We start from the raw sequence: 54,714 nt of genomic DNA, 5'->3' as shown, positions 1-54,714 counted from the left end.
CACAGCAGGCGAAGGACCACGAGCTGGCGGACAGCCCACTGGCCGACTACGGCGTACGCGCATCGGCAACGACTTCAACTCACCGGCCTGTCCGCGGCCTCGGCGTGCTGCTCAGCCGCCTGCTGGCGGCGGCCTTGTTCTCGGCTGGCCCGCCGCTGCGGGCCTCCTGGCGAAGCTCACCGCGACCCGCGACGCTCCACCGCGACCGCCGACCGGCAGGATTAAAGCCGCGACACCGTCCACCGGTGCTGCTGACGATGGGCGCCGGGCACGCGCACGCCGCACGCGAGTCCGCCGCTGGCTCGCCGCCGGTGCACCGCCCCGCCGGAGGTGAAGATCGCCGATGGTGCCGTCTTTTCACAGTCGCCGTGGTGGCCACGCCCCGGAGGCGTACTGGGCCTCGGCGGGTACGCGCTCCTGGTCGCCGGTGGCCGCACTGGCCCGGGTCGGCCCGCGCTGGCTGCTCAGCCGGGCGCTGATCGAGCTGCCGTTCGTGCTGTTCGCGCCCGCGCTGCCGTTCCTCGGCGCGGGGGAGCGGGTCGAGGTGGCCGCCCCCGCCCCGTCCGTCGACGGCTGCACGGCGCGTTCAACATCCTCGCCAGGCACCTCGGCGCACTCGCGTCGCTCCTGCTGGCCGCGACCACGACGACGCGTGACCTGCTGGCCGGCCTCCGGACCGGCTGCGCTGCCCGCAGATCCTCACCCAGATCGCCACGTTCATGCTGCGCTACCTGAGGTGCTCGTCGGCGAGCCCGTTGATGCGGTGGCGCGCGCGCCGGCGCGGCGACGGTGACCCGCGGTTCCTGCAGCAGCTGCGGGCCGCCGCCGCAGGCGTCGGCGCGCTGTTCCTGCGCGCGTTCGGAGCGCGGCGAGCGGGCTCACCTGGCGATGCTCTCCCGCGGCTACACCGGCCGGATGTCGGCGGCGCAGGGCCGCGCGGCCACCGCCGGCCAGTGGGCGGGCTGCCGCGACGGTGCCGCGATCGCGGCCACCATCGCCGCCAAGGTCGCACTCGTCCTGCAACAATGATCGGGTACGCAGCAAGCCACCCTCCCTCGACGTCACGGGCAAACCGTACGCGCCCGGACGGTCACGTCGTCCTGCACGGGTGGACGGACCGCATGCCGCGCGGCGATGGGTGGCGCCATGCTCGGGCCCAACGGCGCCGCAAGACCTTCACGCTCGTGCTGCACCCTCAACGGCATCCTCACCCTGACCGAGGAACGGTGAGCGTCGGCGGCCTGACCGCCGCCGCGACCGACAATGCTGGCCGAGGTACGCCGCGTCGGCATCGTCTTCCAGGACCCGGACGACCAGTTGTTCCTGCCCACGGTCGCCGAGGACGTGGCGTTCGGCCCGGCCACAACCTGGCCTGCGCGGGCGAGCTGGCCGCCCGCGTCGGACGTTATAAGTCGCACGCTGTCGGGATGAGCGAGCACTGGACCGCGCCGCATCACCTGTCGTTCGGGCAGCGGCGCCGGGTGGCGGTGGCGACCGTCCCGGCTGCGCCTGGAGATCCTGGTGCCGGACGAGCCGTCGTCGAACCTCGACCCGGCCGCCCGCCGGGAGCTGGCGGCATCCGGCGCTCCCTGCCCGTGACGCTGCTCAGCGGTCACCACGCACCCGCTGCATGCGCCGAGCGCCAGGTCCGCGCTCGGTGATCCCGGACGGCGGCTCGCATCGTCGCCGACGCACCCACCGCGGACCTCCTGTCCGACGAGGAAAGAGGCGCTGCTGGCCGCCCACCGCCTGGAACCCCCAGGCTTCGCCCCCGCCCGACCCGGACTCGCACCCCTTCCTGGCCTCCCCGCCCGCTCTTCGCGGCGACCTTGCACCCCCGGCCCGGGTGGTAGAGCGGGCAAAAGCCACATCCGAGGGGCAAGCAGTAACTGCAAGATCACCGGGCGGGGCGGGGCGGGGCGGGGCAGCGGGGCGGGGGTCAGGGGTGGACGCGGGTTGGGCGCGGGGTGGGGCGGGCTGCTCTGCGGCAGCAGGCGCAGCAGGCCCGCCGCCACCGCGCCGGCTCCGGTCGCCAGGCCGACCACCACGAGCACCCGGATCAGCACGGCCGGGCCGGCGGCCGGGGGGATCGAGCGGGACAGCGCGGCCAGGTTCGTCACCCCGGCGAACAGCGTGAGGCAGGCACCAGCGAGCGCCAGCACGAAGTCGGCGGCCGGACGGCGGGCCAGCGCGTACCCGCCCGCGGCGATCGCGCCGAGGCCGGTGAGCAGCGTCCACACCTGACCGGTGACCAGCTCGGCGAGTGTTCCGCCGACGCCGGGGGAGCCGGTGTCCAGCGCGCGGGCGACGGTGAGCGCCACAGTGGCGGCGCCGCCCACCGCGAGCAGCGCGCCGACCGCGCGCAGCGCGCGTACCCCGGCGGCGGTGCCGCCCGGCGCCAGCCCCGCCGCGCCGACCAGCAGGAAGCCCAGCGTGGCGGCCACCCACCAGGGGTACGGGTCGGGCGGCGGCACCCAGTCCAGCGTGCCGCGTACGGCTCCGGTGGCGTCACCGGCGCGCAGCGGGACGGTCCAGTCGCGTACCCGGTGTTCCCGGTCCGGGTCGGCGGCGACGGCGGCCGGCGGGGCGTCCTCCCGCCACAGCGTGCGCTGGTCGTGCCAGCGGGCGGTGGGTCCGTCGTCGATCCGCCGCCAGTCGGGCGCGGCGGCCGGGTTCGCCTCGGCCGGCAGCCGGGTCTCCCCGGCCAGCGTCCGGTTCAGGTAGGTGGCGGGGGAACGGGTGTTCTCGTACACACCGTCCGGGCCGATGCGCAGGTACGGCTCCCCGGAGTAGCCGAGCACCGTGACGTCGGCGCCGGTGTCGTTGGTCAGCTCCAGCCGCGCGCCGGCCTCCACCATGCGCGCGGTGAGCCCGGGGCGGTCCGGGGCGACGCCGCTGATCGTGGCGCGGTAGTCGGTGCCGTCGGGCGCGTCCGCGCCGTGTGCGGCGGCCGGCGCGGCGAGCGTGAGCAGGGTGGTGGCGGCGACGGCGAGCACCAGCGCGGCCCGGCGCAGGGGTGCGATCACTTGCCGGCCGCCTCCACCGCCGACTTGATCCCCTCGGGGCTGCGGTCCTGGAGCTCACTGCCGTTGACCTTGATGGTCGGGGTGCCGGTCACGCCGGACTTGCTCGCCTCGTCGGTGACGTGCTCGGTCCACGACCGGTACGTGCCGTCGGAGACGCAGGAGGCGAACTCGTCGCGGTTCAGCCCGACGCCCGCGCCGATGTCGACGAGTTCGTCGTCGCTGAGCCCGGCGCCGCCCTCCGGCGGCTGCCTGTCGAAGAGCTGGTCGGTGAACTCGCGGAACTTGCCGCCCTGCGCGGCGCAGCCGGAGGCGGCCGAGGAGCGGGTGGAGTACTCCGTGGTGGAGAAGCGGTTCAGGAACGCGACCGGGTGGAACACCAGCTTCGCCTTGCCTTCGGCGACGAGCTGGTTGAGCGTCTCGCCGTTGACCTGCTGGAACTGCTTGCAGGCCGGGCAGAGGTAGTCCTCGTACAGGTCGATGGTGACCGGTCCGGTGCCGAGCACGATGCCGGTGCCGGCGTCGTTGGCCCCGGGCGGGGCGGTGAACTCGTCGGACTTCTGGCTGGAGTAGACGGCCCAGCCGATGCCACCGGCGATGACGAGCACCAGCACCGCGGCGATCGAGGTCCAGAGGGTCCGCTTGCGCCGCTTCTCCCGGGCGATCTGCTCGCGTACGACCCGGGCCGCGTCCCTGCGCCCCTTGCGACTACTCATCGGTGTCCTCCACGGTGTCGTCGCCCGCCAGCCACCCGTCCACGGAGAACGGGGTGCGGGGCCAGATCAGCAGGAACCCGGCGAGTACCAGGAACCCGATGTCCCGGAGGATCTCCGGGAGGTAGCTGGGTGTCTGGCCGGCGGCGAGCTGCCCGCCGCTGCCGAAACACCCGCAGTCGATGGCCAGGCCCCGGGCCCAGGCCGAGGCGATGCCGGCGATGAAGACCACGAGCAGTGCCGCCGACACACCGGCGCTGATCCGGGTGGCGAGCCCGGCGAGCAGGAGCAGGCCCAGGGCCAGCTCGACGAACGGCAGCGCCGCGCCGATCACGGTGGCCACGTCGTACGGCATGACCTGGTAGGCGTTCACGGCCCGGCCGGAGGCGGCCAGGTCGCCGACCTTGGTGCCGCCGGCGATCAGCCACACGGCTGCGAGTCCGAGGCGGGCCGCGACGCCGAGCCAGGGCCGCAGGGCCTCCCAGCGGCCGGCCCGGGAGGGGGAGGGGGTCACAGTCATTCGTCGTCCGAGCGTCACGAAAGGTTCCCGCTATCCGGCCAGCGTGTCGCCGACGGCGTCGACCAGTTCGTCGCGGGCGCGGGCCACTCGGGAGCGGATCGTGCCCACCGGCACGCCCTCCACGTCGGCGGCCTCCGCGTACGACAGGCCGAGCAGCTGGGTGAGCACGAACGCGGAGCGCCGCTCGGCTGGCAGCCGGCGGACCAGGTCGGTGGCGCCGAGCTGGCCGGCCGGGTCCGGGTACGGACGATCGGTGGCTGCCTGGGCGGCGAGCCGCGCGTCGAGCCGGCGGCGGCGCACCACGGTGCGCAGGTGGTCGGCGCAGGCCCGCCGGGCGATCCCGAGCAGCCAGGTACGCACGCTGGAGCGCCCCTCGAAGCCGGACAGCGCCCGGAACGCCCGCAGGTACGTCTCCTGGGTCAGGTCGTCCGCGCTGTCCGGGTCGACGAGCGCGGCGGCGAAGCGCCACACCTCGGCCTGGGTGGCCCGGACGAAGGCGGCCTGCGCGTCGCGGTTCCCGTCGCGGGCGGCCAGCGCCCAGCCGGTGGCCGCGTCCCGGGCAGCGTCGGGCGCCGACTCGGGGCGGTCGGCGGCGGTGTCGCGCGGGCCGGGGATCACGTCACCCGAGGTTACGCGGCGTACCTGGAGGGGACAGGGTCCTTCGACCCATTCCGTGGTCCCGCACACGCCGGGAACTTTTTCCGGCCGCCGTCCGACTACCCTCCCATGACCTCCGAGCAGGCCCGGCGTGGCGCGCGCCGCCGCACCGGGTGGGCGCTCGGTCACGCCCGCCGGAGACCGGCTCGCCGGACCCGCCCCGGTTCGGGAACCATGGCGGTCATGACTGCTGCCGTACGCCGCCCGTCCCGGGCCGTCGCCGCCCGTTCCGGGGCCGTCGCCGGGCTGCTGCTCCTGCTGGTCGCCCTGCTGCTCGTCCCGGCCACCCCGGCCGCCGCCCACGCGGTGCTGGTGAGCAGCAGCCCGGCCGCCTCCGCCGTGGTGCCCGAGGCGCCCGCGCAGGTGGTGATCACGTTCAGTGAGGGCGTCCGCAAGGTGCCCGGGAAGGTGCGGGTGATCGCCCCCGACGGCTCGCGGGCCGACCGGGGCGAGCCGACGTTCCAGGGCGCCGAGGTCACCATCCCGGTGGACCCGTCCGCCGGGCGCGGCACCTACCTGGTGAGCTACCGGGTCATCTCGGCAGACAGCCACCCGGTCTCCGGCGCCTTCACCTACTCCGTCGGCGCGCCGTCCGAGCCGCCCACCGACAGCGGTACGGACAACCGGGCGAACCCGGTCACCGAGAACGCGGTGAAGGTGGCGAAGTACGCCGGCTACGCCGGGTTGCTGCTGCTCGTCGGCCCGGCGCTGGTGCTGGCGGCGCTCTGGCCGCGCCGGCTGTCCCGCCGGGGGCCGGCCCGGCTGGCCTGGACCGGGCTGGGTCTGCTGGCGGCGGCGACGGTGGCCGAGGTGTGGCTCCAGGTGCCGTACGTCAACGGCGGCGGCCTGTTCGACGTGACCGGTTCCGGCCTGAGTGACGTGCTGGGCAGCGCCTACGGCACCACACACATGGTCCGGCTGGGTCTGCTCGCCGCGGCGGCGTTCCTGCTCCGGCCGCTGTTCGCCGGCCCGATCGGCCGTACCGACGGGATCATCCTGGCCGTCCTGGGCGGCGCGGCGCTGTTCACGTGGCCGCTGGCCGGGCACGCGGCGGCCTCGCCCGCGCCCGCGGTCTCCGTGGTGGTGGACGCGGTGCACCTGGGCGGCATGGCGGTGTGGCTGGGCGGCCTGGTCATGCTCGCGGTGTTCCTGCTGCGCCGGGCCGACGAGCGTGAGCTGGACGCGATCCTGCCGATCTGGTCCCGCTGGGCCGCGCTCGCGGTGGCCGCGCTGCTGCTGGCCGGCACCGTGCAGGGCCTGATCGAGGTGGCCAGCCTGCAGGCGCTGTTCGACACCACGTACGGCCGGCTCCTGCTCGCCAAGATCGTGCTGTTCGCGCTGGTGATCGGCGTGGCCGCGTACTCCCGCGCACTGGTGCGGCGGCGGGTGGCCGCCGGCCGGCCGGGCGCGATGCGGCGCGCGGTGGTGGCCGAGCTGGTGATCACGGCGGTGGTGCTCGGCGTGTCGGCGACGCTCGTGCAGACCACACCGGCGCGCACCGCCGCGGCGGACGTGGCGGGCGCCGAGCAGGGCTACTTCTCCACCACGCTGAGCAGCCCGATCTACTCGCTGGAGGTCCAACTGGACCCGGCCGAGACCGGCAACAACTCGCTGCACCTGTACGCCTACACCAAGGACAGCCGCCCCCAGCCGGTGCAGGAGTGGAAGGTCACCGCCGCGCTGCCGTCGGCCGGGATCGAGCCGATCACCGTCCCGCTGCTCCCGCTCAGCGACAACCACGCCACCGGCGAGGTCAACCTGCCGGCCCGGGGCGACTGGCAGTTGCGCATCACCGTCCGCACGACCGACATCGACCAGGCCACGGTGACCGCCACCGTGCCGATCAAGTAACGGAAGGTCCCATCTGATGATCCGTCTCCGGCGCCCCGCGACAGTCGCCGCGCTGACTCTCACCGCCGTCGCCACGGCCGTGCTCGGCCTGGCCGGATCGGCCTCGGCGCACGTCACGATCAACCCGGCCGAGGGCAAGCAGGGCGGCTACGGCCGGTTCGCGTTCCGGGTGCCGAACGAGAGCGACACGGCGTCCACGGTCAAGGTCGAGGTGAACCTGCCGGAGAACGCCCCGGTCGGCTCGGTCTCCACCATGCCGGTGGCGGGCTGGACGGTCGCGGTGGAGAAGCGCAAGGTCGACCCGCCGATCGAGGTGCACGGCAGCCAGCTCACCGAGGCGGTCTCCAAGCTGACCTTCACCGCCGCGCCGAACGGTGGCGTGAACCCGGGCGAGTTCCAGGAGTTCCCGGTGTCGATGGGTCCGCTGCCGCAGGTCGACACGATGGTGTTCAAGGTGCTCCAGACGTACTCCGACGGCAACGTCTCCCGGTGGATCGAGGAGCCGACGCCGGGCGCGGAGGAGCCGGAGAACCCGGCGCCGGTGCTCACGCTGGCCGCGGCGGCGCCCGCCTCGCCGGGCGCGAGCGCGCCGGCCGCCGCGGCTGACGACGACGATGACGACGACGGCTCCGGTGCCGCCACCGCCATCGGGGTGGCCGGCCTGGTCGCCGGACTGGGTGGCCTGGCCCTCGGCGGCCTGGCGTTCGCGCGTACCCGGCGGGAGCCCGCCGCGAAGTCCTGAACGCGAGCGATTCACCGGCCCGGCGGAACCATCCGCCGGGCCGGTCGCCGTCCCGGCCGGGTGCTGCCGATATCCGCCGATCGGCCGACGCGCGTCGGTAAGGTCGGCCGGGTAGTTGGCTACCGAGAGGGACGACGCGAATGCGTTTCGTACGCACGATCGCCGGCATGGTCCTGCTGGCGTTGGGGATTCCGGCGCTGCTGGCGGGTGGAGGGCTCTGGCTCGCCGCCCGGCACGCCGACCCGGACGGCGGGTTCGGCGCCCGGTTCGAGCCGGTCCGCACGCCGGCCCGCGCGGTGCTGGTGACCGACGTGGACGCGTTGCTGCGCGCCGACCTGCCGGTGGCGCGCACCGGGCAGGCCCGGCTGCACCTGACCGCGCGGGACGACGACGGCGAGGTCTTCCTCGGCCTCGCTCCGACCGACCAGGTGCGACTGTGGCTGGCCGACGTCCCGCACACCACCGTGCGCCGCGTCGCTGTCACCCGGGGCCCGCTGCCTGTGGATCTCGACCCGGCCACCGCCGGCACCGGCACCGCCGCACCGATGACGGCGCCCTTCTGGGTACGCGAGGGCGTCGGCTCCCTGGAGTGGAGCCCGGCGGAGCTGTCCGGCCGGTCGTTGAGCCTGGTCGTGATGCGCGTGGACGGCGCGGACGGGCTCGACCTGCGGATGCGTGCCGAGTTGCGGGCCGGGTGGTTCCCCGGGCTGGCGTGGGCGCTGCTGGCCGGCGGGACCCTGCTGGTGGTCCTCGCCGTGGTGGTGCTGCTGCGCCCGCTGCGGCCGCGTGAGGTGGTCTTCGTGGTCGAGCCGGACCAGGTGCCGGTGCTGGCCGGGCGTCTCGGCGTCACCTCGCTGAGCGGGCTGGGCCGCCAGCCGGGCCCGGCGTCGCGGCCCGAGCGGCACCTGGTGGCGGTGGGCTCCGGCTCCGGCGGGCGGACCCGCGCGGCGATCGCTGCGCCGCCCAGCCGGTGCCCCGACGGCCGGGACTGACGAGGAGGACCCGAACGGCCCTCCGCGCTGCCGACGCGGAGGGCCGTCCTTCACCGGGGGATCGGTGCTACCTGGGAGAAAACTGAGGTAGTTGATACCAGATTAGCGCTGATCGCCGTTTGTTGCGAGGTGTGTCCGTTCAGTCCGTGTCATCCGAGGTTCGTCACGGTGGTCGCGGATCGGCAGCGCCACCAGCAACAGCAGGCTGAGCAGCACGTACGCGTTGCGGACGACGAAGTCGACCGGGTCGTCCGTGTGCACGACGGCGGTGCCCCAGTCCTGGAACGTCACCAACCCGTACACGATCGGCAGGCCGACGACGGCTACCAGCGCGAAGAGGCCGCCGCGACGGCGGGCCCCGGCGGGCGTCGCCGGATCGGCGTCCAGCGCCGCGTCGACGAGCACCACCACGGCGGGGATGAACCAGTACAGGTGGTGGATCCAGGTGATCGGGCTGACCAGGCCGCCCACCAGGCCGGTCAGGGTCAGCCCTACCAGCGCGTCCCCCGCCCGCGCCGCACGCGCCGCACGCCACAGGCCGAACGCGGCCACCGCCAGCGCGAGCAGCAACCACAGCAGCCGGTCCGCCTCGGCCGACGCGGCCAGGCGGCTGAGCAACCCGAACAGCGACTGGTTGCCGGTGTAGTCGGTGCGGCCCACCCGGTCGGTGGCCCACAACTCGTGGGTCCAGAACCGCCACGAGTCACCGGGCGCGACAGCCGCCGCCAGCAACGTGGCCGCCGCCGCGGTCGCCGCCGCCACCGCCGCCGCCCGCCACTTGCGGGCGACCAGCAGGTAGAGCACGAAGATGCCGGGGAAGAGCTTGAGCGCCGCGGCCAGCCCCACGCCGACACCGGCCCAGCGCCGCCCCTGCGGTACGGCGAACAGCAGGTCGGCCAGGATCAGCACCACCAGCAGCATGTTGATCTGCCCGAGCGTGAGCGTCTCCCGGGTGCTCTCCACCGCCAGCACCAGCAGCACGGCGACGGTCAGGCCGAACCCGCGCGGCAGGTCGTGCCGCCGCAGCACCGGCAGCACCAGCCAGCGGGTCGTCACCACCACCGCGGCCACCGTCAGCACCGCGAAGGCGGCGATGGCCACACCCAGCCGCAGGTATCCGAACGGCGCCAGGAGCAGCGCCGCGAACGGCGGATAGGTGAAGTAGAGCGCGCCCTGCACCCGGTCCGGCTGGACGTAGTCGTAGAGCGGGTGCCCGGCCGCCCACCAGTCCATCGCCGACATGTAGATCTTCTGGTCGTAGTAGTCGTGGCGCAGGTTGGGCAGGTAGAGCGCCGGCAGGATCGCGGCCAGCGCCAGCACCGTGAGCACCCGGCGAACCGTACGCCCGCCCGCGTCGTCGTGGGCGACGGCGGGTGGGGCGACGGGTTCGGCTGGCACGCAGGAAACCCTAGCGGTCCACCTCGGCCCCCGGGCCGAGGCGCGGGCGGGTCGGCGGCGCGTAGTCTGTTCCGGTGGCTGATCTTCTCGTCTGGATCGACTGTGAGATGACCGGGCTCGACCTGCGGCGCGACGCCCTGATCGAGGTCGCCGCGCTCGTCACCGATCCCGACCTCAACGTGCTCGGTGACGGCGTGGACGTGGTGATCCACGCCGACGACGAGGCGCTCGACGGCATGCCGGAGATCGTGCGCACCATGCACGCCAAGTCCGGCCTCACCGAGGAGGTACGCCGCTCCACGGTCACGCTGGCCGAGGCCGAGGACATGGTGCTCGACTACGTGACCAGCTACGTGAAGGACCCGCGTACCGCCCCGCTGTGCGGCAACTCGATCGCCACCGACAGGGGCTTCCTGGCCCGCGACATGACCCGGCTCGACGCGCACCTGCACTACCGGATGATCGACGTGTCCTCGATCAAGGAGCTGTGCCGGCGTTGGTATCCGCGGGTGTACTTCGGGCAGCCGCAGAAGGGTCTGGCCCACCGGGCGCTCGCCGACATCCGGGAGAGCATCCGCGAGCTGGAGTACTACCGGCGGACCCTGTTCGTACCGCTGCCGGGGCCGGACGTCGAGGCCGCGAAGGCGATCGCCGCCCAGCTCTGACGCCCGCGCCGAACCCGGTGGACGGGGTCGGCCGGGGTGTGGCTATGATTAGTCCGCGCACCGCCCCGGCGACCGGAGTGGCGAGCATGGTGGCTGTAGCTCAGTTGGCAGAGCACCGGGTTGTGGTCCCGGTTGTCGTGGGTTCAATTCCCATCAGTCACCCCAACACGAAGCCCCCTCCTCCGGGAGGGGGCTTCGTCGTGTGCCGGGTGTCCCGGCGGCCGGTCAGGGGGTCGGCTCGACGCTCGGCGTACCGGCGTCCGGCGTGGTCTCGGCGGCCGGCGGCTCGTACGGCAGGGCGCTGCCCTTGACGTACTCGTCCCAGCTCATGTTCCAGTCGGTCCAGCCGTTGCCGTTCTGGAGCTTGCGCTCGGTGCCCTTGACGGTGATCGGATCACCGATGCGGGTGTTGGCGAACAGCCAGTTGCCTTCCTTCATCGAGACGTTGACGCAGCCGTGGGAGACGTTCGTGCGGCCCTGCACGCCCTCGGACCAGGGCGCGGCGTGGATGAACTCGCCGCCCCAGGTGAGTCGCTGGGCGTAGTCGATCTCGGTGCGGTAGCCCTCCTCCGGGCCCAGCTCCTCCATCGTGTCGAAGACCGTGTGCCGGAGCTTCTCGATCACCACCATGGTGCCGCTGGACGAGGGGGTGCTCTTCTTGCCCAGGCTCACCGGGATGGTCTTCACCACCTTGCCGTCGCGGGTGACTGTCATCCGCTTGGTGCGGTTGTCGACTGTCATCACGAACGACGGGCCGATCTTGATGTCGACGCTGAGGTCGGCCCGGCCGTACCAGCCGCCGCCCAGCGGCAGCCCGCCCGCCTGCACCTTGTAGCTGACGGTGCTGTTGGCCTTCCAGAACGTCTTGGGCCGGTAGCGCACCTCGGTCGGGCTCACCCAGTGCCAGATGCCCTCCTGGGCCGGCTTCGAGGTGACTGTCATCCGGCGCTGGATGTCGTCGCGGTAGTCCTCCGGGATGGCCCGGCCGAACTTCACGATCAGCGGCATGGCCACGCCCACGACCTGGTTGTCGCCGAGGAAGCTGGTGACCCGGATCTGCTTGGCCGGCTCCGCCATCGTGGTGAACGTGCTGGTCGCGGTGGCGGGCTTGCCGTCGTCGCCGGTCGCCGTCACGGTCGCCGTGTACGTCTGCCCGTACTCCAGGGCCGCTGACGGCAGCCAGCTCCCGCCGTCGGCGGCGAGCGTGCCGTCGACGACCTTGCCGGCGGCGTCCTTCAGCTCGACCGTGGTGTCCTGCGCCTCCTTCGTGGTGAAGGTGATGGCGGTGGACGCGGGCACGTCCTTGGCGTCGGCGGCGGGCTCGCTGATGGTGGCCGCCGCCTTCGGGGCCTTCTCACCGCCGTCGCCGCCGCCCTGCCAGCTCGACGGCTTGTCGCCGCCACCGCTGGTGCAGGCGGTAAGGGCCATCGCGGCGGCGAGCAGCCCGGCTGCCAGCGCACGGCGGCGGCCGACGCGTCGGGCGCTCACGCCCCGGATCGGTTCGTCCTGGCCAGCTCGCATGACTCCCTCACAAGGTGATGCCGTTCCCCGTCGTCTCAGGTCAGACGCGCCGGAGCGGGTACGCGTTGCCGGACGTGAAACGGAACACCCCGCCCGGGTGTAACGATTCCACTGGCGTCCGGCGCTTCGTCGGAGGTGGCGTGTCCGACCACGTTACGCCGATCAGAACGGCGCCGGCTGCCCGCCCTTCGGAACCGGCAGCGCGCTGCCGGCGACGAACTGCGACCAGCTCATGCTCCACGCCGTCCAGCCGTTGCCCGGCGCCAGGCGGCGTTCGGTGCCCTTCACCGTGATCGGGTCACCCACGAGCGTCTTGCCGAACAGCCACCGGCCGTTCGCCATCGACACGTTCACGCAGCCGTGCGACACGTTGCGGCGCCCCTGCACGCCTTCCGACCAGGGCGCGGCGTGGATGTACTCGCCACCCCAGGTGATCCGCTGGGCGAAGTCGATCTCGGTGACGTACCGGTTGGCCGGGTCCGGCTCGCTGCGGGTGTCGAAGACGGTGGACTCCTTCTTCTCCATCACCACCATCGTGCCGCTGGAGGAGGGGGTGCTCTTCTTGCCCAGGCTGACCGGCAGCGTGCGGATGACCGAGCCGTTCTCGGAGACCGTCATCTGCTTGGTCGCGTTGTCCACGGTCATCTCGAACGCGCGGCCGATCTTGGCGGTGGCACTGCGGTCGATGTTGCCGTAGCGGCCGTTGCTCAGCGGGATGCCGGCCAGCGCCAGCCGCACCGTGATCGTGGTGCCGGTCTTCCAGTACTCCGGGGCGCGGTAGTACGCCTGCGTGCCGTTGTCGACCCAGTGCCAGGCGCCGGGCTGCGGCGGGTCGGTCTGCACGAACATCCGCTTCTGCACCGCGGCCCGGTCCTTCTTCGGGATGCCCGGGGAGAACTCGGCGACGACGGGCATGGCCACCCCGTACGTCTTGCCGCTGAACATGTAGAGGCCGGAGCCGATCATCGACTTGGGCTTGGCCATCGTGGTGAACGTGCTGGTGCCCTGGTAGGTCTGGCCGTCCTTGCCGGTGCCGGTGACCGTGGCGGTGTACTTGGTGCCGTACTTCAGCGCGGCCGACGGCACCCAGCTGGAGCCGTCGCGCCGCATCCGCCCGGCGACGTTGGCCCCGCCGGCGGTGGCGAGCACCACCTTCGACACGGTGCCGCCGCCGGGGATGCGGGCGCTGATCTCGGTGCTGACCGGCCGGCCGTTCGCGCCGTCGGCCGGGCTCACCGTCAGCGGCGGCGCGGCGGCGCTGTCGCTGGGTGCGACGCTCGGGTCGGGCGCGGAGGACGAGACGCCGCCGACCTGCTGCTGGCCGGGCACGAACTCCGGCTTCTTCCCCTCGTCGCCGCCGCCGCACCCGGTCAGTGCCAGCGACGCCGTCAGGACCAGGGCGCCCACCGTCGCCCCGGCCCGCGCGAACCTGCCCATGCCCACCCCTGTCCTCGCATGCCTGGCGGACATCGTGCCGTATCGACGCGCCCGTGCCCGCCCCCGCGCCGAATCAGGTGACCGTTTTGGCCGGTTTCGCCGGTTAAGCTCGTCCGAAGGGTGGACCCCCGGTATCGGATTGGAACCCGCCTCGGCGGGCGTGCTAATCTTCTTCCCGTTGTCAGCGAGCGCCGCTAGCTCAACTGGCAGAGCAGCGGACTCTTAATCCGCGGGTTCGGGGTTCGAGTCCCTGGCGGCGCACCAACGAGCAAGGCCCTGACCAGGCGTTCCACGCCGGGTCGGGGCCTTTTTCGCGTACGTGGGTGCCGCGCGGGCCGGTGCCGCCGGTGATCGTCAGTGGGTGGAACGCCGCGGATGTCGAACGGGCCGGAAAGCACCCAAGACGTTCCAGCGAGGCGTGGCCGGCGTGGTGGCGGGGTGGGAGCCGGCCCGGGGGTGCGCCTTGTGCCGCCGCCCTAAGCTGATCATGGTCGTGCGACCACGATGGACCCTGGTGATCACCCGGGCCTGATCGTCATCCGCCTGCGGTACCCGACGACAGGGAGGGATCATGTCCGCTGAGGCCACCGGCAGCTCGGACACGATCCTCGTCTGCATCCGGGGCAACTCCGGCTCGGGCAAGAGCAGCATCGCCCGCGAGCTGCGACGCCGCCACGGCCGGGGCTGCGCCCTCGTCGAACAGGACTACCTGCGCCGCATCGTCCTGCGCGAACCGGACAGGGCCGGCGGCGTGGCGCCCGCCCTGATCGAGCAGACCGTCCGGTTCGCCCTCGACCACGGCTACCACGTGGTCCTGGAAGGCATCCTGTACACCGGCCGCTACCGCGACGTGCTGGCCTCGCTGCGGGACGGCCACCGGGGGCGGTCGCTGTTCTGCTACCTCGACGTGTCCCTGGCCGAGACGCTGCGCCGGCATCTGACCCGCCCGCAGGCCGGTGAGTTCACCGCCGAGCAGATGAGCGGTTGGTACGCCGCGCACGACGTCCTGGGCTGGCCCGGCGAACTCCTCCTCCCGGAGACCACCGGCCTGGCCGAGGCCGTGGAGGCGATCGCGGCCGCCTCCGGGCTGCCCCAGACCGGGCGCGACGACGACAGACGTTAGGCGACGTCACTTGCCCTTGCTGTTACTGCAAGAGGCAGTCTGGGGTCATGTTGTCGATCAGCGAGTTCAGCCAGATGTGCCACCTGTCGCCGCAGGCGCTGCGCTTCTACCACGCCGAAGGGCTGCTCGTGCCCGCCGAGATCGACGAACGGACCGGCCACCGCTCGTACGCCTTCGACCAGGTGGAACGGGCCATGCTGATCACCTTGCTGCGGGACACCGGGATGAGCGTGAAGCTGGTCCGGCGCGCCCTCGACGAACCGGACCAGGCGGTCGCCCTGCTCGACCGGCACAGCGACGAGGTCAGCCGGCAACGCCGGGCTCAGGCCGACGCCATCGCTGCGGCCCGCGCCGTCTTCGAGGCGCAGCCCGAACCGCGGCTGCGGCACGTACCGGCCATGACGGTGGTGGCGCGGCTCGTGCCCGGCACACCGCTGGGCCGGGACGCGCAGGAATGGGACCGGGCCGAGGAGATCATTGATGCGGCGGCGGCCGAACTGGTCACCACCGTGCGGCAGGCCGGCGTCACCTGCCTGGGTGAGCCGTGGCGCACGCCGGCGCTGGAGACGCCGGAACAGGACCGGCGGGTGCTCGACGGCGCCGGGCCGTTCTGGATCGTCAAGGTCGCGGTGGCGGGCGCCCCGGAGGCGCTGCCGTCCCTGCTCCCCGACCTGATCGTGCAGACGCCCGAGGCCCACGACGAGCTGTCCATCTTCATGCCGGGCCGCAACACCATGGCCAAGTACTGCACCCTGATCCTGCGCCTGCTCGATGCCGTCCCGCCCGACGGCGACCGGTTCGTCAATCTGGCGCGCCTGCGTCAGGAGGTGCGGCCCGACGGCGTGCTGAGCAGCGCCCCCGTCGAACGCCGGCCGGGGTCACCTTTCGCCTGACAATCGTCTTACCGATTGGCCGCCCGAGAAGCGCAAGTTAATCACCAACGCGACGCCGCGGATGAGCGCGATCCCGATACCCCGATGAGGCGAATACCGCTCCGTCTTCTGACGATACGAATCGGTTTCCCTGGTCGCTGTTCGGCGTTCCCCGCTGGACCGATGACCTGCCCGATTGGTTGCCGTGACGCCGTCCGCCGCCGTCGACGCGCTGGGCCGGGTCACGAAGACCGTGTACACGGACACCAACGGCCTGACCACCAAGGTCAAGGAGACCAACCCGCTGCAGTTCGTCACCACCACCGACTACGCCCCGGCGTGGGGTGTGCCGGTCAGCCAGGTGGACCAGAACGGCCTCAAGAGCGTCCTGGAGTACGACGCCCTGGGCCGGCTGGCGAAGGTCTGGATGCCGGACCGGACGGGCGCCAGCGGGCTGGAGCCGAGCATCCGTTACAGCTACCTGGTCCGCACCGACAAGCCGGTCGCCATCAAGACCGAGCGGCGGCAGAACGACGGCTCCTACAGCGTCGAGTACAAGCTGCACGACGGCCTGCTCCGGCCCCGCCAGGTCCAGTCGGAGGGCCCGGACGGCACCCGTACCGTGGCCGACACCTTCTACACCGGCACCGGCCAGCTGGCAAAGACGTACGCGACGTACACGGTGGCGGGCGCGCCCACCGACGTGATCTACCCGGCCGTCAACGGTGACGTCAACGGCCAGACGCTGTACGTCTACGACGGCGCGGACCGGGTCAAGGCGGAGATCTTCGCGGTCGCGGGCAACGAGAAGTGGCGCACCACGACCACCTACGGCGGCGACCGGGTTTCGGTCGACCCGCCGGCCGGCGGCACCCCGACGACCTCCGTCATGAACGCCCTGGGGCAGACCACCCAGCTGCGGCAGTACAAGGGCAGCGGGCCGTCGGGCGACTTCGACAAGACCGAGTACACCTACACGCACGCCGGGCAGCTGAAGACGGTCAAGGACCCGGCCGGCAACGTCTGGTCCCACGAGTACGACCAGCTCGGCCGGAAGGTCAAGTCCGTGGACCCGGATACCGGGACGACGACGGTGGCCTATGACGACCTGGACCGAATCACCAGCACCACCAACGGTCTGGGCCAGACAATCAGCACCAAATACGACGAAATCGGTCGTGTTACCGCGAGCTACAAGGGGTCGGCTGAGACCGGGGAGCAGCTCACTATCCCGTCGTGGGGTGCTGAGCGACGGCGGTGACGGCAACCCGTAACACGATTTGTGTTCGACGCCGGAGCGGGTGGGATTCTTCGACCCCACCCGCTCCGGCGCTGGGTGCCACCGACAACCACCCGTTCGGGCGGGAGTTTTTGACGAAGGTCAGGAACGCGTGCGTCGGGCTCCTTCGGTGGATTCCTGCTGCAATCTCGCCTGGGTCGGAAACAATAAGTTCGAAACTGGTTAAGCTGATTTGGTTTACTCCGCAATTCGTCGCGTAGATTGACCGGGCAGCGAAGGGTGAGGCGGAGCGGGCGAGGTTGCATCGAATGGCGGACAGAGTGCGTGAAGCAGTTTTCTGAAGTACTCGGCATGCCCTAGTCTCCGTAATTTGCATCTGACGTGAACGGCGAGAGCTTCGCTCGGAAGTGGTGCCGCTTGAGCGGGGTGCGGACGTTGTCGTGGGCCCGCCTGGTAGCCCGTGCCGGCGGAGGCCATCACGTCTGCGCCGGTCAGAGCATCGACTGTGCAAGTGGGTTCGAGCGGAGATCGGATGGTGTGTCGAACCGGGCAGCACGGGCCCACACGAGCAGGCTGGCGGCGTCGATGACGTGCACATTCACGACCGGGTCACTAGCCAGCCTCCGAACTCTCCCGGAATGCACCAGCACCACGGCGATGCGGACCAGCGTGCCGTCCAAGATCACGGTGTGGTCATGGGTAATCGGCTGTCGAACTCCTTTTCGCAGTTCTAGTCTGCGATCACTCTGGAGGGTTCAAGCGTGTTGGAAGTCTTGCCCGGGATCGGCCTTGATCGTGCCCGGTTCGGGGAGAGCCGTTCCAGTCATCGTGAGCGGCTCGGAAGATGCAAGGCCTTTGAGCGAGTGCCGGGCGCAGGGCTGACGGACATCTATTCAGATGGAATGATCATGCTGTCCTACGACGAGCTGGACCGCCTCGCCTTCATAGAGATCGGAGGCGAAACAGCCGTGTCACTTGGTGGAACTCAATTAACGGGAAGGCCTCTCGCGGCTGTGCTTGAGGAGCTGACTCGGCGCGGTTTCCCGGTTGAGTTCGACGGCGACTCATCGTACGCAATCTCGTCAACCGGAGTTGAACTCTTCACCAGCTCACCGGATGACCTCGATGAACCGGCCGGGGGAGTCTCGATAGCGCCAGCCGGGCGAGAATGAAGGGCGGGGTTGCGCACCCCGATTGCTGTCAGCTGCTGAGCAGAGTGCAGATGCTTTGCCCGCGCCGATCCACCATAGCAATGGACCGATGACCGTCATCAGGGGTCAGGAGAATCAATGGCCACCACGGCCATCGGCGTAGCGTAGGTCGGCAACCCCTGTCGGCCGTCAACAGATCCAACGGCTAGGCATGACGGTCAGCGGGCGGGCCCGTCGCCGGACTCGGCGAGCCGCTTGAGGTTCAGCAACTGCCGGCGGGCCATCACCAGATCACCGAGGCAGCCACCGAGGGCGATCACCGGGTTCGTCCGCATCACCACCTTGAGCAGCAGGCGGGTGGTGTTCCCGTCGTCCGGCACCAGGACGTACGACAGAACCGCGCCCATGATCTCGCCGGTGAGGTGGTGTCCCGGCTCGACCGCGAGGATCCGGCCCCGCCGCCACCCGCCGGCAGTCGTGAACGCCTCGCCCACCACCGGCTCGGGAAGTTCCACCAAACGTTGCGGTGAACGGCGGCCGAGGTTGTCGATCCAGTCGTACGAGTACGGTGCGAGCCGGATCTGGGCGACCCACCGCCACACGGTGGCCGGTGGGGCGTCCACGGTCACCCCGCGCCACGCCCGCAGGTTGGGCACGGGAACGAGGTCGTCGCACGGGTACCGGCGACGTGCCTCGTCGTCGGAGACACCCCACCGGTCACCGAGCATCGGCCCGGCCCAGCACCAGCGTGGTCCGCAGGTCGAGCACCACGGTGCCGCCGAAGTCGTCGACCAGCCGGTCGAGGGCGGCGATCCCGCGTCGCTGCTGGTCCGGGGTGCGGGACAGGTACGGCCCGAACGTGCGCATCAGCGCCAGGTACCGCTCCTTGTCCAACGGCAGCTCCCGCCGGAACACCTCGCGGCGTACGTCGTCGAACTGCCCGCTGTCGAGGACGTCCCGGTGGAACCAGTCGACGGGCCGCTCCCGGACGGTGGGGTCGACGGATCGCAGTGCGGCCCGGACGGCGGCGTGCTGGTCGGCGTCGGCGTAGTCGTAGCGGTGCCCGAAGACGGCGAGCGTGCCGCCGGGTGCCAGGGCGCGCCGGGCCAGGGCGTTGCGGGTGGCGGCGTCCAGCCAGTGCCAGGCCATCGCGCAGGCGAGCACGTCCACCCCGCCGGTGGGCGGCGACCACCGCTCAAACGTCGTCGCCTCGACGCGGGCGTCCGGGAACCGCTCGGCCAGCCGGGCCGCCATCAGTGCGTCCGGCTCCACGCAGGTCAGTGGCGCGCCGAGGCGGGCCAGCACCTCGGTGCCCTTGCCGGTGCCCGCGCCCACCTCGGCCACCGATTCCGGTGCCCCGCCGCGGTAGGCGAGTATCGACTCGGCGATCTCCGGCGGATATCCGGGCCGGGCGCGCTCGTACAGGTCGGCCACCGTGCCGAAGAGCTCCATCACCAGCACGATACGGCTCCGACCGGTCCCCGACCGACCGCGAAAAAGCCGACGTCCGCTTCTCCAGCCCACTCCACGGGTACGCCGCACCTCCCGCCACCTGATCGACAGTGCCGGCGAACCCCGGCCGGCGTCCGGGGCGTACACCCTGGTGGTGGCCCGTCTGGGGCCGCGGCCCGGCGGGTCACGCCGGCATTGCGGTGAGGCCGGCCCTGCGTTTTCGGGGTGGTGTTCGGGCGTGCTAACGTCGCGTCCCGTTGTCAGTGAGCGCCGCTAGCTCAACTGGCAGAGCAGCGGACTCTTAATCCGCGGGTTCGGGGTTCGAGTCCCTGGCGGCGCACCAACGAGCAAGGCCCTGACCAGGCGTTCCACGCCGGTCGGGGCCTTCTTCGCGTGTGGGTCCGCCGCTGGTCCGCGGAGACGCTCACCCGCTCCGGAAGCTGCGCCGGTACGCCTGCGGGCTGGTGCCGGTGATCCGCCGGAAGCGGTCCCGGAAAGCGGTGACGGAGCCGAATCCGACCTGCGTCGCCACCCGGTCCACCGGATGCGCCGTGGTCTCCAGCAGGTGCTGGGCCTGGTGGACGCGGACCCGGTGCAGCCACCGCAGCGGGGTGGTACCCACCTGGTCCCGGAACCGGCGGTTCAGGGTGCGGACGCTCATGCCGGCGTGACGGGCGATGTCGGCCAGCGCCAGGTCCCGCCCCGCGTTCTGGCGCATCCAGGTCAGCAACGGCTCCAGTGTGGTTCCGTCGGGGGCGGGCGGTTCGTGTGCGATGAACTGCGCCTGCCCGCCCGCGCGTTCCAGCGGCATCACGGACAGCCTCGCCGCGTCGGCGGCGACGGCGGCACCGTGGTCGGTTCGGACCAGATGCAGACACAGGTCGAGCCCGGCGGCCGCGCCGGCCGAGGTCAGGATCTGGCCGTTGTCGACGTACAGGACGTTCGGGTCCACCTGGACCCGTGGGTACCGGGCGGCGAGCTGCGCGGCGGCGACCCAGTGGGTGGTGGCGCGCCGCCCGTCGAGCAGGCCCGCGGCGGCCAGTGTGAACGCCCCGCCGCAGATCGAGGCGATCCGGGTGCCGCGGGCCTCGGCGGCACGCAGCGCGTCCAGGACCGGGGCGGGCGCCGCCGCCCCCGGGTCGGTCACCCCGGGCACGATGACGGTGTCGGCGTCGGCCAGGACGTCCAGGCGCCACGGTACGGCGATGTCGAACACGCCGGTGGTCACCGTCGGCCGTTCGGCGCAGACGACGACGCGGTAGCCGGGACGGCCGCCGGGCAGGCGGGTGCGGTCGAAGACCTCGATCGGGGTGGCCAGATCGAACGGTACGACGGTGTCGAGGGCGAGCACGGCCACGGTGTGCATGGGGAGATCCAAACAGTCAGGACCCGGCGGTCACCGGTCGGCCCGCGTCGGGCGCCCGTCGAGTGAGGCGGTGGTACACCTCGGTGACGGACGGGCCGCCGGCGAAACACCAGAGGGCGATCACCGGGTCGCAGAGGGCGCAGCCGAACGACGAGTCGTGCAGCGACGGGATGATCGGGGTGCCGCGACGGTGGTGCAGGACGTCCCAGACGGTGTGCAGGAGCCAGCCCACACCGATGAAGGTGTACGAGGTGAGCCCGGCGTAGCCCACCGCCACCAGCAGGGCGCAGAACGCCAGCTCCCACAGGCCGAATCCACCGCCGCTGAGGTAGGCGGCCCCCGCGCCGGTGACCACGAGTGCGTTGAGGCGCCGTCGGTGCGGTTCGGGCACCACGGAGTTGAGCCCGACGTAGACCAGCCCGATCACCATCGGCATGACATAGCGAAGCATGATCCCAGTCCTGTCCCGGTCCGCGGAAGCGTGTCGGAAAGGCAGCCTAGGCAGGCCGGACGTGGGGGACGAGAGGCGAAACTGCCGGGGTCCGACGGATTCCGGCCACGCCGATCAGCCCGGGGGAACCGGCTGGTGCGTTCCGGTCCGTATCCGGCGACCCGGGCGGGCCGCCCTGTCTGCCCGGGGTGGTGGGCGGGCGTGCTAACGTCTCGTCCCGTTGTCGGTGAGCGCCGCTAGCTCAACTGGCAGAGCAGCGGACTCTTAATCCGCGGGTTCGGGGTTCGAGTCCCTGGCGGCGCACCAACGATCAAGGCCCTGGTTCGGTCACGCCGAACCGGGGCCTTTTCGTCGTGCCTGCTCGGACGCGGCAGCCTGGCCGACCCCGGACCCATCGACTGCCGGACGGAATAGATCATATTCTGATCCGTCGAAGGAGGCCGTCGTGTCCACCACCCGGAGTGTGCTCACCCCGGCCACGTCGGCCGGTCCGGCCGGCCTGCGCCCCCGGGTCTGGACCGCCCTGATCGTGCTCGGCCTCGTCGGGCAGATGGCCTGGACCATCGAGAACATCTACCTGAACCTGTTCGTGTACGACACGATCACCGGCGACCCGAACGTGATCGCCACGATGGTCGCCGCCAGCGCCGTGACCGCCACTGTCGCCACCCTGCTGCTCGGCGCCCTCTCCGACCGGACCGGCCGGCGCCGGTCGTTCATCGCCGGCGGCTACCTGCTGTGGGGCGTCGCCACCGCCGCCTTCGGCTTCCTCACAGTGGGTTTCGTGGAGGACATCGCGCCCGTGGCGAACGTCGTGCTCGTCACGGCGATCGCGGTCGTCACGCTGGACTGCCTGATGTCCTTCCTCGGTTCGGGCGCAAACGACGCCGCGTTCCAGGCGTGGGTCACCGACGTGACCGAGCCGGCCAACCGCGGCCGGGTCGAGTCGGTGCTCGCCGTCATGCCGCTGGTCTCGATGCTGGTGATCTTCGGCGGGTTCGACGGGCTGGCCCGCACCGGGAACTGGCGACTGTTCTTCGTGATCATCGGCGCGATCATGGCGGTGGCCGGGGTGCTGGCCTGGTTCCTGGTCCAGGACAGCCCGTCAGTCGTCCGGCACCAGGGCGGTTACCTGCGCGCCGTCGTCCACGGTCTGCGCCCGGCCGCCGTCCGGGCCAACCCGGGGCTCTACCTCGCCCTCGCGGCCTGGTCGATCTGGGGGATCTCCACGCAGGTGTTCCTGCCCTACCTGATCATCTACCTCCAGCGGTACCTGCGGATCGAGGGGTACGCGATCGTCCTGGCCGTCGTCCTGGTCACGGCGTCGGCGGTCAGCGTGGTCGGCGGGCGGCTCATCGACCGCGTCGGCAAGGTGCGCTTCCTGCTGCCGGCGGTAGTGGTCTACGGCGCCGGGCTGGCCCTGATGTTCTTCGCCCGCGGCATGGTTCCCGTGATCGCCGCCGGGATCGTCATGATGTCGGGCTTCATGCTGGTCCTCGCCCCGATCGGCGCCATCGTGCGCGACCACTCGCCACCGGACCGGGCCGGCCATGTCCAGGGGCTGCGGATGGTCTTCGCCATCCTCGTCCCGATGCTCATCGGCCCGTACCTCGGCGCCGCCGTGATCACCGGCGCCGGCGAGGTCTACGAGGATCTCGGCGTGGTGAAGCAGGTCCCGACGCCGGGCATCTTCCTCATGGCGCTGGCCGTGCTGGTCCTCATCGCGGTGCCGGCCGTGGCGCTGCGGCGGCGGGAGCGGGAGGCCCGGGCATGACGCTGCTGACCCCGTGGGGTGCCACGCTCGACGCGGAGCGTGTCCTGCCCGAGTATCCCCGCCCGCAGTTCGCCCGGGACAGCTGTCTGAACCTCAACGGCCGGTGGGAGTACGCGATCACCGGTTCCCCCGCCGAGCCGGAACGCTACGACGGCGAGATCATCGTGCCGTTCTCACCGGAGTCCACGCTCTCCGGCGTCGGGCGGCAGCTCCAGCCGGGCGAGACGCTCTGGTACCGCCGTCCGCTGACACTGCCGGCGGGCTTCCACGCTGCCGGCTCGCGGCTGCTGCTGCACTTCGGCGCGGTCGACCAGACCTGCCAGGTCTACCTGAACGGTGTGCCGGTCGGCGGCCACACCGGTGGGTATCTGCCGTTCACCTGCGACATCACCGACGCGCTCCGCGAGGACGCCAACGTCCTGGTCGTGGCGGTCCAGGACGACAGCGACACCGGCCACCACTCCCGGGGCAAGCAGCGGCTGCGCCGCGGCGGCATCTGGTACACCGCCCAGTCCGGGATCTGGCAGACGGTCTGGGCGGAGAGTGTGCCCGCCGTACACCTGCGGCACCTCACCCTGACGCCGCTCCTCGACGAGCGGTGCGTCGAGGTGACTGCGCACGCGACGGCGGATGCCGGCGACGCCGGCATCCGGATCCTGGCCGACGGGATCACGGTGGCCGAGGCCACCGCGCCGGTCGGCGTGGCAGTCCGCATCCCGATTCCCGAGGTACGGCCGTGGAGCCCCGAGGATCCGTTCCTCTACGACGTGACCGTCGAGCTGGGCGCGGATCGGGTACGCAGCTACTTCGGCATGCGCTCGTTCGGTGTCGGACCGGACGGGGACGGCGTGCCCCGGCTGCTGCTCAACGGGCGGCCATACTTCCACGCCGGGATCCTCGACCAGGGCTACTGGTCGGACGGCATGTACACCGCGCCCTCCGACGAGGCGATGATCGCCGACATCGCCACCATGAAGCGGCTCGGCTTCACCATGCTGCGCAAGCACATCAAGATCGAGCCGCTGCGCTGGTATTACCACTGCGACCGGCTGGGGATGCTGGTCTGGCAGGACATGGTCAACGGCGGCAGCGGTTACCACCCGCTGGTCGTCACCGCGCCGGCGGTGACGCCGCTGCGGCTGCCCGACCGGGGCCGGTGGCGGCGCTGGTTCGGCCGTGCCGACGCCGGCGGACGGGACCGGTTCCGGGCCGAGCTGCGCGACACCGTCGAGCACCTGCGCAACGTGGTGAGCCTCGCCGTGTGGGTGCCCTTCAACGAGGGCTGGGGGCAGTTCGACGCGGCCCGGGTCGCCCGCGACGTCGCCGAACTCGACCCCACCCGTACTGTCGACCACGCCAGCGGCTGGCACGACCAGCGCGGGGGCGACCTGCGCAGCCTGCACGTCTACTTCCGCCGCTTCCGGGTGCCGCGGCGACGCGGCGACCGGCGGGTGCTGGTGCTGTCCGAGTACGGCGGCTACAACCTGCGCGTCGACGGGCACGCCTTCAGCCGCAAGGACTTCGGCTACCGGCGGTGCCGCAGCGCCGAGGAACTGGCTGAGGTGTTCACGCGCCTGCACACCGAGCAGATCGTGCCCGCGATCCGGGCCGGTCTGAGCGCGACCGTCTACACACAGCTGTCCGACGTGGAGGACGAACTGAACGGTCTGCTCACCTACGACCGCCGCGTGGTCAAGGTCTCCGAGGAGGTGGTCCGGCGGGTCAACGCGCAGCTGCGTCACCAGCGGTTCTGAGCCTCCTCCGCCCAGCCGACCAGGCCGTCCACCGCCACCCGTTCGCCGTCGTCCGCCTGGACCCAGCCGGAGAAGTGCCCGAAGCACTGGTGGGTCTCGCTGGCCACGACGCCGAGGTTCGTCCGGGAGATCTTCTCGTGGAACGGGTGGAACTCCACCTCGACGCGGTCACCGCTGATCCGCCAGGGCCGCAGCCAGTCGTTGCGGTCGTAGCTCCACCGCAGTTCGGCGCCGAGCTTGTGCAGCCGGCCACCGGCGAGCAGCGCGTTCTCGGTCGAGCCGGTGCCGTCGGTCCACTTGCCGCCGAGCTGGATCGACACGTCCCGTCCGCTGCCCGCCGCCCAGTTCCACGTGACCGCGTACGGCCACTTGCCACGGCCGTGGTCGAGCACGGCGAACGAGTCCTCCTCGGCAACTGTGTGCGTCGTGCCGTCGACCCGCAGCGAGCCGCGCACCGGCCGGCCGACGTCCTTGACCGTGTACTGGAACCGTCGCGTGCTCCACGGGACCACGACGCCGAGCGACTCGTGGCCGAGCGGGAGCGGCACCACGAGGTCGATCTCGATGCCCGGTGCGACGGCACGGATCGTGCTGCCCTCGGCGGTCTGGTCGATGTCGATCGACAGGCCGCTCCCGCGTGCGCGCACGGTGCCCGCGCCGCTGACCGGCGGCATGACGACGCCACTGGCGAACGGGACCACCACGTCCTTGCTGACCTCGACCTTCGTGGCGCGGTCGAGCACGTAGACGCCGTGCACCCCGGCGTAGTCCAGCGACGACGCGACGAGGCCGACGATGTGGGTCGGCGTCACGATCCCCCAGTACTCCCAGCGCTTGGCCCTTCCCCAGCCGCGCAGGTTCGCCCGGTGCAGCGGCCGGCGGGTCCAGCCCACCGCGGCGGGGTTGAGCCGCCCGTCCGGCATGCACAGGTCGACCGGCTCGACGATCTCCTTCTCGTGGGTCATCGGGGGAGCGTAGCGATCGTCGGCGGCGCCGATCCGAGCCCGCCCTCAGTAGTCGATGTTGATGGCGGCGATCTGGCGGCTGCCGTTGGAGACGATGGCCGGGCCGGCGAAGCGGGAACCGGTGTACGTCAACGCCGTCTTGTGGCCCGGACTGTTGAACCACGCCTCGATCATCTGCTCGGGCGAGGAGTTGCCCGAGGATGCGAACAGCACCTCGTGGCCGCAGTGCTGCAACCCGCCCGCGTTCAGGTTCTTCCGCACACAGGCCTCCGCCTCGCGGTGCTGCGCCGCGCCCAGCTTGACCTCGGTCAGCCCGAGCGCGCGACGCCGCTCGTTGAGCAGCACCAGCAGTCGCCGTTCCGCTGCGGACACCCCGCTCGACGTACCGGCGGACCTGGACGGCGACGACGACGGGGTCGGCTTGGGCGACTTGCTGGGCTTCGCCGACCTGCTGGGGGTGGGGCTCGGGCGGGCAGCGGTCGGGGACGGCTCCACAGCGGTCGGTGAGGGCGTGACCGCCGGTGCGGCGGTCGCGGCCGGAGGCTGCACCGCTGTCGCGCTCGCCGGCTGGCGGCTCGGCTCGCTCGGGTAGTTGGCGAGGACGAGCCCACCCCCTCCGGCCACGGCGACGGCGGCCACGACGCCGACAAGGGCCTTTGACAACGAGAGCCCCGACCGTGCTCCGGCGGTCACGGCGTGGAGGCCGGGCGAGGCGGCCTGCGACCCGGCGACGAAGTGCATCTTGTTGGCGACGTCCGAGGCGAGCCCGGCCGGGGGCGGCGTGAGCGCCAGCCCGGCCAGGAGCCGCTCGGCGGGGACCAGATCGTTCGTCGCGTCCGGGCAGTGCGGGCAGTCCCGGATGTGCCGGGCGAACCGCTTGCGCCACACCGGCGCCGGCTGACGGTCCCAGCCGCCGGCCGTGTTGGCCAGGTCGGGGCACCCGGGCCGGGCGGTGAGGGCCCGCACCACCAGCCGGGCGGTGTCCAGCTGCGCCTTCATCCGGGCCACGCGGACTGTCACGTGGTGTGGCTCCAGACGCAGCGCGTCGACCAGGTCGGCGCGGGTGAGGTGACCGGCCTCGACCAGCCACCACAGGGACAGCAGGTGGCGGTGGTCGTCATCAAGCCACCGCGTGGCCAGCACGACCTCCCGACGCTGGTCGGAGAGGCGGAGCTGGGTCAGGGTCAGGTCCTCGAAGTCCGAACCCGGGTCGATCACGTTGTCGATGTCCTCCGGCGGCGCCGGTGTGGTGTGCCGGTGCTGCTTGTAGGTGCGGATCTCGTTCATGGTGACGGCGACCAGCCACGACCGGAACGCCCGCGGGTCACGGATGCCGGGCAGCCCGCGTACGACGTTCACCATCGCGTCCTGTACCACGTCGTCGACGTCCGACGACCGGTTCAGCGCCCGGCCCACGATGTTGTAGACAAGCGGTAGATACTGCGAGACCAGCTCGTCCATCGCCGCCGGGTTGCCGCGGCGCGCGGCGTCCACCATCGCCGGCATGTCGGCCCTGCTCGGGTACGCGTGATAGGACACGCTCACAACCTCGCCTTCACGGAACGATCTCGTACACCGTGGAGACTGTCCGGTACGCGCTCAGGTCACACAAATGCGTGAGCTGTCGGAGGAGAGCGCTATCTTCTCCGCCATGCCGTTGATCACAATCGCCGATGAAGTGACCGGGGCGCCGAGCGGGCCGGCGTGGACCATGGAGGTCTTCGAGGAAGAGGTACGTCTCGACGAGCTGATCCGCCGCCGGGTGTTCCTGGAGATCGCCGAGTCCGGCGTGGACGCCGATCCGGAGGAGCGGACGCGGGTGACCCTCGACGGGTTCGGCCGTAACGCCTTCGTGGTGCTCGTCGACGACCGTCAGGTGACCGCCCTGGACGAGAAGGTCCGCCTGCACGCGGGCACCCGGGTCACGTTCCTCAAGCTCGTCCCGCTGGTGGGTGGCTGATGGACACGTACGACGCGGAGGCGGCACTGCGCGACGTCGTCACCACCGTCCGGGGTTGGTGCGAGCGCAACGACCAGACTCTCAACGAGCATGATCGGGGTGACTTCGTCAACCGGGTGGTGACGGTGTGCGGTTGGGCGCCGGCCGGCACGGTTCCGGTCCTGCTCGCCGCGCTGAACGATCCGCACGGGCCGTACGACCCCGCTCCGCCGCAGGTCGAGCTGCTGCCAGAGGCGACGCGCCAGGCCGAGTCGGTCGCCGCCGCCGTGGCCGACCTGGCCGGTGACGACGCCGATGACGACCGGCGTACCGCCGCCGCGCTGACGGTGGTCGGCCATCTGCCGCGGTTGCCGTACCAGCGCGAGAGCCAGTGGGACCTGGCCCGGCGCGAGGCGTGGCACCGGACGACGGAACTCCTGGCCGCGCAACCGGCGCCGGTGCGGCAGGTGGTGTTCGACGCGTTGACGGTGCCGGGGGAGAACAGCGATGGGCGGGGCACGCTGATCAAGGCGGCGCGCTCCGGTGGCGGTCTCGACGGCACCGTCTGGCTCGACCGGCTCGGCGGTCAGGCCTGGTTGGGCTTCGGTTACTGGAGCACGAGTCTCATTCGATTCACCTGGGAGTCGATCCAGGCGCAGACGTCGGCCGGGCGGGTGAACCCGGCGGCGCTGGCGACCTGGCGCCGGACCCGGATCGAGCATTCCTTCAGGGACATGAGTGACGAGGCCGACCGGATGTGGCCGATTCCCAACGTCGGTGAGCAGTGGGCCGACCGCGCGATCGCGGACATCGAAGCGATGCCGGAGGACCGCAGGTCCGCCTGGGAGGCGCTGTTGGCGCACTGTTCGGTCGAGGCGGACAAGGCGAAGCCGTCGGCAGGCTGGCGCAAACAGGCCCGGTCGCTGCTCGACGCGGTCGGCGCCGACGAGTTCACCGCCCGCCTCGACGACTGGCTTCCGCTCGTGGGTCAGGCGCGCAGCCTCCCGCTGACCATGACCACGTGCTGTCCCGGCCACTACAAGCCGGTCCCACCACGGATGATCGACCGCTACAACGTCGGGGTGCTGTGGGGCCTGCTCTGGATGCGGACGACGTGCCAGCCCTCGGAGGAGACCCTGCGCGCCCTCGGCCAGATCGCGGAACGGGCCGCCCGCAAGATCCCGGGGCACGGGCCGGCCAGCCCGAAACTGGCGAACGTCGCGGTCGCGGTGCTCGTCGACACGGACCATCCCGCCGCGCTCGCGCACCTGGCGCGGCTGGCGTCCCGGCTGACCTACAAGAGCACGCTGCGCCTCGTCGAGAAGGGCCTGACCCGGCACGCCGAGGCGCTCGGCGTCTCCCGCGAGGACCTTGAGGAGATGGCCCTGCCCGGCTTCGGGTTGCCGCTTGCCGACAAGCTGGGCGACTGCTCCTACGAGCTGGAGGTGCGCGGCGTCGACGCGGTACTGGTCTGGCGCAACGCGGACGGCAAGGTGGTGAAAGCCCCTCCGGCGCAGGTGCGCAAGGACCACGGCGACGAGGTGAAGGAGTTGAAGGCGACGACAGCGGACGTCGCCGCCACGCTTGTCGCCACCCGCGACCGCCTGGAAGGGCTGCTGCGGCGCGACCGTTCGTGGACCGTCGAGCAGTGGCGCGAGCGGTTCCTCGATCATCCGTTGGCCCGTACGCTGGCCCGACGGCTCGTCTGGACGGTCGACGGAGTGGCCTGCTGCTGGAGCGGCGAGGCCCTGCGGACGGTCGACGACACGGTCTTCGAGCCGGCCGGCGACGCCACGGTGCGGCTGTGGCACCCGGTACTCGATCCGGCCGCGGTCGGGCCGTGGCGGGACTTTCTGTCCCGGCACGCGATCACCCAGCCGTTCAAGCAGGCGCACCGGGAGCAGTATCTGCTCACCGACGCGGAGCGGGCCACCGGCATGTACTCCAACCGGTTCGCCGCGCACATCGTGCGTCAGCACCGGCTCAACGCGCTGCTGTCCCGGCGCGGCTGGTCGTACGTCCAGCACCGCAACGACGGGGCCTGGTACGACCTGCCCCGGCTGGCACTCCCGGACTGGGGGCTGCGCGCCGAACTGGGTGTCGCCGGGATCGAGGACCGGGGCGACGACCTCGTGTTCGACACGATGGGGACCGACCAGCTGTTCTTCATCCGGGGAGAGCGCCTGCCGGTTCCGCTGGCGGAGGTGCCGCCGGTCGTGCTGAGCGAGGTGATGCGCGACGTCGACCTGTTCGTGGCCGCGGCCGGGGTGGGCGCCGACCCGAACTGGTACGACGGTGGGCCGCAGGGCCGGTATCGCGACTACTGGGCGCAGAGCAGCTTCGGCGAGCTGACCCCGACCGGCCGGACGCGCCGGGACGTGCTGGCGGAGCTGATCCCCCGGCTGGCCGTCGCCGGCCGCTGCACCCTCACCGACAGGTTCCTGGAGGTACGCGGTGACCTGCACACCTATCGAATCCACTGCGGCTCGGGCAACATCCTGATCGCCCCGGACGAGCGGTATCTGTGCATCATCCCGGACTCGGCGAAGGTGAAGGAGCCGGAGATGTACCTGCCCTTCGAGGGCGACAGCCGGCTCACCGAGATCATCAGCAAGGCCTTGCTGCTGGCCGCCGACAAGAAGATCAAGGATCCGGTGATCCTGCGCCAGTTGTGAGGCGGCCGGCGGGCGCCGGGCCCGGGGTCAGCTCGGCGCCCGCTTCGGCAGCAGCAGTTCCTCGTGGTCGAGTTCGCGTTCCAGCACGCGCAGTTCCTCGTCCGGCAGCCGGCCGGAGTCGCGCCATCGCAGCAACTCCTCGCGCTGCGCTTCGAGGGCGGTCCGGTGGACCCGCAGCGCCGTCTCGTACTCCGGCGAGGTGGGCAGCTCCGACGATCCGCTCTGCTGGAGCAGGTCGAGTCGTCCCCGGTAGCGGGCCAGCCGGGTCTGCAACTGGGTGCGGGTGGTGTTGACGGCCACCCGCGTGTCCGGTTCCTCGGCGGCGACTGTGTCGAGGCGGGCCAGGGCGGCCTCGACGGCGGCGGAGCGGGCCTCGTTGCGTACCCGGGCCTGGTCGGCCTCGTTGGCGCGCAGGCCGAGCATCCGCACGAGCGGCGCGAACGTCATGCCCTGCCCGACGAGCGTCACCAGGACGACCACGAACGTGCAGAACAGCAGCAGGTCACGGTCCGGGAAGGGCGCCCCGCTGTTCGTGGTCAGCGGCAGCGTGAAGATCGCGGCGAGGCTGATCACGCCACGGGTGCCGGACCAGCTCAGCGCCATCACCTCGCGGGCGGTCAGCCCGCGTTCCCTGCGGTCGGCACCGCCGAGCCGCCGCGCGGCGTCCGGTGCGTCGGTGTCGTCCTGCTCGGCGACGCCACCCAGCCGCGTGTGCAGGGAGCGGGGAAGCCACTGGGTCAAGATCAGCCACGCCGGGCGCAGGAGCAGCACCACGCCGACCGACACGGCGACGGCGATGACGATCGTCGACGTGTCGTACTGGCGCAGGCCCCGCATGACGGCGGGGAGCTGCTGGCCGATCAGCAGGAAGACGAAGCCTTCGAGGAGGAAGTCGACGAGCCGCCACACCGCGTTTGTCTGGAGGCGGGCGGCGCCGGAGCCGAACTGCGGCGTCTGGTGACCGACGATCAGGCCGGCGACCACCACGGCCAGCACACCGGAGACGTGCAGCGCCTCGCCGAGCAGGTAGGCCACGAACGGCGTCGCGAGCGAGATCGCGTTCGACAGCAGCGGGTCCGCGGTCAGCGGCCGGACCAGCCGTTTCGCCCGCGCGACGACCACGCCCACCGCGATGCCGCCCGCTGCCGCCAGCACGAACTGCCCGATCGCGGCGTGGAACGAGAACTCGCCGCCCACTGCGGCGGCCACGGCGACGCTGAGCATGGTCAGTGCCGTGGCGTCGTTCAGCAGTCCCTCGCCCTGGATGATCGTGACCATCTTCGGCGGCAGGTTGACCCGCCTGCCCACGGCCAGGGCGGCGACCGGATCGGGCGGGGCGACGGCGGCGCCGACCGCGATGCCGGCCGCCAGCGTCGCGCCGGCGACGAACAGGTGGAACCCGACGCCCACGAGCAGTCCGGTGAGGAGCACCAGCACCACGGAGAGGCTGACCACGATCCGCAGGTTGCGGCGGATGTCCAGCAGGGAGGAGTCCAGCGCGGCGCTGTACAGCAACGGCGGCAGCACGACCATGAGCACCAGCTCGGGATCGAGGTCGATGTTGGGGCCGGGGAGCAGCGCGTACGCGATGCCGATGAGGGGCAGGAGTGCCGCCGCCGGCAGACCGGTACGGGACGCGACCCACCGCACGGCGATGATGACCGCGACGGCGGCGAGCACAAACAGCAGTGTCGAATGGGTGCTCACCCCGACCGACAGTACCGGTGCCGAGATCATCACGCGCCGACGGTGCCGTCAACCGAGGGTTGACGGGTGAGCATCGTCAACCTATGGTTGACACATGGAGGAGACGGAACCGCTCAAGATGACCCATCCGGTACGCCTCGACGACCTCATCGACGGCATCAAGAAGGCACACACCGACGCGCTCGACCAGCTGGCCGGCGCGGTCCTCGTCGCCGACCACCTGGGCGACGTCGCGGACCACCTGATCGGGCACTTCGTCGACCAGGCACGCCGCTCCGGCGCCTCGTGGACGGAGATCGGCCGCAGCATGGGCGTGACCAAGCAGGCGGCCCAGAAGCGTTCCGCCGCCAAGGCGGAGACCGCCGCCGCGCTCGACCCGAACTCGGGCTTCGGCCGGTTCACGCCGCGGGCCCGAAACGTGGTGCTGGCCTCGCAGGAGGAGGCGCGGGCCGCCGGCAACGCCGAGATCGCCCCGGGGCACGTCGCGCTCGGGCTGCTCGCCGAGCCGGAAGGGCTCGCCGCCGCGGCGATCGTGGCTCGGGGCGTACCCCTGGAACGGCTGCGGGAGGTCGTCACCGCGACGCTGCCGGCGAAGGCCGGCCAGGTCCCGGACCTGATCCCCTACGACGCGCGGGCCAAGAAGGTGCTGGAGCTGACGTTCCGGGAGGCGCTGCGGATGGGACACAACTACATCGGTACGGAGCACATCCTGCTCGCCCTGCTGGAGGAGGAGGGCGACGACGGGGTGCTGCGCGGCCTCGGCCTGGAGAAGTCCGAACTGGAGTCGGCGTTCGAGGCGGCGCTCGCCGAGATCACCCGGAAGGGGGCCTGACGCCGCGCCGGGCACGCGTCACGGGGGCGCGTGCCCGGTGTGCGGGTCGTCAGCCGGCGACGGGGAAGCCGTACCGGGCGGCGTGCTCCGGGTCGGCCGGGTCGACCTGGCGGATGCTGGCGTCGGCGAGGCGCTTGTTCACCTCGTCGAGGTGCTCCCGGACCAGCCGGGCCTCCTCCTCGGTGACCCGGCCGCGGTGCGGGCGCCCGGCGTGCTCGAGGGTGCCGTAGTCGATCTTTTCGGTGGCGCGGCGGGCCTTGGGCGGCTTGACCCGCTCGGCGGTGCGCAGCAGCTGCGCCATCGGCACGTCGGTCGCCATCGCGTCGAACTCGCTGGCGGTCAGCACCACCCGGCGCGGCTCACCGTGACCGTGCCGGTCGTGGATCTCCACCACCGCGACGTCGAGCGCCGCGTCGTCGATGCTCTCCACGTCGACCGGGGTGGCGTCCAGCTGCACGGGCCCGGCGACCAGGTCCGGGTGCTCCAGGACGACGACCTTGACCACCTCGTCGTCGGGGCTGAGCACCTGACCGGTGAAGTCGGAGACGTGGATCGTCTTCTTGCCCATGCGCGGAGCTTCTCCTGTCGTAGGCCGGAAATCGGACCACAAGACGCTACCGCACAGGTGTGCGAAGGCCGGTACGCCCGCCCGGCCGGTGTGTCGCCGCCCGCTCTCTCAAAGGGGGGTGAGGCCGCGCCGGGCGGCGGCGCCGGCCGGTTGCGCGTTCAGTTCGGCCCAGGAGAGCCCTCGGTCGCGGGCCTCGCGGTACGCCGGCTGCGCCGGGAACCGCCCGGCGTCTGCCGCAGCCCGCCAGCCGCGCTCCGCGTCCTGCTGGAATCGGTCATTCGGTTCGTGAGGCATGACCACTACCGTCCCAGAGAAACTTGTCCATGTATGGAAATGAATATGACGCAGGGGCGATGCCTTCGGTTCCGCGAGGCGCCGGAGTTCCTGCGGCCGGTGGCGGGACCAGGAATCGGCGTCCGTCGCTGGCGTGCCGACCCTCTACCCACCTGCCGCGCGTCTCAACCGCGCCGCGATCGGCGAATTCCGCGGGCACGGGCGCGGCGTCCGGGCGTACCATGATCACGTGCTCGACCGGCGGGTCTTCCTTCATCTGGCGACCTGGTTGGGGCAGTGGCCGGCGGGCCCCGGGCTGCACGTGGTCCGGTCCTATCGCCGCGCCCGCCCGGCCTGGGACGGGCGGCTGCGCCCGGCCGTCGCGGTGACCGCGGGCGGCAGCACCGTCCTCTCGGTGGCCGCCGACCGGGTCGAGGCGGTACGGACGCTGGTGCGCGACCGGCCGCTCGGGGAGTGGCTGTCCGACCTGCCGGTCACTGTCGGCATGCCCGAGTTCGTCGCGCACACCTCGGTCTTCCGCTGGTGCACCGACCCGGCGCCGCTGCCCGAGGTGGGGGAGTGGGTTCCGCCCACGCTGCCCGGGCTGCCGCCGTGGCTGCGGCTGTTCGACCGGGAGGTGCTCGTGGTGCGGGGCGCCGACGGCGCGTACCGGGCCGGCGTGGGGATCAAGCGACACGACGCGTACGGGCACGAGATGGCGGTGGGTACGGTGCCGACGGCGCGCGGGCGTGGCCTGGCCCGGCGGCTGGTCGCGCAGGCGGCCCGCCGGGTGCTGGACGAGGGGGCGATCCCCACCTACCTGCACGACCCCGGCAACGCCGCATCGGCGCGGGTGGCCGAGGCCGCCGGATTCCCGGATCGGGGCTTCACCGCGTTCGGCGTGTTCCCCCGCTGAGCCGACCCGACTCCCGGCTTGGCGCGGACCGTGGATCCCGGGCCGGATCCACGGTCCGCAGCTCTCCCCCAGGCCCCTACATCGGTAACGCTATGTGTTAGTACCTGTGGTGAACAAGGGGTGGGTTACTGTCCGGTTACGGACTCTCACCTGCGGAATCGCTGCGCCGTGCGTCTGTGGAATCAGTGACGCAGTGTGTGGATCAGGGCGAGCGCCTGCCGGGTGACAGGCCGCAGTACGCGTAGCCGCGACAGTCCCACCAGACGGTCCACGAGCGGCACCACGCCGTCGATGAGCTGCCGGGTCTTGACCTGCCCCTCCGAGCGGTCGTGCACCCAGTAGAGCACCACACCCATGTAGCCGAGCCAGAGCAACTCGGGCAGCGCCTCGCGCAGCTCGTCGTCGAGCTTGACGGCGGAGCCGGTCAGCGCCTCGCGGAACAACGCGATCGACATGTCCCGGGGCTCCGACGACTCGGCGGAGAACGGGCTGAGCGGCGAGGTCGGCTCGGCCGCCGTCTTGAAGAAGGCGCCCGCGAACGCGTGGTACGGGCTCAGCACGTCGATGCCCGCGTGCAGCACCCCGGCCAGTCGCGGGCCGAAGTCCCGCTCCCGGGCGAGCACCGGCGCGGCCGCCTGCCGGTGCTCGCGCTGGGTGCCCGCGTAGAACTCCTGGACCAGGTGCTCCTTGGAGCCGAAGTAGTAGTAGGCGTTGCCCACCGCCACGCCCGCCTCCTGGGCGACCGCGCGCATCGTCGTGCGCGCGTACCCGCGTTCGCGGAACAGCCGCATCGCGGTGTCCAGGATCAGCTGGCGGGTCTGCTCACCCCGGGCCGTCGACCCCTGCCCACCCGCAGCGGTCGTCGGCGCACTCTGCTCGGTCATCGTCGTCACCGTATCCCGGTTCCCGGATCCGCTCGCGGACCGTCGACGCCGCCGCCACCACCCGCCGGGCCAGCGGCAGCAGGTGCGGGCGGGCCAGCCGTTCGGCCGTACCGCGATGCTCGGCCAGCGCCCAGAGGCAGGCGAACCAGGCGCCGTCGCCGCGGTAGACAGCGCCGGTGTCGGCCACCACCGTCAGGTCGCGCAGCGTGGCGTCGTGGTCGAGCCCGGGGAAGCGCCGCCGGGCCTCGGCGGAGCCGGCCGGCACGAACTCCAGCGGTACGAGCTGGGCGCGCGAGGCGAGCCACCGCCGGGCGGCCCGGCACATCGGGCAGTCCGCGTCGAACAGGACGGTGAACCAGCGGATCCCACCGGCCCCGTGCCCGGTGGGATCCTGCTGGTGCCCGCCCGGGGCGGACGTCACCGGGTCGGCGGGTTCGGGCCCGCCGGTACGGGGCCGCCCTGCGGCGGGAGCATCCTGACCGGCGGCAGCGGCGGGTGGGTGGCCTGCTGGCGCAGGCGGCCACGCCGGTAGCGGCCGAGCGCGAAGACGTTGAAGAAATGCAGCGCACCGAGCACGAGCAGCACCAGCCCGACCTTCAACGAGAGCTGCTCCAGCGCCTGGCTGGTGTCGCCGACCGGGCCGGACTCCTTCATCGCCACCGTGACGTAGCCGAGGTTGAGCAGGTAGAAGCCGACCACCAGCAGGCTGTTGACCGCCTCGGCCAGCCGGCTGTCGGCGAACACGTCCTGCAGGAACACCAGCCCGTTGCGGGACAGCGCCCGCGCCACCCAGATGGTGAGGCCGATGCTCACCGTCAGGTAGGCCAGGTACATCCAGACCTTCACGTCCATCCCCGTCGCCTCTCTTGAACGTGTTCAAATCCCGGACGCCCAGAGCGTACGACAGATTTTGAACGCGTTCAAGAGTGCGGCCCGCCGCCCTTCCGGGCGGCGGGCCGGGTGAGGGCGTGGGTCAGGCGGTCAGGCCGAGCACCTCGGCGGCGGCCCGGCCGTTGGCGTGGCTGGCGCCGTGGGTGGCGACGAAGGCGCGGGCGTCCGCCGGCCGCCATGCGCCCGGCCAGCCCATCTCGACCACTGTCACCTGGTGCGTGGCGACCAGCGCCTCGACCAGCTCGCGCGCCCCGGGCAGCCGGTGCAGGTGCCGCCCGACCAGCACGACGGGCCGGTCCCCGGCGAGCCGCCGCAACTGCTCCGGGTCGGTCTCGCCGGCAGTGGCGCGGGCCTGCTCGACGCCGGCGGCCAGGTGCGGGCCGAGCCCCCACGGCACCCGCCCCTCGGCGATCGTGGAGGTGGCGTGCACCTGCACCACCAGGGGCGCGGTGTCGCGGGTGAGGTCGCCCTCGACGCGTACCGCCCGCAGCGCGGCGGAGTAGCCCAGTCCGTCGGCGGCGGGCGGCGGGGCGTCGGTGGCGCCGGTGGCGGCGGCGAGCGCTGCGGTCCGGCCGGCGGCCCCCCCGCCCCGCTCCCGCGCCCGCCGGCCGTCGGCGCTCGCGGCGACGATCTCGGCGGCCACCGACTCGACCAGTTCGGCGTCGACCCGGGCGCCGATGCAGAGCAGGTCGGCGCCGGCGGCCAGGGCCCGGACCGCGCCCGGGCCGACCCCGCCGGCGGCGAGCACGGCGCCCTTCATCTCCAGCGCGTCGGTGATGATCGCCCCGGTGAAGCCGTACTCGACGCGCAGCAGGTCGTGCAGGACCGCGCGGCTGAACGTGGCCGGGCCGTCGCCGGTCAGCGCCGGCACCCGGATGTGCGCGGTCATCACCGCCCGGACGCCCGCGTCGACCACGGCGGCGAACGGCGGCAGGTCGCGGTCCCGCAGGACGGCCGGCGGCACGTCGACGGTGGGCAGCTCGTGGTGCGAGTCGGCGACTGTGGCGCCGTGCCCGGGGAAGTGCTTGGCGCAGGCGGCCACGCCGGTCGACTGGAGGCCGGCGACGGCGGCGGCCGAGTGGACGGCGACCCGCTTCGGGTCCGCCCCGAACGAGCGGGTGCCGATCACCGGGTTCTCGTCGGCGGTGTTCACGTCGACGGTGGGGGCGAGGTCGACTGTGATGCCGAGCGCGGCCAGTTCCGCGCCGATCGCCGCGTACACCCGGCGGGTGAGGTCGGGGTCGTCCACCGCGCCGAGCGCGGCGTTGCCGGGGTACGGGCTGCCGGTGGCGTGCGCCAGCCGGGTGACGTCGCCGCCCTCCTCGTCGATCGCGACGATCACGTCGGGGCGGCCGGCGCGCAGCGCGGCGGTGGACGCCGCCACCTGGGCCGGGTCGTGGATGTTGGTGCCGAACAGGGTGTGCCCGGCCAGCCCTTCGGCGAGCAGGTCGACCGCCCAGTCCGGCGGGACCGGTCCCGGGTATGCGGCCAGCAGCGTGCCCAGCGCGAGCCGGCGCAGTCCTGGATCCAGACCCACGAGTATCCCCTTTCCCTGCCGGGTCGTCCGACCTCCGCGGATGGGGGCGGCCGATACGCTAACGGGCACCCCTCGGCAGGCGTTTTGTGGTTAGAAAACTTTACTGAAAATTGAGGACGTTGGCATGAGTGCGACCCGGCTGCCCGGCACCCCCCGACTCCTGCGGGCGCTCAACGATCGTGCGGCGCTGGAGCTGCTGCTCGAACGCGGCCCGCTGACCCGGGCCCGGATCGGCGAGCTGACCGGGCTGTCCAAGGTCACCGCGTCCCAGCTCGTCGAGCGGCTGGAGGAGCGCGGCCTGGTCGCCCGGGTCGGCGAGCAGGCCGGCGGGCGGGGCCCGAACGCCCAGCTCTACGCCGTCCGGCCGAGCAGCGCGTACGTGGTGGGCGTGGAGGTGGGCGCGGAGCGGGTGGTGGCGGCCTGCGCCGACATCACCGGCACGGTGGCGGGCCGGGTCGAGCAGTCCACCAAGGACACCGACGACCCGGTCGGGGTGGTCCACAACGCCGTGGTCCAGGCGGCCAGCAGCGCCGGGGCGGAGCTGTCCGCCGTCCGGCGCGTCGTGCTCGGCACCCCGGGCCTGGTCGACCCGCAGACCGGCGACATCACGTTCGCGTTCAACCTGCCGCGCTGGCACAGCGGCCTGCTCGCCGCGCTGCGCGAGGACCTGGACACCCCTGTGGTGTTCGAGAACGACGTGAACCTCGCCGCCGTGGCCGAGGCGCAGTCCGGGGCGGCCCGTGACACCGCCGACTTCGTGCTGGTCTGGGTGGACGCGGGCGTCGGCCTGGCGATCATGCTGGGCGGCCGGCTGCACCACGGCAGCAGCGGCGCGGCCGGCGAGATCGGCTACCTGCCGGTGCCCGGCGCGCCCATCCCGCGCGACGTGTCCAAGCGGGCCAAGCCGGCGTTCCAGCAGCTCGTCGGCGCCGACGCGGTACGCGCTGTGGCCGCCGAGCACGGGTTCGCCAGCCCGGAGGCGGCGGAGCAGGGCGTCGCGGCGGCCCGGGCGGCCGATGTGGTACGCGCGGCCATCGCCGCCGGCACCGCCGGTGGGCCGATGCTCGACGAACTGGCCCGGCGGCTGGCGCTCGGCGTGGCGAGCACCTGCGTGGTGCTGGACCCGCCGCTCGTGGTGCTCGCCGGCGCGGTCGGGCAGGCGGGCGGCGCGGCGCTGGCCGAGCGGGTGCAGCACGAGGTCGCCGCTATCACGCTCGTGCGGCCCCGGGTGGTCACCACCGGGCTGACCGAGGAGCCGATCCTGCGCGGCGCGCTGCGTACCGCGCTGGACGCCGTACGCGACGAGGTGTTCGGCTCGACGGTCGGCTGACCGCGTCGTGCACCCTGGCGCCATGTGAAGGAATCCTTCATCATGGCGTCAGGGTTCGCAAGGAGTTGCCGAAAAGGGCCCTCCCTCAGATCAGGTCGCGGCGGCGGAACACCGTGAACGCGGCGGCAACCAGCGCGCCGGTCAGCCCGAGCAGCACCACCAGGCCCGACGTCCAGGTCAGCGTGTAGGAACCGTCGCAGTAGCCGGAGATCCCGGGGCCGCAGGCGTTGTTGTCCCACAGCCGCACCTCACCGGACAGCCAGGCCGCCAGATAGCTGGACAGCATGTACCGGTCCGGCCGGCCGACCTCCAGGATCTGGAACACCAGCCGCGCCCCCAGCTCCCACACCACCACGTACGCGGCCACCGTGCCGAGCGCCGCCGAGGTGTGCCGGCCCAGCGTGGCGACCGCGAACCCGAGCGCTGCGGCGAGCAGCACCAGCACCAGTCCGCGTACCCAGATCGCGGCCAGCGACGGCCAGAAGTCGCCACCGGTCCGCCCGACCAGGCCGGACGCCTGGCCGATCAACCAGAACGCCCCGAGGTACGCCGCCGACGCCAGCACCGACAGGCCGAGCAGCCCACCCAGCAGCGTGCCGAGCTTCGCGGCGAGCACAGTGGGCCGCCGGGGCCGCCACAGCAGCAGGTTGACCACCCCGCCCGAGTTCAGGTCGGCCCCGATGTAGGAGGCGCCGACCAGGAACCCGAACAGCGTCAGGAACGCGATCAGGAAGTAGAGCAGCGGCTCGGCCTCCTTGGCGAAGACGAACACGCCGGTGAGGTAGTCGGCAGCGCTCGGCAGCTCCTCGATCTGGGCCGGGTCGATCTGGGCGCAGTCGCGCGGCAGGTAGTCGTTCTCGCCCGGCGGGAGCGAGCCCTCCCGGATCCGCAGGCAGCGGTCGTACGTCATCTCCATCTGGCGCACGCTCTCCGCCGCCTGGGCCTGGGCCCGGCTCAGCTCCGCCGGGCCGGGCCGGTGCGAACCGGCGAGCGTGGTCACCACTGTCACCGCGAAGGCGACAGCCAGCAGCACCATCATGAGCTGTACGAAACGCCGGGCGGCCAGCCGCTCCAGCTCGGCACGGACCAGGTTCACGCGTCCACCTCCCGGGTCTCCCGGACGTCGAGGTCGATCACTCCGTCGCTCGGCGGCGCGCCGTCGACCTGCCGCGGCACCGCCAGGTGCTCGTGGCCGCCGGTCAGCTCCAGGAAGACGCTCTCCAGATCCGGCCGCAGCGGGACCAGCTCGCGTACCCACATGCCCTGCTCGCCGAGCGTCCGGCTGATCGTCTCCGGATCCTGCACGCCGGTCACCACCAGGTGGTCCGGCGCTACGGCCACCGACAGGCCGGCCCGGCCCAGCAGCTCCCCGGCCCGCTCCGGGTCGGCCACCCGGACCCGCCACTGGTGCTCGTCGAAGCCGGCCAGCACCTCCTCCACCGGCCCGTACGCGACCCGCTGCCCCCGGCTCACGATCGTCACGTGGTCGCAGATCAGCTGGATCTCGGCGAGGATGTGGCTGGACAGCAACACGGTCACCCCGGCCTCGGCCAGTGACCGGGTCAGGTCACGCATCTCCCGGATGCCGGCCGGGTCCAGCCCGTTCGCCGGCTCGTCCAGGATCAGCAGCTCCGGGTTCTTCAGCAGGGCCGACGCGACCGCCAGCCGCTGCTTCATGCCCAGCGAGTAACCCTTGACCCGCTCGTCGCCCCGGTCGCGCAGCCCGACCTGCTCCAGCACCTCGTCCACCCGGCTGGTCGGCACACCGCCGGCCAGCGCCAGCAGCCGCAGCGTCCGGTGCGCGGTGAAGTTGGCGAAGAACTGCGGGCTCTCCACGATCGCGCCGACCCGCCCGGCCACGTCCGGCAGGTGCTCGGGTGACTCGGCGCCCAGCACGCGCATCCGCCCGGCGTCCGGCCGGACCAGCCCCAGCAACGCGCGCAGCGTGGTGGTCTTCCCGGACCCGTTCGGCCCCAGGAAACCGTGCACCTGGCCCGCCTCGACCAGCATGTCGAAACCGTCGACGGCGACCCGGCGCCCCTGGCGCAGCGTGTGGAACGTCTTGCGGAGACCGGCGATCTCGATGACCGCGCTCATCTGCGCGTCTCCCGGCAGCGGTCGGGCATGGGTGTCCTTCCGGAAGCGGTGACCAACGACACGGCGCCCCACCCTATGGCGGCGGCGCCGCCCGTGGGGGGCGCCGGGCCGGTTGCGTGATTGGATGGAGCGGTGACTGGTGACCTGATCCCCGGCGCCCCGGGCGCCCCCGCCCCCTCGACCGTGGACGCGGATCTGGTGGTCAGCCTCGACGGAGTCGTCGTCAAGCGTTCCGGCACCGCGCTGGTGCACGACGTCGACTGGCGGGTCGAGCTGGACGAACGGTGGGTGGTGCTCGGACCGAACGGCGCGGGCAAGACCACGCTGCTCAACCTGGCCGCCGGGCGGCTGCACCCGACCAGCGGCGTCGCGCACGTGCTCGGCGAGCGCATCGGCCGTACCGACGTCAACGAGCTGCGTACCCGCATCGGCCTGTCCACCGCGACGCTCGCCGAGCGGATCCCCGCCGAGGAGCGCGTCGTCGACGTGGTGGTGACCGCCGCCTGGTCAGTGGTCGGCCGCTGGCGGGAGAGCTACGACCGCACCGACGTGGCGCGCGCCGCCGCGCTGCTGCGCCAGCTCGGCGTCGGCCACCTCACCGACCGCACGTACGGCACGCTGTCCGAGGGCGAGCGCAAGCGTGTCCAGATCGCCCGCGCGCTGATGACCGACCCGGAGCTGCTGCTGCTCGACGAGCCCGCCGCCGGGCTCGACCTGGGCGGGCGCGAGGACCTGGTGGCCCGGCTGGCCGAGCTGGCGTACGACCCGGACGCGCCGGCCATGGTGCTCGTCACCCACCACGTCGAGGAGATCCCGCCGGGCTTCACCCACGCGCTGCTGCTGCGCGACGGCGGCGTGGTGGCGCAGGGCCTGCTCGCCGACGTGCTCACCGCCGACAACCTGTCGAAGACGTTCGGCCTGCCGCTGGTGGTCACGCGGTCCGGCGACCGCTGGGCCGCCCGCGCCGCCTGAGCGACGGGACGACAGAGTGCCGCAGACCCGGATCGCCGTCGTCGGCAGCGCCAACATGGACCTGGTCGGCATCGGCGCCGCCCTGCCCCGGCCCGGCGAGACGGTGCTGGGCGACGACTTCGTCATGCTGCCCGGCGGCAAGGGCGCCAACCAGGCGGTCGCCGCGGTACGCGCCGGCGCGTCCTGCGTCTTCCTCGGCGCGATCGGCTCGGATTCGTTCGGCGTGACGCTGCGCGCCCGGATGACAGCGGCCGGCGTGGACACCGGCCACCTGCGGGTGGTCTACGGCCCGTCCGGCGTCGCGCTGGTGATGGTCGGCGGCGCGGGGGAGAACGCCATCCTGGTCATGCCCGGCGCGAACGCCGCGTTCACGTCGCTGACCGCCGACGAGCTCTCCGCCGTACGCGATGCGGATGTGCTGGTCGCGCAGCTGGAGGTGCCGGTCGAGACGGTGACCGAGGCGGCGCTGGCGGCCCGGGCCGCCGGTACCCGGGTGGTGCTCAACGCCGCGCCGGCCCGGCCGGTGCCGGCCGAGCTGCTGGCGGCCACCGACCTGCTCGTGGTGAACGAGCCGGAGGCGCAGGCGCTCACCGGTCGCGGGCGCGACGAGCCGGCGGCGTTGCTCGACCTGGTGCCCCGGGCGGTGCTCACGCTCGGCGGCGACGGCGCCTGGTACGTCGACCGGGACCGGCCGGCGGCGCACGTGCCGGCGGTGCCGGTGGACGTGGTCGACTCGACCGCCGCCGGGGACGCGTTCACCGCCGCGCTCGCGGTGGCCTGGGGCGAGGGCCGGGGCCTGGCCGACGCGGTGCGCTGGGCGGCGGCGGCCGGTGCGGCGTGCGTGCGCAAGCTCGGCGCCTCGGTGGCGCTGCCGCACCGCGCGGAGATCGACGAGCTGTTCCCCGGGTGTTAGGAAGGGCCCCTTTTACTACCGGAGGCGTTAAGAAGGGGCCCTTCCTTACACCTCGTCGGTGAGGCGCTCGCCGCGGCGGCGCAGCATGCCGAGCCCGGGGATGCCGGCGACCGCGAGCTTGAGATCGCGTGTGACGTCCAGCAGGTCGTGCAGGTCCGGGCCGACCCGGTCCAGCGTGGCCAGGATCGGCAGCACGTCCGAGGTGAGATGGTCCTTGAGCTTCGGCAACTCGTCCACCAGCCGGATCGCGGCGGTCACCTCCTCCGGGCTGAGCTGCTCCACGAAACGCGCCGCCATCGGCGCGGCCCGGCGCAGCGTCGCCTCGTACGCGGTCAGCAGCTCGGTCGCGACGCCCGTCGCCTTCTCGGCGGTGGCGAGGGTGCCCGCCGCCCGCGCGGTCACCGTCTCCGCCTCGGTCACCACACCGGCCGCGGTCCGGGCCACCCGGTCGGCCTCGCCGACCACGGCGGCCGCCGCCTCGGAGACCCGCTGCGCCTCGCCGACCACGACGGTCGCCGCCGCGGCCACCTCGGTCGCCGTGTCGATCGCCGCGGTGGCGGCGGCGCTGATCACCGCCACCTCGCGGACCGCCGTCTCGGCGTCGGTGAGCACCCGGTCGGTGCGGTCGAGCGTGCCCTCGATCCGGTCCACCACCCCGTCGATCCGCCGGACCAGCGCCTCCACCTGGTCGAGGACGGCGAAGGCGCGGGCGGGTACCGAGGCCACCGTGGCGGCCGAGCCGAGCGCCTGGTCCACTGCGGTACGGGTGAGGCCGAGCAGCGCGCCGGGCCGGGGGAGAGGGATCGCCATGACATCCAGTGTGCGGCGTCGCGGCCAGTGCCGCCGGATGAGGTGGCCGCCGCGCGCCGGGCCGGCTCACCGCAGGTCGCCCTGCTCGACGGCCCGCTGCACGGCCCGGTAGATCTGCCCGAACCGCAGCGCGTCCGGCGTGCGGACCAGCATCGTCTCCCGGCCGTGGTGTTGCACCCACAGCTCGTGCACCCGGTTGCCGCGCTCGTAGGAGCGGTCCAGCCAGCCGAGCGGCACCTCCAGGAACGGGGTGAGCGCCAGCCCGGCCACCACGAACGCGGCCAGGATGATCAGGGCGAGCTTCCACTCGCCCCGGTCCTGCGCGGACCAGGCCAGCGAGAGCACACAGACCACAGCGACAAGGGGTGGCAGCGACAGCAGCAGGACCAGCACCCCACGGCCCAGCACCCGCCCCCGTACGGCGAGCGTGGTGGTGCCGCGCGCGTGCCAGACGTACGTGACGTCGGCGAGCGCGACGGCCTGACCGCCCGCGTGGATCGCCTCGGAGGTGACCTGCACGGCGTCGTCCCGGTAATAGAGGACCATGAATCAGCGTAACCGCGCGGGGCGGCGTCGGCGATCGCGCGCCGCTAGGCTGGCGGCATGACGGACCGGAACGGGGCCGGAACCGCGGGTGACGAGCAGGCGCGCAACGTCGAGGTGGTCAAGCGCTACCTGCGCACATTCGTCACGAAGGATCTGGCCGAACTGGCCGAGGTGGTCGACGAGGACGTGGAGATCTACGGCTCCGGCACCGCGGTACGCGGCCGGCGTTACCCCGAGGCAGCCGTCTCCTCGCCCGGCCTGACCGTGCTCGACCAGGAGATCCGGGAGATCTTCGCGGCCGGGGACCGGGTGGTGGTGTCGCTGGCGCAGACGTACCGGCGGGACGCGACAGGGGCGACCACCGTGCAGAGCGCCTGCAAGATGTACCGCCTGGCCGGCGGCCGGATCGTGCAGTTCTGGGGCGAGCAGGACACCTACGGCCTGTTGCGCGGGCTCGGCCTGCTGCCGGACGAGCCGATCACGTTCTGACCCGCCGTGGAAGGGCCCGGCGTGGAAGGGCCCGGCGCGGCCCGACCCGGCCCCGGACGGCTCGGTGCGGACGGCAGGCTCTCCATGGCCCGCTGCACCGCCCGGTAGACCTGGCCGAAGCGCATCGCGTCGCGGGTGTGCAGTAGCCGTACCGGCCGGCCCCGCCACTGCGCCCACATCTCCATCTCCCGGCTGCCCCGGGCGTACGAGCGGTCCAGGTGTTCGAAGAGGAAGTCGGCGAGCGGCCCGACCGCGAGGCCGAGCAGCACCGAGGCGCCGACGATGGCGATCGTGACCACCGCCGAACGCTGGAGCCACACGGCCAGCGCGATGCCCAGCACGGCGGCCACCAGCGGCCCGGCGAGCGCGGCCCCGATCGCGCCGCGTCCGGCCAGCACCCGCCAGGAGCGGTCGCCCCGCCGGTGCCACACGGTGGTCAGTTCGGCCAGCGGGTAGCTGCGCCCGTCCACCCGTACCGCTGTGGAGGTGACCTGGACGGAGCGGTCGTCGTAGTAGGTGATCATGGCCTCACTCCCGGTGGCGGGGCGGCGGCGACTCCGGCGCGGCGACCTGGGGAGTCGCCGACACCACACTGTCTACCCCAACGAGGCGAGTCGTAAGGTTGGCACGCGACTTCGACGAGGAAGTGAGGGCAGCGTGGGCGAGTTCGTCAGGCTGGAAGTGAAGGACGGCATCGGCACCATCCGGCTGGAGCGGCCGCCGATGAACGCGCTGAACACCCAGGTGCAGGAGGAGTTGCGCGCCGCCGCGTCGGCGGCCACCGCCGACGCCGAGGTCCGCGCCGTGATCGTGTACGGCGGCGAGAAGGTCTTCGCGGCCGGTGCGGACATCAAGGAGATGGCCGACATGTCCTACGTGGACATGGCGGAGCGTGCGGCCGACCTGTCCAGCGCGCTCGGCGCGATCGCCCGCATCCCGAAGCCGGTGGTCGCGGCGATCACCGGGTACGCGCTCGGCGGCGGCTGCGAGCTGGCGCTGGCCTGCGACTGGCGGATCGTCGCCGAGGACGCCAAGCTCGGCCAGCCGGAGATCAAGCTCGGCATCATCCCCGGCGCCGGCGGCACCCAGCGGCTGGCCCGCCTGGTCGGCCCGGCCCGCGCCAAGGACCTGATCATGACCGGGCGGATGGTCGACGCCGCCGAGGCGCTGCGGATCGGTCTGGCCGACCGGGTGGTTCCGGCCGCCGAGGTCTACGACGCCGCCGTGGCGTACGTGAAGCCGTTCCTGACCGGGCCGGTGCAGGCGCTGCGCGCGGCGAAGGCGGCTGTCGACGGTGGTCTGGACATGGACCTCACCTCGGGCCTGGCCTGGGAGAGCCAGCTCTTCGCGGCGCTGTTCGCCACCGACGACCGGCGTGAGGGCATGGCCGCGTTCGTGGAGAAGCGCAAGCCGGGCTTCACCGGTCGCTGACGCGAGAGCTGTTCACATCCGCGATACCGGCCAGTAGCGTGACCCCGGTCGGTCGACGAAGGGGAATGGCATGACGGAGCGGATCGAGGGCCACGGGGGCGATCTGGCACTCGCGGCACTACGCGCGCACGGCGTACGGGAGATGTTCACGCTCTCCGGCGGGCACGTCTTCCCGCTCTACGACGCCGCGCACAAGGCGGGTTTCCCCCTCTACGACGTGCGGCACGAACAGTCGGCGGTGTTCGCCGCCGAGGCGGTGGCCAAGCTCCAGCGCCGCCCGGGCCTGGCCGTGCTCACCGCCGGTCCCGGCGTCACCAACGGGGTGTCCGGCCTGACCAGCGCGTTCTTCAACGCCTCGCCGGTGCTGGTGCTCGGCGGGCGGGCGCCGCAGTTCCGCTGGGGCTCGGGCAGCCTGCAGGAGATGGACCACCTGCCGCTCGTCGCGCCGGTCACCAAGCACGCCGAGACGGTGTTCAGCGCCGACGACATCCCGCGCGCGGTGTCGGCGGCGCTGACCACCGCGCTCACCCCGCACCGGGGCCCGGTGTTCCTGGACTTCCCGTTGGAGGCGGTCTTCTCGGTCGGTGACGCCGACCTGCCGTCGGTCACCCCGCCCGCGCCGATCGAGCCGGACCCGGACGAGGTGGCGAAGGCGGCCCGCCTGATCGCCGGCGCGTCCCGGCCGGTGATCATCGCCGGTTCGGACGTGTACGCGGGCGACGCCGTCGAGGCGCTGCGCGCCGCCGCCGAGTCGCTGCGGGTGCCGGTGTTCACGAACGGCATGGGCCGGGGCGCGTTGCCGCCGGAGCACCCGCTCGCCTTCGCCAAGGCCCGCCGGGTCGCGCTCAAGGGCGCCGACGTGGTCGCGGTGATCGGCACCCCGCTGGACTTCCGGCTCTCCTTCGGCGACTTCGGCGACGCCCAGGTCGTGCACGTGGTGGACGCGCCCAGCCAGCGGGCCGGGCACGTGCAGCCGGCCGCCGCGCCCGCCGGTGACCTGCGGCTGATCCTCGGCGCGTTCGCCGACCACACCGGTGACCGGGCCGACCACGCCGACTGGATCGCCGAGCTGCGGACCGCCGAGGACGCGGCGAAGGCCCGGGACGCGCAGGAGATGGCGGCCGAGAGCGACCCGATCCGCCCGGCCCGGATCTACGGCGAGCTGCGCAGGGCGCTCGCACCGGACGCCATCACCATCGGCGACGGCGGCGACTTCGTGTCGTACGCCGGGAGGTACCTGGAGCCGGCCCAGCCCGGCACCTGGCTCGACCCCGGCCCGTACGGGTGCCTCGGCACCGGCATGGGCTACGCGATGGGCGCCCGGGTCAGCCACCCGGACCGGCAGATCTGCGTGCTGATGGGCGACGGCGCGGCCGGCTTCTCGCTGATGGACGTGGAGTCGCTGGTCCGGCAGAAGCTGCCGGTGGTGATCGTGGTCGGCAACAACGGCATCTGGGGGCTGGAGAAGCACCCGATGCGGGCGATGTACGGCTACGACGTGGCCGCCGACCTCCAGCCCGGCCTGCGCTACGACAAGGTGGTCGAGGCGCTCGGCGGTGCGGGCGAGACGGTGGAGAAGGCGGCCGACCTCGGGCCCGCGCTGGGGCGTGCGTTCGACTCGGGCGTGCCGTACCTGGTGAACGTGCTGACCGACCCCGCTGACGCGTACCCCCGTTCGTCGAACCTGGCCTGAACACGGCGCGTGCGGGCCGCCCGCCGGATGACCGGCGGGCGGCCCGCGGCGCGTGTCAGACCTCGGGGCGGTCCCTGTCGTCCGGGCGGCCGCGCAGCTCCTCCTCGCGGCGGCGCAGGTCCTCCTCCCACAGCCGCAGCCGTTCCTGGTCCTCGCGGCGGGAACGCTCGTCCAGCGAGGCGAGGAACTCCGGGTCGTCGTCCGGGGCGAGCGGGCGGCGGGACGGGGCGGCGGGACGGAACGTTCCGGTGGCGCCGTCGGTCCCGGCCGGGCGCTCGCGGCCCACCAGGAACCAGGCGATCGAGCCGACCAGCGGGAAGAACAGAATGATCAGCACCCAGATCATCCGGGGCAGCGCCTTGACCTTCTCCTCGTCGGCGGAGAGGCAGCTGATCAGCGCGCACACGGCGAGGACGATCTGAACCAGGAAGAGCAGCACGTAGAGGCGGGCCATGCCTCATGATGGCTCACCGGCACACGTCAGTGCACCCCGCCGAGCACGTGCGCCACGCCGAGCACCGCCAGCCCGGCCGCACCGAGCGCGGTCAGCGGCACCGACCAGCTGTCGAACCGGCGCGGTCCGGTGCCGGTGGCCCGGTGCCAGGTCACCACGAGCACGGCGAGCCAGAGCACTACCGCGACCCCGGCCGGCGCCGCGTCCGCGGCCCGGCCGCTGAACGCCGGCCGGAGCTGGAGCAGCAGCACCGCGGTCAGCGTGAGCAGCGTCCGCCGCCAGGCCAGCCGGGTGCGCTCGGGCTGCAGGCCGGGATCTCGGGTCACCCCGCGCCGCCCAGCAGTACCGCGGCCACCAGCAGCAGCGCGCCGACCGCGACGATCAGCGCCAGCACGGCCGGGAAGCGGGACGCGGGCAACTCCTCGTTGAGCCGCATGGCGCGTTCGGTGCGCGCCCAGTGGTCGACCGCCCGGATCGAGACGGCCGCGCCCAGCAGCAGCAGGACGATCGCCAGCGCCTCGCGCAGGTGGGCCAGGCGCAGCGGGGGGAGGAACTGCGCGGCGGCCAGCCCGCCCGCCACCAGCGCGAGACCCGTTCGCAGCCAGGCCAGGAACGTCCGTTCGTTCGCCAGCGAGAAGCGGTAGTCCGGCGGGGTGCCGACCGAACGCAGCTCACGCCTGTCGAACCAGCTCTTGATCGACTCCCACACGCCGCCGATTATCCGCTTTGCCCCGCGCCTAGCCTGAGGGGATGACCGATCTTGACGCGCGCGAGCTGCGCGACGCCTACGACAACCAGGTCCGACCGGAGCTGCCGGACCCGCTGCCGGCCGGGGTGACGGTGGAGCGCGACGGCCCGTTGTTCCGCGTGCTCGGTCTCGACCACCGCGGCTTCCTCACCTACCGGACGCTCGACGGCCTGGCCGGCGCCGAGCTGGACGCGCTCATCGCCCGGCAGGTCGAGGTCTTCCGGGCCCGGGGCGAGTCGGTCGAGTGGAAGCTCGCCGGTCACGACGAGCCGGCCGACCTGGCCGACCGGCTGCGCGCCGCCGGGTTCGTGCCGGAGGACCAGGAGACCGTCGTGGTCGGGCCGGTCGCGCCGCTCGCCGCCGCCGTCCCGGTGCTCCCCGAGGGAGTACGCCTGCGCGAGGTCACCAGCCGGGCCGACCTGGAGCGGATCGCCGCCATGGAGGAGGAGGTCTGGCACGACGACCGCAGCCACCTGGTGATCGGCCTCGCCCGGGAGATCGAGGCGGACCCGCAGTCGATCACGATCGTGGTGGCGGAGGCGGGCGAGACGGTGGTCAGCGCCGGCTGGATCCGCTATCAGCGCGGCACCGGCTTCGGCAGCCTCTGGGGCGGTTCGACGCTGCCGCAGTGGCGCGGGAAGGGCATCTACCGGGCGCTCGTGGCGTACCGGGCGCGGCTGGCGCAGCAGCGCGGCAAGACGCTGCTCCAGGTCGACTGCTCGCCGGACAGCCGCCCCATCCTGGAGCGGCTCGGACTCGTTGCGGTCACCACCTCCACGCCGTACGTCTACACTCCGTGATCATGGAACGGTTGACGGCGGACGAGCGGCTCACCCTGAAGACCGGCGCGTTCGGTGCGGTGTTCCTGGTCTCCAACGCCGTGCCGGGGGTGCTGGCCATGGTGCGGGAGAGCTTCGCCGCCTCCGGCGCGCTCGCCGAGGTGGGGGGCGTGGTCAAGGAGGCGCTGACCACCGGGCCGCTGCCGCAGCTCCCCCGGGACTCGGTCATGGAGATCGAGTCGGTGGTGCTGCCCGCTCTGGGCCGGTCGGTGGAGATCCTGCGCGCCAAGTCGCCGGGCGACGTCGAGACGTACCGGTCGGTGGTGCTGGCCGCGGCGGAGCGGGTGGCGCAGGCGCACCGGGGGATCGAACCGGCCGAGGCGGCGGCGATCGAGAAGATCAGGCAGGCGCTGGCCGAGCCGGCGTGACGGTGGTGAGTTGCGTCACTCCGGCCCGCCGGGGTGGCCATGCTACTTGCGGGTAACATTGCGCTCGTGGGGAAGTGCACAGCTGCCCGCGGTTGACCCACGTTGCGTCACGCGGGAGGCTGCGCCCGTGACCGGGCGAGTGATCGCTACACCAAACAGGAGGGTCGTCGAAGCGCGATGAACATCGTCGTACTCGTCAAGCAGGTGCCCGATTCGGGCGCGGACCGCAACCTGCGTTCTGACGACAACACCGTCGACCGCGGTTCGGCGAACAACGTCATCAACGAGATGGACGAGTACGCCATCGAGGAGGCGTTGAAGATCAAGGAGGCGCACGGCGGCGAGGTCACCATCCTGACCATGGGTCCGGACCGGGCGACCGAGTCGATCCGCAAGGCGCTCTCCATGGGCCCGGACAAGGCCGTCCACGTCGTCGACGACGCCCTGCACGGCTCCTGCGCGGTGGCCACCTCGAAGGTGCTCGCCGCCGCCCTCGGTCAGCTCAACGCCGACCTGGTCATCTGCGGCGCCGAGTCGACCGACGGCCGGGTGCAGGTCATGCCGCACATGATCGCCGAGCGGCTGGGCGTGGCCGCCCTGACCGGCGCGCGCAAGCTCACCGTCGACGGGGCGAACCTGACCGTCGAGCGGCAGACCGAGGAGGGCTACGAGGTGGTCACCGCCTCGACCCCGGCCGTGGTCTCCGTCTGGGACACCATCAACGAGCCGCGCTACCCGTCCTTCAAGGGCATCATGGCGGCCAAGAAGAAGCCGGTGCAGACGCTCTCCCTGGGCGACCTGGGCGTGGCCCCGGCCGAGGTGGGCTTCGACGGCGCCACCAGCGCCGTGGTCGAGCACTCCAAGCGCCCGCCGCGCTCCGGCGGCGAGAAGATCACCGACGAGGGCGAGGGCGGCGTGAAGCTGGTCGAGTTCCTCGCCACCGAGAAGTTCGTGTGAGAGGTCTGGGACATGTCTGAGGTTCTCGTCGTCGTCGAAGCCACCCGGGAGTTCGGCGTCAAGAAGGTCACCCTGGAGATGCTCACCCTCGCCCGCGAGCTGGGCACCCCGAGCGCTGTCGTCCTCGGGGGCGCCGGCGCCGCCGAGGCGCTGAGCGCCAAGCTCGGCGAGTACGGCGCGGAGAAGATCTACGCCGCCGAGGGCGAGGAGATCGACGGCTACCTGGTCGCCCCGAAGGCCACCGTGGTCGCCGAGCTGGTCAAGCGCGTCCAGCCGGCCGCCGTGCTGCTCGCCTCGTCCCAGGAGGGCAAGGAGATCGCCGCCCGCCTGGCGGTCAAGCTGGACAACGGCATCCTGACCGACGTGGTCGGCCTGGCCGCCGACGGCACCGCGACCCAGGTCGCGTTCGCCGGCTCCACCATCGTCAAGTCCAAGGTCACCAAGGGCCTGCCGCTGGTCACCGTCCGGCCGAACTCGCTCGCCCCGGCTCCGGCCGCGGCGACCCCGGCCGTCGAGCAGCTCACCGTGTCGGTCACCGACGCGGACAAGCTGGCCAAGGTCGTCGACCGGGTCGCCGAGCAGAAGGGCTCCCGCCCCGAGCTGACCGAGGCGTCGGTGGTCGTCTCCGGCGGTCGCGGTGTCGGCAACGCCGACAACTTCAAGCTGGTCGAGGAGCTGGCCGACCTGCTCGGCGGCGCGGTCGGCGCGTCCCGCGCGGCAGTCGACTCCGGCTTCTACCCGCACCAGTTCCAGGTCGGCCAGACCGGCAAGACGGTCTCCCCGCAGCTCTACGTCGCGCTGGGCATCTCCGGCGCGATCCAGCACCGGGCCGGCATGCAGACCTCGAAGACCATCGTCGCGGTGAACAAGGACGCCGAGGCGCCGATCTTCGAGCTGGCCGACTACGGCGTGGTCGGCGACCTGTTCAAGGTCGTCCCGCAGGCCGCCGAGGAGATCCGCAAGCGCAAGTGAGCGTGGCATGAAGAGGCCGCCGCCCGGTGCACCGGGCGGCGGCCTTTCTCGTAGGGAGCTGATCGGCGGGCCGGGGAGCTGAGCCGGCCCGCCGATCAGCCCGTCAGGGTGCCCCTCAGGAGGCTGTCACCGGAGTGATCGGGCTTGTTGTCGTACTGCTCGGCGCTGATGTCGACCACGGTGTAGGTACGCAGGTCGACGTTCGGGGGAATCGGCAGCAGCGCGTCCCCTGATCCGTTGCTCAGCGTACCCACGGAGAACATCTTCATCGTGTTCGGATCGATCAGCCAGACCTCGTAGTACCCCGGAACGGTCGGGAGATTCGTCACGTGCAGATGCAACCGGTTGTCACCGAGCACCCGGGCGTCGCCGGAGGCGTCCTTCGGCGTCGAACCGAACGCGGCGAGCGGCGCGCTGGCCACCACCGGTGGCTCTGGGTCCGTCTGCTCACCGCCGCCACCGCCGAGCACCGCGGCGGTGCCGGCCACGCCGATCACCGCGGCGGCGGTGGCGGTGACCGCCGTGGTCGCCCACCCCGGCCAGCGCCGGCTCCGCCGCGGACGACGTGCCACGACGGGTACGGCGGCCGGCTCCACCGGGTCGGCCGGGCGCGGCAGACGCCGCTCGGTCAGCGCCGGCAGCTCCTCGGCGGCCCGGATCTCGGCCACGATGCCCTGCCAGATGTGCTCCGGCGGGTCGGGCAGGTCGGCCAGGCCCTGGGTGCCGGCGCCGAGCCCGGCGACGTGCTGGAGCGTCTCCATCTCGCCCCGGCAGTGGTCGCAGGTGTCCAGATGGGTGGCCTCGCCGTCAGCCGCCTCGCTCTCACCGAGCGCCAGAAAGACCAGCCGGTCGTGGTCCAGGTGCTGCACCGTCCACCTCCCATCTGCGTTTCAGGCTCTGCATGCCGCGTCTGATGTGACTCTTGACGGTGCCTAACGGCACTCCGGTCACCGCCGCGATCTGCTGGTGTGTCAGGTCGTCGTAGAACGCCAGCTCGAGCATCCGGCGTTGTTCGTCGGGGAGCCGGGCCAGTTCGTCGGCGACCACCAGCCGGTCGACCACGGTGTCCGGGTCGGGGCCGGTGGAGACCGGCTCCGGCAGTTGCTTCACCGTCTCGACCACCCGGGTCTCCCGGGCCGCGGCCCGGATCCGGTCGACCACCTTGCGCCGCCCGATCCCGAGCAGCCAGCCGACCAATGAGCCTTTCGCCGGGTCGAACGTCTCCCGGCCGAGCCAGGCGGCGACGAACGTCGCCTGGGTCACGTCTTCGGCGTCGCTGCGGTTCACGAGCGTCGTGGTGGCCAGGTGCAGCACCGCCCGCCCGTACCTGTCGTACGCCTCTCGCAGGGCCGCCTCGTCGCCGTCGCGGAACCGGGTGGCGAGGTCGTCCTCGCCCGGCGGTTCGGGGCCCTGCCTGGCCGCCGTCACCGGGCGGCTCGCCTTCCGTGGGGCATGCCCGACTGTAACTCCCACAGCCCCCGCCCCACTCTCCCGGTGTGTCCCGTCACGACCCTCGTCACCTCTCCTTCGTCGCCGGAGCCTCCGGCGGATGCGCCCGGAGACGGGAAAAAGAAATCGGATCCGGCCGCATCCGGGGGCGACGGAGCCGGCGTAACCCGTTCTGCAAGCCAGGCCTGACGAATCAGCACCAACCACCAGGAGGCAGACAATGCAGTACGCGATGTTCCGTCGGGTCGCCGCGGGCGGCGCGGTGGCCGCCCTCACCTTCGCCGGCGTCGGCGCCGCCACCATGAGCCCGGCCTACGCCGCCTCGTCGAAGGTCTCCGTGGTCCACGGCATCCCGGACACCCCGGTCGACGTGTACGTCAACGGCGAGAAGACGCTGAACAACTTCAAGCCCGGCGACGTGGCCGGCCCGCTCACCCTGCCCGAGGGGGACTACGACATCGCCCTGACCAAGCCCGGTGAGGCGATCGACAAGGCGATCCTGAAGGTGGACGACGCCGCGGTGCCGGGCGGGGCGAACATCAGCCTCGCCGCCCACCTGAGCGCCGCAGGCGAGCCGCAGATCACCCCGTTCGTCAACGACGTGTCCAAGGTGGGCGCCGGCAAGGCCCGGCTGATCGTCCGGCACACCGCCGCCGCCCCGGCCGTCGACGTGCGGGCCGGCGGCAAGCCGGTCTTCGAGGGCCTGACCAACCCGAAGGAGGCCAAGGCGGACGTGGCCGCCGGCTCGGTCGAGGCG

General features: G+C 72.4%; 54 protein-coding genes, 4 tRNA genes and 3 pseudogenes (1 of these 61 only partly in view). 31 read left to right on the top strand and 30 right to left on the bottom strand.

Features of this window, described 5'->3' with window-relative positions; all coding sequences use genetic code 11:
- Positions 1-257: 257 nt before the first annotated feature.
- Together Q3W68_RS02410 and Q3W68_RS02405 are read left to right on the top strand one after the other, a co-directional pair.
- A pseudogene (locus tag Q3W68_RS02410) lies at positions 258-1,029 on the top strand (energy-coupling factor transporter transmembrane protein EcfT).
- 191 nt (positions 1,030-1,220) lie between these two features.
- Positions 1,221-1,773, top strand: a pseudogene (locus tag Q3W68_RS02405) (ATP-binding cassette domain-containing protein); the annotation flags it as partial.
- 1,249 nt (positions 1,774-3,022) lie between these two features.
- On the opposite strand, the gene Q3W68_RS02400 reads toward Q3W68_RS02405, so the two are convergent.
- Genes Q3W68_RS02400 through Q3W68_RS02390 form a run of 3 tightly spaced genes read right to left on the bottom strand, consistent with a single transcriptional unit; the run spans position 3,023 to position 4,874 of the window.
- On the bottom strand, positions 3,023-3,739 hold the full coding sequence (locus tag Q3W68_RS02400; RefSeq protein WP_302903884.1) for a thioredoxin domain-containing protein: 717 nt from the start codon (positions 3,737-3,739) through the stop codon (positions 3,023-3,025).
- The gene (locus Q3W68_RS02395) at positions 3,732-4,256 is read right to left on the bottom strand and encodes a MauE/DoxX family redox-associated membrane protein (RefSeq protein WP_302903883.1); all 525 of its coding nucleotides are present in this window, start codon (positions 4,254-4,256) and stop codon (positions 3,732-3,734) included. Before Q3W68_RS02395 ends, Q3W68_RS02400 begins: the two co-directional genes overlap by 8 nt.
- A gap of 30 nt (positions 4,257-4,286) precedes the next feature.
- Positions 4,287-4,874 carry a sigma-70 family RNA polymerase sigma factor gene (locus Q3W68_RS02390; protein ID WP_013284395.1) on the bottom strand — a complete coding sequence of 196 codons (588 nt, stop codon included), beginning with the start codon at positions 4,872-4,874 and terminating at the stop codon, positions 4,287-4,289.
- A gap of 213 nt (positions 4,875-5,087) precedes the next feature.
- Here Q3W68_RS02390 and Q3W68_RS02385 point away from each other — a divergent pair, with 213 nt between their 5' ends.
- The 3 genes from Q3W68_RS02385 (at position 5,088) to Q3W68_RS02375 (ending at position 8,498) form a co-directional block, all read left to right on the top strand.
- Complete coding sequence (locus tag Q3W68_RS02385; RefSeq protein ID WP_302903882.1) at positions 5,088-6,764, top strand: copper resistance CopC/CopD family protein; 1,677 nt, start codon at positions 5,088-5,090, stop codon at positions 6,762-6,764.
- A 16-nt stretch (positions 6,765-6,780) separates the two neighbouring features.
- Positions 6,781-7,506, top strand: a complete 726-nt coding sequence (locus Q3W68_RS02380) for a YcnI family protein (RefSeq protein WP_302903881.1) — start codon at positions 6,781-6,783, stop codon at positions 7,504-7,506.
- Between the two features lie 140 nt (positions 7,507-7,646).
- Positions 7,647-8,498: a hypothetical protein gene (locus Q3W68_RS02375; RefSeq protein ID WP_302903880.1), complete on the top strand. Its 852-nt coding sequence runs from the start codon at positions 7,647-7,649 to the stop codon at positions 8,496-8,498.
- A gap of 102 nt (positions 8,499-8,600) precedes the next feature.
- On the opposite strand, the gene Q3W68_RS02370 is transcribed toward Q3W68_RS02375, so the two are convergent.
- On the bottom strand, positions 8,601-9,896 hold the full coding sequence (locus Q3W68_RS02370) for a glycosyltransferase family 87 protein (protein WP_302903879.1): 1,296 nt from the start codon (positions 9,894-9,896) through the stop codon (positions 8,601-8,603).
- A 74-nt stretch (positions 9,897-9,970) separates the two neighbouring features.
- On the opposite strand from Q3W68_RS02370, the gene orn reads away from it, so the two are divergent.
- Entirely contained in the window at positions 9,971-10,561 is a 591-nt protein-coding gene (gene orn / locus Q3W68_RS02365; RefSeq protein WP_302903878.1) for an oligoribonuclease, read from the top strand.
- Positions 10,562-10,650: 89 nt separating this feature from the next.
- Positions 10,651-10,726: transfer RNA gene (locus tag Q3W68_RS02360), tRNA-His, on the top strand.
- Between the two features lie 60 nt (positions 10,727-10,786).
- On the opposite strand, the gene Q3W68_RS02355 is transcribed toward Q3W68_RS02360, so the two are convergent.
- Positions 10,787-12,082, bottom strand: coding sequence for an Ig-like domain-containing protein (locus tag Q3W68_RS02355; RefSeq protein WP_302903877.1), 1,296 nt, complete (start codon positions 12,080-12,082; stop codon positions 10,787-10,789).
- Positions 12,083-12,244: 162 nt separating this feature from the next.
- Positions 12,245-13,519 (bottom strand): Ig-like domain-containing protein, encoded by a 1,275-nt coding sequence (locus Q3W68_RS02350; protein ID WP_302903876.1) that lies wholly within the window; start codon positions 13,517-13,519, stop codon positions 12,245-12,247.
- 188 nt (positions 13,520-13,707) lie between these two features.
- Here Q3W68_RS02350 and Q3W68_RS02345 point away from each other — a divergent pair.
- The 4 genes and pseudogenes from Q3W68_RS02345 to Q3W68_RS02330 form a co-directional block, all read left to right on the top strand.
- Positions 13,708-13,783: transfer RNA gene (locus tag Q3W68_RS02345), tRNA-Lys, on the top strand.
- 307 nt (positions 13,784-14,090) lie between these two features.
- On the top strand, positions 14,091-14,642 hold the full coding sequence (locus Q3W68_RS02340) for a kinase (RefSeq protein ID WP_302903875.1): 552 nt from the start codon (positions 14,091-14,093) through the stop codon (positions 14,640-14,642).
- Positions 14,643-14,689: 47 nt separating this feature from the next.
- Positions 14,690-15,535, top strand: coding sequence for a MerR family transcriptional regulator (locus Q3W68_RS02335; protein ID WP_302903874.1), 846 nt, complete (start codon positions 14,690-14,692; stop codon positions 15,533-15,535).
- A 199-nt stretch (positions 15,536-15,734) separates the two neighbouring features.
- Positions 15,735-16,754, top strand: a pseudogene (locus Q3W68_RS02330) (hypothetical protein); the annotation flags it as partial.
- Between the two features lie 491 nt (positions 16,755-17,245).
- Here the strand turns inward: Q3W68_RS02330 and Q3W68_RS02325 are convergent.
- Positions 17,246-17,434: a hypothetical protein gene (locus Q3W68_RS02325; protein ID WP_302903873.1), complete on the bottom strand. Its 189-nt coding sequence runs from the start codon at positions 17,432-17,434 to the stop codon at positions 17,246-17,248.
- 81 nt (positions 17,435-17,515) lie between these two features.
- On the opposite strand from Q3W68_RS02325, the gene Q3W68_RS02320 reads away from it, so the two are divergent.
- The gene (locus tag Q3W68_RS02320; protein ID WP_302903872.1) at positions 17,516-17,926 is read left to right on the top strand and encodes a hypothetical protein; all 411 of its coding nucleotides are present in this window, start codon (positions 17,516-17,518) and stop codon (positions 17,924-17,926) included.
- 197 nt (positions 17,927-18,123) lie between these two features.
- Here Q3W68_RS02320 and Q3W68_RS02315 read toward each other — a convergent pair whose 3' ends face one another.
- Both Q3W68_RS02315 and Q3W68_RS02310 read right to left on the bottom strand, forming a co-directional pair.
- Positions 18,124-18,633, bottom strand: a complete 510-nt coding sequence (locus tag Q3W68_RS02315; protein ID WP_302903871.1) for an SRPBCC family protein — start codon at positions 18,631-18,633, stop codon at positions 18,124-18,126.
- Complete coding sequence (locus Q3W68_RS02310; protein WP_302903870.1) at positions 18,623-19,357, bottom strand: trans-aconitate 2-methyltransferase; 735 nt, start codon at positions 19,355-19,357, stop codon at positions 18,623-18,625. Before Q3W68_RS02310 ends, Q3W68_RS02315 begins: the two co-directional genes overlap by 11 nt.
- A 267-nt stretch (positions 19,358-19,624) precedes the next feature.
- Here Q3W68_RS02310 and Q3W68_RS02305 point away from each other — a divergent pair.
- A tRNA-Lys gene (locus tag Q3W68_RS02305) sits at positions 19,625-19,700 on the top strand.
- Positions 19,701-19,781: 81 nt separating this feature from the next.
- Here the strand turns inward: Q3W68_RS02305 and Q3W68_RS02300 are convergent.
- A complete protein-coding gene (locus Q3W68_RS02300; protein ID WP_302903869.1) occupies positions 19,782-20,723 on the bottom strand; it encodes a GlxA family transcriptional regulator in 942 nt (313 codons plus the stop codon).
- Between the two features lie 16 nt (positions 20,724-20,739).
- Positions 20,740-21,174: a DUF6010 family protein gene (locus tag Q3W68_RS02295; protein ID WP_302903868.1), complete on the bottom strand. Its 435-nt coding sequence runs from the start codon at positions 21,172-21,174 to the stop codon at positions 20,740-20,742.
- A gap of 230 nt (positions 21,175-21,404) precedes the next feature.
- Between Q3W68_RS02295 and Q3W68_RS02290 the strand changes: the two genes are divergently transcribed.
- The 3 genes from Q3W68_RS02290 to Q3W68_RS02280 all read left to right on the top strand — a co-directional run bounded on the left by Q3W68_RS02290 (position 21,405) and on the right by Q3W68_RS02280 (position 24,702).
- Positions 21,405-21,480: transfer RNA gene (locus Q3W68_RS02290), tRNA-Lys, on the top strand.
- A gap of 139 nt (positions 21,481-21,619) precedes the next feature.
- The gene (locus Q3W68_RS02285; protein WP_302903867.1) at positions 21,620-22,948 is read left to right on the top strand and encodes an MFS transporter; all 1,329 of its coding nucleotides are present in this window, start codon (positions 21,620-21,622) and stop codon (positions 22,946-22,948) included.
- Positions 22,945-24,702, top strand: coding sequence for a glycoside hydrolase family 2 protein (locus Q3W68_RS02280; RefSeq protein ID WP_302903866.1), 1,758 nt, complete (start codon positions 22,945-22,947; stop codon positions 24,700-24,702). The genes Q3W68_RS02285 and Q3W68_RS02280 overlap by 4 nt, the downstream gene beginning before the upstream one ends.
- On the opposite strand, the gene Q3W68_RS02275 is transcribed toward Q3W68_RS02280, so the two are convergent.
- Both Q3W68_RS02275 and Q3W68_RS02270 read right to left on the bottom strand, forming a co-directional pair.
- Positions 24,687-25,667: a DUF2804 domain-containing protein gene (locus Q3W68_RS02275; protein WP_302903865.1), complete on the bottom strand. Its 981-nt coding sequence runs from the start codon at positions 25,665-25,667 to the stop codon at positions 24,687-24,689. The genes Q3W68_RS02280 and Q3W68_RS02275 overlap by 16 nt on opposite strands.
- A gap of 45 nt (positions 25,668-25,712) precedes the next feature.
- The gene (locus Q3W68_RS02270; protein ID WP_302903864.1) at positions 25,713-27,206 is read right to left on the bottom strand and encodes a sigma-70 family RNA polymerase sigma factor; all 1,494 of its coding nucleotides are present in this window, start codon (positions 27,204-27,206) and stop codon (positions 25,713-25,715) included.
- Between the two features lie 112 nt (positions 27,207-27,318).
- On the opposite strand from Q3W68_RS02270, the gene Q3W68_RS02265 reads away from it, so the two are divergent.
- Together Q3W68_RS02265 and Q3W68_RS02260 are read left to right on the top strand one after the other, a co-directional pair.
- Positions 27,319-27,627: a hypothetical protein gene (locus Q3W68_RS02265; RefSeq protein WP_302903863.1), complete on the top strand. Its 309-nt coding sequence runs from the start codon at positions 27,319-27,321 to the stop codon at positions 27,625-27,627.
- A complete protein-coding gene (locus tag Q3W68_RS02260; RefSeq protein ID WP_302903862.1) occupies positions 27,627-30,281 on the top strand; it encodes a DUF4132 domain-containing protein in 2,655 nt (884 codons plus the stop codon). Before Q3W68_RS02265 ends, Q3W68_RS02260 begins: the two co-directional genes overlap by 1 nt.
- A gap of 27 nt (positions 30,282-30,308) precedes the next feature.
- Here Q3W68_RS02260 and Q3W68_RS02255 read toward each other — a convergent pair whose 3' ends face one another.
- Entirely contained in the window at positions 30,309-32,018 is a 1,710-nt protein-coding gene (locus Q3W68_RS02255; protein WP_302904936.1) for a Na+/H+ antiporter, read from the bottom strand.
- A gap of 64 nt (positions 32,019-32,082) precedes the next feature.
- On the opposite strand from Q3W68_RS02255, the gene Q3W68_RS02250 reads away from it, so the two are divergent.
- A complete protein-coding gene (locus Q3W68_RS02250) occupies positions 32,083-32,820 on the top strand; it encodes a Clp protease N-terminal domain-containing protein (protein WP_302903861.1) in 738 nt (245 codons plus the stop codon).
- A 49-nt stretch (positions 32,821-32,869) separates the two neighbouring features.
- On the opposite strand, the gene Q3W68_RS02245 is transcribed toward Q3W68_RS02250, so the two are convergent.
- A complete protein-coding gene (locus tag Q3W68_RS02245; RefSeq protein ID WP_302903860.1) occupies positions 32,870-33,388 on the bottom strand; it encodes a hypothetical protein in 519 nt (172 codons plus the stop codon).
- 108 nt (positions 33,389-33,496) lie between these two features.
- Positions 33,497-33,682, bottom strand: a complete 186-nt coding sequence (locus Q3W68_RS02240) for a DNA repair protein (RefSeq protein WP_302903859.1) — start codon at positions 33,680-33,682, stop codon at positions 33,497-33,499.
- Positions 33,683-33,911: 229 nt separating this feature from the next.
- Here Q3W68_RS02240 and Q3W68_RS02235 point away from each other — a divergent pair, with 229 nt between their 5' ends.
- Positions 33,912-34,577, top strand: coding sequence for a GNAT family N-acetyltransferase (locus Q3W68_RS02235; protein ID WP_302903858.1), 666 nt, complete (start codon positions 33,912-33,914; stop codon positions 34,575-34,577).
- A gap of 182 nt (positions 34,578-34,759) precedes the next feature.
- On the opposite strand, the gene Q3W68_RS02230 is transcribed toward Q3W68_RS02235, so the two are convergent.
- The 4 genes from Q3W68_RS02230 to Q3W68_RS02215 form a co-directional block, all read right to left on the bottom strand.
- Entirely contained in the window at positions 34,760-35,461 is a 702-nt protein-coding gene (locus Q3W68_RS02230; protein ID WP_302903857.1) for a TetR family transcriptional regulator, read from the bottom strand.
- Positions 35,400-35,882 (bottom strand): thiol-disulfide oxidoreductase DCC family protein, encoded by a 483-nt coding sequence (locus tag Q3W68_RS02225; RefSeq protein WP_302903856.1) that lies wholly within the window; start codon positions 35,880-35,882, stop codon positions 35,400-35,402. The genes Q3W68_RS02230 and Q3W68_RS02225 overlap by 62 nt, the downstream gene beginning before the upstream one ends.
- Positions 35,879-36,313 carry a hypothetical protein gene (locus Q3W68_RS02220; protein WP_302903855.1) on the bottom strand — a complete coding sequence of 145 codons (435 nt, stop codon included), beginning with the start codon at positions 36,311-36,313 and terminating at the stop codon, positions 35,879-35,881. The genes Q3W68_RS02225 and Q3W68_RS02220 overlap by 4 nt, the downstream gene beginning before the upstream one ends.
- Before the next feature lie 121 nt (positions 36,314-36,434).
- A complete protein-coding gene (locus Q3W68_RS02215) occupies positions 36,435-37,889 on the bottom strand; it encodes a glycoside hydrolase family 3 protein (protein ID WP_302903854.1) in 1,455 nt (484 codons plus the stop codon).
- A gap of 124 nt (positions 37,890-38,013) precedes the next feature.
- Here Q3W68_RS02215 and Q3W68_RS02210 point away from each other — a divergent pair, with 124 nt between their 5' ends.
- Positions 38,014-39,219, top strand: a complete 1,206-nt coding sequence (locus Q3W68_RS02210) for an ROK family transcriptional regulator (RefSeq protein ID WP_302903853.1) — start codon at positions 38,014-38,016, stop codon at positions 39,217-39,219.
- Between the two features lie 85 nt (positions 39,220-39,304).
- Here Q3W68_RS02210 and Q3W68_RS02205 read toward each other — a convergent pair whose 3' ends face one another.
- Positions 39,305-40,315, bottom strand: a complete 1,011-nt coding sequence (locus Q3W68_RS02205; RefSeq protein WP_302903852.1) for an ABC transporter permease subunit — start codon at positions 40,313-40,315, stop codon at positions 39,305-39,307.
- The gene (locus Q3W68_RS02200; protein ID WP_302903851.1) at positions 40,312-41,316 is read right to left on the bottom strand and encodes an ATP-binding cassette domain-containing protein; all 1,005 of its coding nucleotides are present in this window, start codon (positions 41,314-41,316) and stop codon (positions 40,312-40,314) included. Before Q3W68_RS02200 ends, Q3W68_RS02205 begins: the two co-directional genes overlap by 4 nt.
- A gap of 120 nt (positions 41,317-41,436) precedes the next feature.
- On the opposite strand from Q3W68_RS02200, the gene Q3W68_RS02195 reads away from it, so the two are divergent.
- Both Q3W68_RS02195 and Q3W68_RS02190 read left to right on the top strand, forming a co-directional pair.
- Positions 41,437-42,288, top strand: a complete 852-nt coding sequence (locus tag Q3W68_RS02195) for an ABC transporter ATP-binding protein (RefSeq protein WP_302903850.1) — start codon at positions 41,437-41,439, stop codon at positions 42,286-42,288.
- Between the two features lie 16 nt (positions 42,289-42,304).
- Entirely contained in the window at positions 42,305-43,201 is an 897-nt protein-coding gene (locus Q3W68_RS02190) for a ribokinase (RefSeq protein ID WP_302903849.1), read from the top strand.
- 45 nt (positions 43,202-43,246) lie between these two features.
- Here the strand turns inward: Q3W68_RS02190 and Q3W68_RS02185 are convergent, their stop codons facing one another.
- Positions 43,247-44,011, bottom strand: coding sequence for a hypothetical protein (locus Q3W68_RS02185; protein WP_302903848.1), 765 nt, complete (start codon positions 44,009-44,011; stop codon positions 43,247-43,249).
- A 66-nt stretch (positions 44,012-44,077) separates the two neighbouring features.
- Positions 44,078-44,557, bottom strand: coding sequence for a DUF6232 family protein (locus Q3W68_RS02180; RefSeq protein WP_302903847.1), 480 nt, complete (start codon positions 44,555-44,557; stop codon positions 44,078-44,080).
- Positions 44,558-44,614: 57 nt separating this feature from the next.
- Between Q3W68_RS02180 and Q3W68_RS02175 the strand changes: the two genes are divergently transcribed.
- The gene (locus Q3W68_RS02175) at positions 44,615-45,046 is read left to right on the top strand and encodes a nuclear transport factor 2 family protein (protein WP_302903846.1); all 432 of its coding nucleotides are present in this window, start codon (positions 44,615-44,617) and stop codon (positions 45,044-45,046) included.
- On the opposite strand, the gene Q3W68_RS02170 is transcribed toward Q3W68_RS02175, so the two are convergent.
- On the bottom strand, positions 44,992-45,570 hold the full coding sequence (locus tag Q3W68_RS02170; protein ID WP_302903845.1) for a DUF6232 family protein: 579 nt from the start codon (positions 45,568-45,570) through the stop codon (positions 44,992-44,994). The genes Q3W68_RS02175 and Q3W68_RS02170 overlap by 55 nt on opposite strands.
- A 133-nt stretch (positions 45,571-45,703) precedes the next feature.
- Here Q3W68_RS02170 and Q3W68_RS02165 point away from each other — a divergent pair, with 133 nt between their 5' ends.
- Both Q3W68_RS02165 and Q3W68_RS02160 read left to right on the top strand, forming a co-directional pair.
- Positions 45,704-46,477 (top strand): enoyl-CoA hydratase/isomerase family protein, encoded by a 774-nt coding sequence (locus tag Q3W68_RS02165; RefSeq protein ID WP_120571337.1) that lies wholly within the window; start codon positions 45,704-45,706, stop codon positions 46,475-46,477.
- A gap of 70 nt (positions 46,478-46,547) precedes the next feature.
- Complete coding sequence (locus tag Q3W68_RS02160) at positions 46,548-48,170, top strand: acetolactate synthase (protein ID WP_302903844.1); 1,623 nt, start codon at positions 46,548-46,550, stop codon at positions 48,168-48,170.
- Between the two features lie 55 nt (positions 48,171-48,225).
- Here the strand turns inward: Q3W68_RS02160 and Q3W68_RS02155 are convergent, their stop codons facing one another.
- The 3 genes from Q3W68_RS02155 to Q3W68_RS02145 are packed head-to-tail and all read right to left on the bottom strand — an operon-like array spanning position 48,226 to position 49,333.
- The gene (locus Q3W68_RS02155) at positions 48,226-48,624 is read right to left on the bottom strand and encodes a PLD nuclease N-terminal domain-containing protein (protein WP_302903843.1); all 399 of its coding nucleotides are present in this window, start codon (positions 48,622-48,624) and stop codon (positions 48,226-48,228) included.
- A gap of 26 nt (positions 48,625-48,650) precedes the next feature.
- Positions 48,651-48,950, bottom strand: a complete 300-nt coding sequence (locus tag Q3W68_RS02150) for a DUF202 domain-containing protein (protein WP_302903842.1) — start codon at positions 48,948-48,950, stop codon at positions 48,651-48,653.
- Positions 48,947-49,333 carry a YidH family protein gene (locus Q3W68_RS02145; RefSeq protein ID WP_302903841.1) on the bottom strand — a complete coding sequence of 129 codons (387 nt, stop codon included), beginning with the start codon at positions 49,331-49,333 and terminating at the stop codon, positions 48,947-48,949. The genes Q3W68_RS02150 and Q3W68_RS02145 overlap by 4 nt, the downstream gene beginning before the upstream one ends.
- 41 nt (positions 49,334-49,374) lie before the next feature.
- On the opposite strand from Q3W68_RS02145, the gene Q3W68_RS02140 reads away from it, so the two are divergent.
- The 4 genes from Q3W68_RS02140 to Q3W68_RS02125 all read left to right on the top strand — a co-directional run bounded on the left by Q3W68_RS02140 (position 49,375) and on the right by Q3W68_RS02125 (position 52,508).
- Positions 49,375-50,172, top strand: coding sequence for a GNAT family N-acetyltransferase (locus Q3W68_RS02140; protein ID WP_302903840.1), 798 nt, complete (start codon positions 49,375-49,377; stop codon positions 50,170-50,172).
- A gap of 2 nt (positions 50,173-50,174) precedes the next feature.
- Complete coding sequence (locus tag Q3W68_RS02135) at positions 50,175-50,579, top strand: hypothetical protein (protein ID WP_302903839.1); 405 nt, start codon at positions 50,175-50,177, stop codon at positions 50,577-50,579.
- Positions 50,580-50,756: 177 nt separating this feature from the next.
- Positions 50,757-51,536 carry an electron transfer flavoprotein subunit beta/FixA family protein gene (locus Q3W68_RS02130; RefSeq protein WP_120571331.1) on the top strand — a complete coding sequence of 260 codons (780 nt, stop codon included), beginning with the start codon at positions 50,757-50,759 and terminating at the stop codon, positions 51,534-51,536.
- Positions 51,537-51,548: 12 nt separating this feature from the next.
- Positions 51,549-52,508, top strand: coding sequence for an electron transfer flavoprotein subunit alpha/FixB family protein (locus Q3W68_RS02125; protein WP_302903838.1), 960 nt, complete (start codon positions 51,549-51,551; stop codon positions 52,506-52,508).
- A gap of 95 nt (positions 52,509-52,603) precedes the next feature.
- On the opposite strand, the gene Q3W68_RS02120 is transcribed toward Q3W68_RS02125, so the two are convergent.
- Positions 52,604-53,377: an anti-sigma factor gene (locus tag Q3W68_RS02120; protein ID WP_302903837.1), complete on the bottom strand. Its 774-nt coding sequence runs from the start codon at positions 53,375-53,377 to the stop codon at positions 52,604-52,606.
- Entirely contained in the window at positions 53,331-53,936 is a 606-nt protein-coding gene (locus Q3W68_RS02115; RefSeq protein ID WP_120571328.1) for an RNA polymerase sigma factor, read from the bottom strand. Before Q3W68_RS02115 ends, Q3W68_RS02120 begins: the two co-directional genes overlap by 47 nt.
- A gap of 241 nt (positions 53,937-54,177) precedes the next feature.
- On the opposite strand from Q3W68_RS02115, the gene Q3W68_RS02110 reads away from it, so the two are divergent.
- Positions 54,178-54,714: the 5' portion of a DUF4397 domain-containing protein gene (locus Q3W68_RS02110; RefSeq protein ID WP_302903836.1), read on the top strand. The gene runs 297 nt beyond the window's last position; only the first 537 of its 834 coding nucleotides appear in the window; its start codon is at positions 54,178-54,180; its stop codon lies off the right edge, out of view.

Source organism: Micromonospora sp. C28ISP2-4 (genome assembly GCF_030519385.1).
GTDB lineage: Bacteria > Actinomycetota > Actinomycetes > Mycobacteriales > Micromonosporaceae > Micromonospora > Micromonospora tulbaghiae.
The sequence above is the reverse complement of the archived record's forward strand: the minus strand, read 5'-3'. Positions and strand labels throughout refer to the sequence as shown.

Excerpts from the sequence above, each read along its gene's own strand:
- Q3W68_RS02400 (WP_302903884.1), bottom strand. The coding sequence starts at position 3,739 with ATGAGTAGTCGCAAGGGGCGCAGGGACGCGGCCCGGGTCGTACGCGAG.
- Q3W68_RS02395 (WP_302903883.1), bottom strand. The coding sequence starts at position 4,256 with ATGACTGTGACCCCCTCCCCCTCCCGGGCCGGCCGCTGGGAGGCCCTG.
- Q3W68_RS02385 (WP_302903882.1), top strand. The coding sequence starts at position 5,088 with ATGGCGGTCATGACTGCTGCCGTACGCCGCCCGTCCCGGGCCGTCGCC.
- Q3W68_RS02380 (WP_302903881.1), top strand. The coding sequence starts at position 6,781 with ATGATCCGTCTCCGGCGCCCCGCGACAGTCGCCGCGCTGACTCTCACC.
- Q3W68_RS02375 (WP_302903880.1), top strand. The coding sequence starts at position 7,647 with ATGCGTTTCGTACGCACGATCGCCGGCATGGTCCTGCTGGCGTTGGGG.
- Q3W68_RS02355 (WP_302903877.1), bottom strand. The coding sequence starts at position 12,082 with ATGCGAGCTGGCCAGGACGAACCGATCCGGGGCGTGAGCGCCCGACGC.
- Q3W68_RS02350 (WP_302903876.1), bottom strand. The coding sequence starts at position 13,519 with ATGGGCAGGTTCGCGCGGGCCGGGGCGACGGTGGGCGCCCTGGTCCTG.
- Q3W68_RS02340 (WP_302903875.1), top strand. The coding sequence starts at position 14,091 with ATGTCCGCTGAGGCCACCGGCAGCTCGGACACGATCCTCGTCTGCATC.
- Q3W68_RS02335 (WP_302903874.1), top strand. The coding sequence starts at position 14,690 with ATGTTGTCGATCAGCGAGTTCAGCCAGATGTGCCACCTGTCGCCGCAG.
- Q3W68_RS02315 (WP_302903871.1), bottom strand. The coding sequence starts at position 18,633 with ATGCTCGGTGACCGGTGGGGTGTCTCCGACGACGAGGCACGTCGCCGG.
- Q3W68_RS02310 (WP_302903870.1), bottom strand. The coding sequence starts at position 19,357 with ATGGAGCTCTTCGGCACGGTGGCCGACCTGTACGAGCGCGCCCGGCCC.
- Q3W68_RS02300 (WP_302903869.1), bottom strand. The coding sequence starts at position 20,723 with ATGCACACCGTGGCCGTGCTCGCCCTCGACACCGTCGTACCGTTCGAT.
- Q3W68_RS02295 (WP_302903868.1), bottom strand. The coding sequence starts at position 21,174 with ATGCTTCGCTATGTCATGCCGATGGTGATCGGGCTGGTCTACGTCGGG.
- Q3W68_RS02280 (WP_302903866.1), top strand. The coding sequence starts at position 22,945 with ATGACGCTGCTGACCCCGTGGGGTGCCACGCTCGACGCGGAGCGTGTC.
- Q3W68_RS02275 (WP_302903865.1), bottom strand. The coding sequence starts at position 25,667 with ATGACCCACGAGAAGGAGATCGTCGAGCCGGTCGACCTGTGCATGCCG.
- Q3W68_RS02265 (WP_302903863.1), top strand. The coding sequence starts at position 27,319 with ATGCCGTTGATCACAATCGCCGATGAAGTGACCGGGGCGCCGAGCGGG.
- Q3W68_RS02260 (WP_302903862.1), top strand. The coding sequence starts at position 27,627 with ATGGACACGTACGACGCGGAGGCGGCACTGCGCGACGTCGTCACCACC.
- Q3W68_RS02255 (WP_302904936.1), bottom strand. The coding sequence starts at position 32,018 with ATGATCTCGGCACCGGTACTGTCGGTCGGGGTGAGCACCCATTCGACA.
- Q3W68_RS02250 (WP_302903861.1), top strand. The coding sequence starts at position 32,083 with ATGGAGGAGACGGAACCGCTCAAGATGACCCATCCGGTACGCCTCGAC.
- Q3W68_RS02245 (WP_302903860.1), bottom strand. The coding sequence starts at position 33,388 with ATGGGCAAGAAGACGATCCACGTCTCCGACTTCACCGGTCAGGTGCTC.
- Q3W68_RS02240 (WP_302903859.1), bottom strand. The coding sequence starts at position 33,682 with ATGCCTCACGAACCGAATGACCGATTCCAGCAGGACGCGGAGCGCGGC.
- Q3W68_RS02230 (WP_302903857.1), bottom strand. The coding sequence starts at position 35,461 with ATGACCGAGCAGAGTGCGCCGACGACCGCTGCGGGTGGGCAGGGGTCG.
- Q3W68_RS02220 (WP_302903855.1), bottom strand. The coding sequence starts at position 36,313 with ATGGACGTGAAGGTCTGGATGTACCTGGCCTACCTGACGGTGAGCATC.
- Q3W68_RS02210 (WP_302903853.1), top strand. The coding sequence starts at position 38,014 with ATGAGTGCGACCCGGCTGCCCGGCACCCCCCGACTCCTGCGGGCGCTC.
- Q3W68_RS02200 (WP_302903851.1), bottom strand. The coding sequence starts at position 41,316 with ATGAGCGCGGTCATCGAGATCGCCGGTCTCCGCAAGACGTTCCACACG.
- Q3W68_RS02185 (WP_302903848.1), bottom strand. The coding sequence starts at position 44,011 with ATGGCGATCCCTCTCCCCCGGCCCGGCGCGCTGCTCGGCCTCACCCGT.
- Q3W68_RS02180 (WP_302903847.1), bottom strand. The coding sequence starts at position 44,557 with ATGGTCCTCTATTACCGGGACGACGCCGTGCAGGTCACCTCCGAGGCG.
- Q3W68_RS02175 (WP_302903846.1), top strand. The coding sequence starts at position 44,615 with ATGACGGACCGGAACGGGGCCGGAACCGCGGGTGACGAGCAGGCGCGC.
- Q3W68_RS02170 (WP_302903845.1), bottom strand. The coding sequence starts at position 45,570 with ATGATCACCTACTACGACGACCGCTCCGTCCAGGTCACCTCCACAGCG.
- Q3W68_RS02160 (WP_302903844.1), top strand. The coding sequence starts at position 46,548 with ATGACGGAGCGGATCGAGGGCCACGGGGGCGATCTGGCACTCGCGGCA.
- Q3W68_RS02155 (WP_302903843.1), bottom strand. The coding sequence starts at position 48,624 with ATGGCCCGCCTCTACGTGCTGCTCTTCCTGGTTCAGATCGTCCTCGCC.
- Q3W68_RS02140 (WP_302903840.1), top strand. The coding sequence starts at position 49,375 with ATGACCGATCTTGACGCGCGCGAGCTGCGCGACGCCTACGACAACCAG.
- Q3W68_RS02135 (WP_302903839.1), top strand. The coding sequence starts at position 50,175 with ATGGAACGGTTGACGGCGGACGAGCGGCTCACCCTGAAGACCGGCGCG.
- Q3W68_RS02130 (WP_120571331.1), top strand. The coding sequence starts at position 50,757 with ATGAACATCGTCGTACTCGTCAAGCAGGTGCCCGATTCGGGCGCGGAC.
- Q3W68_RS02125 (WP_302903838.1), top strand. The coding sequence starts at position 51,549 with ATGTCTGAGGTTCTCGTCGTCGTCGAAGCCACCCGGGAGTTCGGCGTC.